Raw genomic sequence first — 57671 nt, 5'->3', positions numbered from 1 at the left:
CGTAATTTCTATAAGTGGTACTAGTACGAAAGCTCGCTCATACATTCTTGGATGTGGAACAATTAAGCTTTCAGTTTCAATATTTTCGTGATTGTAGAGCAAAATGTCAAGGTCAATGATTCGTGGGCCCCATCGTAATTCACGAACCCGCCCTAGTTCACTTTCTACCCATTGGCAAATTTTCAGCATTTCAGAAGATGAATAACTCGTTTTAATGCGAACAGCAATATTTAAAAAGTCTGCTTGGTCCGTGTAGCCTACCGCCGCTGTTTCATAAACTGAAGAAATTTGTACAACTTCAATATCATCTTTGCCCTCTAAAAGTTTAACAGCATGTTGTAGGTTTTCAAATCGCTCTCCCATATTTGTACCGATCGATAAATACACATCATTCATTAGTAATCACCTCTCGTTACCTCTACTGACACCTCTTTATAATAACCATGTATCGGTGGGTCCGGTTTAATAAGCTCCACGCGAACACCCTTAACCTTTTCTGAGTATGTCTCTAAAATACTGTTTGCTATTTTTGAAACAAGTGCTTCAATAAGCTTGAACGGCTCGCCTTCAACGATATCACGGCATAACGCATAAACCTCTGCATAGTTCACCGTATAGTCCAAGTCATCAGTCTCTCCAGCCTTTGTCATATCTACAGCAAGTGAAACATTGGCACGGAAGCGTTGACCAAGTGTTGTTTCCGCTGCTAAAACACCGTGATAGCCGTAAAACTGCATATCCTTTAAATGAATATAGTCCATTACGCTTCCTCCTTATAAATACGCTTACCCACTAAAATATCAGCCATATGTGTCGCTCGTGCCATTTCCTTTACATCATGCACACGAATCATATGGCAGCCCTTTTCAATACCGTAAACAACCGTTGCACCTGTACCTTCTATACGCTCCTCAACAGGCAGCTTTAGGACATTACCAATCATTGATTTACGTGAAGTCGCTAGCAAAACAGGGTAACCCATCGCTACCAAATCCTCTAAATGTTGCATCATTTCTATATTTTGAGCGGTAGTTTTCGCAAAACCTATGCCCAGATCTAAAATAATATGATTATCTGTTACACCTGCATTTCGGGCAATAGCAATACTCTTTTCTAAGTCGGCCTTTGCCGTTATCCAGAAATCAGTACCATAATCAGTGTTGTCTCGATTATGCATTAAAATAATCGGTACATTTAAATCTGCAGCCACCTGAGCAATCTCAGGGTCAGCCTTCGCACCCCAAATATCATTAATAATATGCGCACCAGCTTCAATAGCCGCTCGAGCTACGTTCGCTTTATACGTATCAACCGATATAATTGCAGGCACTTCAGCTACTAAAGCTTGAATAACTGGCACAATTCGTGCAATTTCATCTTCATCGGAGATACGTTCATAACCTGGCCGCGTTGATTCTCCGCCAACATCAATAATTTTAGCACCTTCAGCTACCATTTTTTTCGCTTGCTCAACAGCAGCTTCAACGTTATTATACTTTCCTCCATCTGAAAATGAGTCCGGTGTGACATTTAAAATACCCATCACAAAAGTTTCTGCTGTATAGTCCAACGTGATACCGTTAATAGTTAATGTTGTTGTATATTTTTCTAGCATGTAAACTCTCCTTCTATTCTTGTTCCACTTCATTGACAAATGCTTCATGTAAACGCGAATAAACAGGCCCTTTATTGCCTAGTAACTGCTTGTTCTCTAATTTACGTATTGGAACTAGCTCTTGTATAGAGTTGGTAATAAAGCATTCTGAGCATTGCTCTACGTCCTCTTTAGTAAAGAAACCTTCTCTTACCTTAATCCCTAGAGATTGTGCTCGTTCAATTACCCACGCTCGGATAATTCCAGGTAAAATACCAGTTTCTAAGGAAGGCGTATATAGTATATCATTTTTCATCCAAAAGATATTTGATGTAATACCTTCAGCAACAAAGCCATCTTCTGTTACAAAGAAGCCCTCCTGTTGCGCCAGAGATGGCATCTCAAAACGTCCAAGTACGTTATTGCCATAATGATGTGATTTCACACGAAGCCCTTTTTCGGGAGTATTACGCGGTGTTACAAGCCACTGTGCGTTTTTTTCCATACCTCGAGGTGTATCGTGTAATTCTTTGCGAAAAACAATAACATTCGGGTATCTGTATTCGGTAGGCTGTAAACCGATACTATGATCTCCAGCTGAGACGTTTATACGGAAATAACCATCCTGTCCATTGGCCTGTTCATTTAATCGCTGAACAACCTTAAGTAAATCCGCTTCGGTATAGGACATATGAATACGATATTGAGAAAGTGCTGTTTGCAACCTTTCCATATGCGCTTCCCAGCTAAACGTCTTTCCTTTATACGTTCGAAACGTTTCAAAAAAGCCTAACCCGTATAAAAATCCATGATCAAATGGTGAAATGCGCAAGTCCTGCGCCGCTATGTAGTCTCCATTCATCCAGCACAGCATTTACTTCGCTCCCTCAACATACAAATCTATAAACTGGCGTAGAAGCTTTTTACCTTGCTCTGTCATAATCGATTCAGGATGGTATTGCACTCCCTCAATTGGATAATCCTTATGACGAATGCCCATAATTTCGCCTTCTTCTGTCCATGCCGTCACTTCAAAACATGCAGGTAATGTTTTCTTCTCTACAATTAAAGAATGGTAACGAGTAGCTTCAAATGGATTTGGCATCCCCTTATGCAAACCTATTTCAGCATGTAGCACAGGTGATGTTTTACCATGCATCAAACGCTCAGCTCGTATAACATCCCCCCCGAATACTTGAGCAATGGCTTGATGGCCAAGACAAACGCCTAAAATCGGAATATTTCCCGCGAAATACTTAATAATGTTCAGACTTTCACCTGCTTCATTCGGGCTACATGGCCCAGGAGAAATGACAATCATATCTGGCGCAAGCTGCTCAATATCTTTCACCGTCAATACATCGTTTCTTTTGACCACTAATTCATGACCAAATTCCCCAAAATACTGTACAAGGTTATACGTAAAAGAATCGTAGTTATCAATCATTAAAATCATTTTGCTCGCTCCTCTGCCATTGCCTTAGCCTGCCACATCGCCTTCGCTTTATTTAAAGATTCTTGGTATTCTCTTTCCGGAACAGAATCAATAACAATGCCTGCTCCCGCCTGGATATGAGCTACCCCATCTTTAACAAACGCTGTACGAATGACAATATTAAATTCCATATCACCTGTATAGCCTAGCCAGCCAATCGAACCCGTGTATAATCCTCTTCTTACAGGTTCTAATTCTTCAATAATCTCCATCGTACGAATTTTCGGTGCACCTGTTATTGTTCCTCCTGGGAACATGGCACGGATAACGTCTGCATTGGTTTTCCCTTCAGCTATTTCTCCTCGTACATTGGAAACAATGTGCATCACGTGTGAATAGCGTTCAATCACCATGAACTCATCCACTTCAACCGTCCCATAAGTAGATACTCTTCCTAAATCATTACGCTCTAAATCAACTAGCATTACATGTTCGGCACGTTCCTTGTCGTTATCAATCAATTCCTGTGCTAACGCTAAATCCTCCGCCTCGGATTTCCCTCTTGGCCGTGTACCAGCAATCGGTCGAGTAGACAATTCATTGCCGTGACGCTTCACCAAAAGCTCAGGTGAACCCGAAACGACAGCAAAATCCGGTGCTTCTATATAAGCCATGTAAGGAGAAGGGTTAAATGCACGTAACGCTTCATATACATCCATTGCAGTTGCGTTTAACTTTTTAGATTGACGTACTGACAAATTCACTTGGAATACATCACCTTGCGCTATGTATGTTTGGATCTTACTCACCGCTTCCTCAAAGGCCGTTCCAGCGAATGATACTAACAATTCATTTTCGTCATTTACTATTTCTACAGCACTTGCTTTTTCAAATTTACGAGTAAGCAGTCCTTCTTGCGCTGCCCCTTGCCACGCATTAGCCCATTCCTCCAAATTTACATGACAGTCTGCTAGCTTCATAAGCGTCACTTTATTTGTTTTCACATCGTGTACTGCCCAGCAATCAAACATATAAAAATAGATATCTGGTACATGTAAATCATCTATAGCATTATTAGGCAACACTTCGATTTTACGAGCGTAATCGTATGCAACAAACCCAATAGCTCCACCTTGAAAAACAGGAAGCTCAGCATTATATGAAACGCGATATTCCTCCACTAATTTCTCTAATAAAGTAAGAGGCTCACCGTTTAAATTTTCTGTCTCACCATTTCTCCACTTTACAAGTAAACCATTCTCAACCGATTGTGCTGTAGCTAATGGATTCCAAGCAGCTATCGTAAAATTTCCTCCGCGTCCACTTTCTAAAAATATATGTGCTTGTTCTGCTTCTGCTTGCTTCTTATAACTATAAAAAAACGAGTCTGCATCCATCGATATTGTTTTCGTCAGTATTGTCTTCAAGTTGCTATTCCCCTTTAAGTCATATGATGTGATTCCATCTTAACTTGAATATTGCTGTGAAGCGAATATTTTTCAATTGCCACGTAAAATTCAACTTCTTTCATCAATTATTTTCTGTGCGAAAGCGAAGCGTCAGCAACAAATACTTTTTAAATATATATGTCTTATTTATAATTTGGCTAAAAGAAGAGCCTTTGCTATACTAATAACAAATAGAAATTTTTACAAATTGTGTATATTCATTTCATAAAAAGGAGCTGTTACTTCATGAAAAAGATTTTTTCAGGGATTTTCCTCGCCATGATACTCACGCTGATTTCTCTACCTGCATATGCAGCACATAGTACTATTAAGATAGATGGTGTTGTCGTTACTACAGATGTTGCACCAGAAACTAAGAATAATCGAACAATGGTGCCTTTGCGTGTTATCAGCGAAAATTTGGGAGCAACAGTAAATTGGAAAGACTCAAAAGTAACACTAACGAATAACAAAATGCAGATAACGTTACAACCGAATAGCAACACTGTCATAAAAAACGGTAAAACAGAGTTACTTGATGTCAAACCATATTTAAAGAACAATAGACTATTTGTTCCTATTCGATTTATTGCAGAGACTTTTGGTTGTCAGGTCAATTATCAAAATTCCACAGTAACAATAGATACTGCGCCATTGGTTATGAACAATGTTAAAGTAAAAGCTGTTCAATATGAATACCATATGACAATGGGCGGGATCGTACAGCAGATCCAAGGGAACACCTATAATAAAGCCTTATATAAAATTTTCACTGAAAATAAAGGAAAAGTTGTTGATGCCCCTGCTAACTATTCATGGCAAATTAATCTAGACGTTCCGGGTTCCTATTATAAGGATGGACAATATAATTTTATGAGTCATGAAAATAAAAGCATCCAACAGTTTGACCTTTATTCTTTAAATGGACCCTTCTCGGATGAAGAATTGAAAGGATACCCAAAAGCATTAATTCACGATGTTACTGCGGATAAATGGTATTTATTCACTGATAAAGCACTTGAATCTATTAATAAATTATTTAATACTGCCACTAACAATGGCTTTGTAAAAGTCTTAAGTAATACAGTTGTATAGTGAAGTCTATCCTAATCATATATTTTGAACTGCTCCATAGGTGTTAGTTATACCACTAACACTTACGGGCAGTTTTTTTATGATCAATTATGCCTCGGCTTCATTAATCATAAAAAAAAGACTCCTCGTTAAAGGAGCCCTTACCTACAAATAATTGGATTAGTCTTCGAATTGATATAACGGTGTTGATAAATAACGTTCCCCATTTGAAGGTACGATTGCAAGAACATTTGAACCCTTACCTAAACGTTTTGCTGCTTCAATAGCAACATGAATAGCTGCACCTGATGAAATACCACATAAGATACCTTCTTCACGTGCTACTTTACGTGCCACTTCAAAAGCAATCTCATTTTCAACTGGGAATACTGTAGAGTATACATCTGTATCTAATACTTCAGGTACGAAGCCAGCTCCGATACCTTGAATTTTATGAGGCCCTGGTTGACCGCCAGAAAGTACTGGTGAATCTTTTGGTTCAACAGCAATAATTTCAATATCTGGGTATTGCTCTTTTAGCACAGCACCTGCACCCGTAATTGTACCTCCTGTACCAACACCAGCAACGAATGCATCTAATGTTAAACCTTCAAATGCTTCTACAATTTCTGGACCTGTTGTTAAACGGTGAACAACAGCATTAGCTGGGTTCGTGAATTGTTGTGGTAAGAAGTAGCCATGCTCAGCAGACAATTCCTCCGCCTTAGAAATTGCACCTTTCATACCTGCTGGTCCAGGTGTTAATACAAGCTCTGCACCATAAGCACGCAATAAGTTACGACGCTCTAAGCTCATTGTTTCTGGCATTACTAAAATCGCTTTATAGCCTTTAGCTGCAGAAATCATTGCAAGTCCAATACCTGTATTTCCAGAAGTAGGCTCAATAATTGTACCACCTGGCTTTAATGTACCGTCTTTCTCAGCGGCTTCAATCATCGCTAAAGCTAGACGGTCTTTTACTGAACTGCCCGGGTTAAAGTATTCTAATTTCACATAAACAGTACCTTCATTTTCACCTGTTGCATGATTTAATTTAACAATTGGCGTTTTACCAACTAATTCAGCCACCGAGTTTGCTAATCTACTCATTTATCAATCCACTCCTAATCCCTACTATTTTTATAGGTTTTACTTATTTTTGATTTTATCAATTTTTCCATTCGATTGTCAATAATTATAACTTATATTTTCAGAATATTTATTGCAACCGATCCAACCTCAACTTGAAACAATTTCACCTTGGCGTAATCACGTCATAATGCTTTCGGCCAACATTTGCGAAAGAAGGGAAATAAAAATCTGCTCAATATCCTGGGGTGGCCGTTACTCTGTTGACGATAAACGTCTGCAGGGATTTCCCTGGCTCACTTTTCCCGCAGATATCTCGCAGATTTTTTAACTTCTTTCAGCAAATGTTTTTTGTACCGAAAGTGTAGCGTCAGGTACAGATGTTTTATGTAACGTAAGTGAAACGGCAGTTACAAATTTTTTGGTAGCGAAAGCGAAGTGACAGATACAGAAGTCTCCCAGCTCTATATTTCAGAGCAATCTGTTATTTACCTTTTTTCGCTTCACCGTAATACCAAGTTGCATTAAATTCAGACCAAAATGCTTCTGGTGTAACAGATTGTGACAACTGCTCTAAGGCAAGCTCACGTTCAATATGTTCTTTCACATCGTCATATGTAAAGGATTGCCCTTCTAATATCTCTTGTACTTGTACAATTCCATAATGACCGTTAGCAAGCTTAAATGCTTTACTAACTTCACCTGCTTTTAAAGCTTTCACTGATTTTAAAATGGCAGGATCGATATTTTCTTGATTTTCTGTAAGGAAACCGATATCTCCACCTAAGCTAGCCGACGCACTGTCTAAGGATATTTCACGTGCTAGCACCGAAAAATCAGAGGCATTTTTTATTTCACTGAATGCTTCCTCAGCAGCTTTTTTTGAGTCCAGCTCTATAAAATTCGTACGATAGTTTGTTTTCGTATTGTATAGTGCCTGATTTTCCTCATAATATTTCTCAATACTACCTTTTTTTATAACCACATCTTTCGTCAACACCTTATCCAAAATAAGCTGTGAGCGAATTTTTTGGCGTAGTTGCTCTGATGAAAGGTTTTGCATGGCAGTATCAAATTTATCTTGAGCAGAACGCATTAAGGCTAACTCTAAATCAATCTCCTTATCCTTCACTTGGATTTTAAATTTTTTAGCTGCCTTTTCCATCACAGATTCATTCACTAAATTTTGTAGCGTCTCTTTACCATAGCGTTCTTCCATGGCAATCATCCACTCTTGACGTGTAATAGTTTCCCCGTCAACGGCAGCGACTTGCTCGTCGCTACCAATTTCCTGGTCTTTATTAGGGATTAACCAAGTAATAAACCATAAAATATTTCCTAATAACAAGATTGCAATAACTGTTAAAGCCGGTTTTGTCTTAAGTCGGCGTTGCAGTAAGGGCGTTTGGTTAGGTGTTTCAGCGGATAAAGGTCGTCGATTACGCTTTGAGCTCATCAATATATCCTTCTAACTCTTCTTTTGAGAAACGGTATGTTTCTAAACAGAAGTGACATTGTGCTTCTGCTTTGCCATCCTCTTCAATCATTTCTCGAATTTCTTGTATCCCTAACCCTAAAATTGCTGCACCAAATCGCTCTTTTGAACATTGACATTTAAATTCTACAGGCATGGAATCTAAAATTTGTAGATGGCCTTCTCCTAATACTGCCTCTAAAATTTGCTCAGGTGTAAAACCTTTTTCAATCATTTTTGAAACAGGCTCTAGAGTAGCAAGATGCTGCTCAATTTCATTGATTGTCTCTTCATCACAGCCTGGCATTAATTGAAGAATAAAGCCACCAGCTGCAAGGATTGTGTTATCAGGATTTACTAAAACCCCTAACCCAACTGATGAAGGCACTTGCTCTGATGTAGCAAAATAGTAAGTAAAGTCCTCAGCAATTTCACCTGATACAATTGGCGTTTGTCCAGAGAACATGTCTCTCAAGCCTAGATCTTTTACGACCGTTAATGCACCCTCTGTTCCAACACCTGCTCGAACATCAAGCTTACCGTGCTCATTTAAATCGAAATGAACATGAGGATTTGTCACAAAGCCACGTACTTCACCGTGCGCGTTACTGTCAATTACCATTGGACCGATTGGACCGTTCCCCTCAATTTTAACAGTGATTTTTTCCTCACCTTTTAACATGGCACCCATCATCACCGCAGCAGTCATAGAACGACCAAGGGCTGCTGATACAACAGGCCATGTATTATGACGGCCTTGCGCTTCTCCTACTGTTGCTGTTGTACAAGCCGCAAAAACACGAACCTGTCCGTTGAATCCTAAACCCCGTACTAAATAGTCTTTCATAAATGAAATGTCCCTCATTTCTTATTGATTGCGTTTAAATAGCTTATATAAGCCTTTTAATGTTAAAAACGGGTCGACTACATCAATAGCTTGCGTCTCCCCAGCAATTAAATTTGCTAATCCTCCAGTAGCAATTACTAAAGGTTCTTCCTTACTTTGTGCTTTCATGCGATTAACAATTCCCTCAACTTGCCCAACAAAGCCATAAAAAATTCCGGCCTGCATAGCAGATACGGTTGTCTTTCCAACAATATGTGTAGAGCGCAATATTTCAATACGCGGCAATCTAGCTGCCTGTGTATACAGCGCCTCCGTTGAAATCGAAATACCTGGAGCGATAGCACCGCCCATATAATCGCCCTTTTCATTTAAGTAACAATATGTCGTGGCAGTACCAAAATCAACAATAATCAGTGGTGCTTTATAATCATCAAGAGCCGCAATAGCGTTCACTATACGGTCTGAGCCAACTTCACGAGGGTTTTCATATTTAATATTCAATCCTGTTTTCACACCTGGTCCTACGACGAGCGGTTTTTTTTGAAAATACTTTTGACACATTGCTTCTAATGAAAACATGATTGGTGGTACAACAGAGGATATAATAATGCCTTTGACCTGTTCAAATGAAATGCCTGCATGATTAAAGAAAGATAATACTTGCATTGCGTATTCATCTTCTGTTTTATGAAGGTCTGTCACCATACGCCAATGGAAGGCCAATTGATCGTTGTCATCATAGACACCTAAAACGATATTCGAATTTCCTGCATCTAAAACTAAAATCATGGTCGATGCCTCCTATTTATGCCCCTCACCGTAATTGTACCCGTCACTATGCGATTGATACAACTAAAACAATGCATACTCAAGCACAAAAAATCAAAATTAATTATGCCTCGGCATAATTGCGTCTGGAATCGGAAAGAAGTTAAAACACTTTAGAAAATGATACCACACTTTTATTCCTATGAAATAGCATTCATCTCACTACAAAAGGGAGTCACCCTCATCATGGGTATCTCCTTTCAATTTATTTCCTATCACCAAAACGTGGGGTTGATTTCCGTTCCAGCTGGGTGCTTTCCTGGGGGCGTCCGATGAGCCGCTAATCCCCAAGGAGTCACCCAGCCGTAACGAAGATCAACCAATCTACTTAGCGTGTGTCTTCTGGCAGGGCACTCTATTTATAGTTATAAAAAAGCTTCAACAATATGTGCTTTTGCGCGAAAGCATAGCGTTAGCAATAACAGGTCTGCAATACTTCCATGTTATAGGTCGCAATATTACTCACTTTTGAAAGGAATAAAATTTATAAAAGTTTTACGCTATCGCTGATTGGAGTGGAAGGCTACTCGACTCCCGTGGGAAAGCGAGACAGGCGAGACCCTGAGGCCAACATGATGTTGGTCACGAAGGCATTGTCACAGGACGTGACGCATTTAGCCTTCGTTCCTTTAGCGGAGGAAGCGGCTCGACGCTCGCCCACAGGAAGCTCTGCTCTGCGCGAAAGCGAAGCGTCAGCGACAAAGCGAGTAGCTTGGAACGGAAATCAATTTCACTTTTTAGTATGAAATTTAATTTGAAAAGAGCCACCCTCATCTTAGGTAGCTCCTTTCATATTATTTAAAATTAAATTTTTCTGGGTCAGGTCCGCAACGTAATCCATCATTTAGTGCATCTAACTGAGCCATTTCTTCCTCTGTTAACGCAAAGTCAAAGACCGTGAGATTTTCCGTCATTCGTGCAGGAGTCATTGTTTTTGGAATAGTGACTACACCATGCTGAACATCATAGCGTAACACAATTTGTGCAGGTGTTTTGCCATATTTAGAAGCTAGCTGCTGTATCAATGATTCCTCCAATAAAGAACCATTCATTAGTGGTGACCACGCTTCTACCTGTATTCCGTTCTCCTTACAAAATGCACGTACTTCCTCTTGAGTTAAGTGCGGATGAAATTCAATTTGATTAATAACAGGAACAACTGATGTTTCCTTTAATAAATTTTCCAAATGACGAACATGGAAATTACTAACACCAATTGAGCGTACACGTCCATCCTGATAGACTTTTTCAAGCGCTTTATAAACATCAACGTAATTTGTATCTATACCTGGCCAGTGAACTAAATATAAATCTAAATAATCTAATCCTAATTTCTCTAAACTACTATCATAGGCTGCAAGTGTTTCTTCATAGGAGAGTCCATCGTTCCAAACCTTTGATGTTACGAATAGTTCTTCACGTGTTACTAAGCCCTCATCAATCGCAGAACGAATTCCTCGCCCTACACTTTCTTCATTGCGATATACTTGAGCTGTATCAATGCTACGGTAACCTTTTGCAATAGCTGTTTTTACCGCTTCAGCCAAGTCATCGCCTTCAGGTACTCGAAAAACGCCATAGCCGATTAACGGCATTTCTAAACCATTATTCAATGTTACGCTTCCCATGTTTCAACACTCCTATCTATTTTGGCTCTAAAAAGAACCTATATTACGCAGCTGCGTAATATAGGTTCTATCGTAATACCTACTACAGAAAAAAGGCAAAGAAAAAGACTGCTTACTAAAATCGTAAACAGTCTTTCCCATATTAATCACGCTTTTCATCGATACCTTTTGCTGTATCATTCGGCCCTCTGTCCTCTTTAGGTAAATCAGCTGTTGTTGGATTCGGTTCATTGTTAAGCAATTCTTTCTTAACAACTGTTTCACCAACTACATCTAATATTGGTTGAGTTTCAACTTTAGGAGCTTTTTCTACAACCGGTTCTACCTCTGGTTCCGGTAAGACACCGTGATCACGTAAATGCTCGATTTCTTGCGCATTCAATGTTTCTTTTTTCATTAATGTGTTAGCAATTAAATCAAGTAATCCACGTTTTTCAGTTAGGATTCGTTTAGTACGCTCATATTGCGAATCGATAATTTTTTGCATTTCCTTATCAATTTCGTAAGCAATTGAATCAGAGTAATTTTGATCTGAATTAAAATCACGACCAAGGAATACATTCCCACCCTGACTTGAACCAAACTGCATTGCACCAAGATTTTCACTCATACCATATTCAGTGACCATGGCACGCGCAATACTTGTTACCTTTTGGAAGTCATTATGCGCCCCAGTAGATACCTCACCAAGTACGATCTCCTCTGCCACACGACCTCCAAGAAGTCCAGCAATACGGTCTAGTAGTTCTTGTCTTGTTGTGAAGAAACGTTCTTCTTTCGGTAACATAATCGCGTAACCTCCAGCTTGGCCACGAGGAACGATTGTTACTTTGTGTACTGTATCTGCTTCATCTAACTCCAAACCAACAACTACGTGGCCGGCTTCATGGAAGGATACAAGTTTCTTCTCTTTTGCTGAGTAAACGCGGCTAGCTTTTGCCGGACCTGCAATTACTCGGTCAGATGCTTCATCGATATCTGCCATATTAATTGTACGTTTGCTTTTACGAGCCGCTACAAGTGCAGCCTCATTTAACAAGTTCTCTAAGTCGGCACCCGAGAAACCTGGTGTACGTTGTGCAACAGCTGCTAAATCCACTGACTCTGATAAAGGTTTGTTGCGCGCATGTACTTTTAGAATTGCTTCACGACCTTTTACATCAGGGTGTCCTACTGTAATTTGACGGTCAAATCGACCAGGACGTAATAAAGCTTTATCTAAAATATCTGGGCGGTTTGTTGCAGCGATAATAATAATACCTTCGTTTGCCCCGAAACCATCCATTTCAACTAATAATTGGTTCAGTGTTTGTTCACGCTCGTCATGGCCACCACCAAGACCTGCGCCACGTTGACGACCTACTGCATCAATCTCATCGATAAAGATGATACAAGGTGCATTTTTCTTTGCATTTTCAAACAAATCACGAACACGTGATGCACCGACACCGACGAACATTTCTACGAAGTCAGAACCTGAAATCGAGAAGAATGGGACGCCTGCTTCACCTGCTACTGCTCGTGCAAGTAATGTTTTACCTGTACCAGGAGGACCTACAAGTAAGATACCCTTTGGAATACGAGCACCAATTTCAGTGAATTTACGGTGATCTTTTAAGAAATCAACAACTTCAACAAGCTCCGCTTTCTCTTCATCAGCACCCGCTACATCTGTAAAACGAACTTTTTTCTTCTGATCGTCATAAAGTTTGGCTTTACTTTTACCAAAGCTCATCACTTTATTTCCGCCACCTTGAGATTGACTCATTAGGAAGAAGAATAAGAAAATGATAATGATGAAGGGAATAATTCCTGTAAAGAACTGAATCCATCCACTTGTTTCTGGCGCTGTTAAAAATGTAATATTACTATTTTTATCCTTAGCAGCCTTATCGATGCGGTCCATTAAAGATTGGTTAGTGGTAGGGATGTTTGCAGTAAAGCTTTCTCCTTTTTCATACCCCTTCAATGTACCTTCAACGATGTATACTGATTTATCAGGTTGAATTGTAGCACTTGTTATTTCATTCTTATCTAGAGCTTCTAATAACTCATGATAAGATAACTCTTTCGTTGGTGAAGTTCCACCATTGAAAGTACCAAATATACCGATAATCACTAAGAAAATCAGTAAATAGAATATGGTATATCGAAATATTCGATTCATCTCCAGCCTCCTCATTACAACAGAAAAATTATAAGTAAAATCTTAACATATCATGATTTCATCATACAACGAAAAGCCCTACATAAAAAATGTTTCGTGCGATTTTTGTCGAAATCGAAACATTTTTATGCATTTATTTACTATGTTCCAGCGTTTGTATCCGTTACTTCATTCAGAACAACGTGCCTAGATTTTTTTGATTTATAATCAATTTTGCCTCGGCATAATTGCGCCCGGAATCAGCTTTGAGCCAACGTGATGTTGGTCACTCAATCGTGCTGACGTTTTGCTTTCGCTACGTAAACACTTACTGAAAGAAGTAAAAAAACTAAAAATCTATGACCTTCGCTGGAGGCTCTTCTCTTCATAGCTGGTGTTCTTTCGGTAACTTCTTACTTGTTAGAAAGAATAAACTGCTGGTTTTAAAATGCCGATATACGGTAAATTACGGTATTTTTCTGCATAGTCTAAACCATACCCTACAACAAAACCGTCCGGTACTTCAAAACCAACATAATCAGCACCTAAGTTTACTTTACGACCTGATGGTTTATCTAACAATGTAACGATTTTGATGGATTTTGCTTTGCGGTATTTAAATAAGTCTACTAAATAGCTTAACGTTAAGCCACTATCAATGATATCCTCGATGATTAATACGTCACGCCCCTCGACGCTTGTATTTAAATCCTTTAGAATCTTTACTTCCCCAGATGAAACTGTAGCATTGCCATAGCTAGAAACATCCATAAAATCTAGCTCAATGAAAGAATCGAAACGTTTCATTAAGTCAGTCATAAAAGGCATAGCCCCTTTTAAAACACCAACAGCTAACGGGAATGAATCTTTATATTCCTCTGTCAATTGTGCGCCTAAATCAGCGATTCTTTCTTGCAATTGTTCTTCTGTAATCATTACTTTTTCGATGTCATTTTGTAACATATCGATTCCTCCTCGTGTGTATAAAAAAATGTTCAACCATTTGGGGTGAAATTTTTACAAAGACCTTAGTCTACGATGAGCACTGTATCATCGTTTGGTTGCGGAGAGGTTGAAAACAACATTCCCATACGTACACCAATTACCGCTACGACCTCTTCAGATTGAGAAATCAGTAACGGCCAGCTATTCCGCTCATTTAAAGGAATCTTTTCATCTATAAAAAGGCGAGATAAGCGTTTTGGCCGATCCATTCCTTTTAACAGCACTCTATCCCCTTCCTTACGCGCCCTAACATAGAGTGGAAGTTTGAGTTTGCTAGCGTTAAAATAAAAAAGTTGTGCAGTATCCGTCAGCATTTTAGACGATAAATCAGGCAACTCGACTACGCATAAACATTCACCATTTGTCAGTGTTGTCCACCCATTAGCAGTCGAAATAATCATTTTCTCAGGAGAAGCTTGACCTTCTAATGACGCTTTCTTCTGAATCGTAAATTTTCCGTAACGGCGAACAGCTATAAAATTTTCTGGCAAGTGAACTTCAGCATACCCAGCTGTCGTATCAAAAAGCTTTGTAATAGAAGTCAATAAAGCATAACTTTGTATCGTATTTGAATCTTTGTAAAGATAGTTTAATAGTATTAAAATGAGCCTCCTTTGTAAAGCAAGTGGTACCAATTGAAGAGCCTTAATTTCCATGCTATATGTATTTCCATCAATTCTTTTTACTATTCTAGAAAATACATCCTCCGCTAATGTCATTAAATAGGCATCGTCTTCTTGCAATTGTTTTGTAAAATGGGTTACCTGCTCTGTTACTCGTGGATTTTCTGACTCCAACAAAGGCACCACATGATGTCTAAAACGATTGCGTACATAAGTGTCCTTAGAATTGCTAGCGTCTTCACGATGATCTAAACCCTGCTTAAATAAATATTCCCTTATTTCGGACTTTGTAACCGTTAAAAACGGACGAATTAATGTTTTTCCTTCAAAAATACGTTGTGAACGTATACCTTGCATACCATTTATCGTTGCATTTTTTGTCAGGGCCATTAATACTGACTCCAGTTGGTCGTCCGCATGATGTGCAGTTACAAGCTTGCTTGCATTCGTTTTTTCCATGACCTCTTTAAAATATTGATACCGTTCTCTACGACAAATAAGCTGTGTATTCCCATTTTCTAAAGCCATAATCTCCGGTATTGGAATAGCCTTTGCATATAGGTGTACACCATACTCATCACAATATTTTTGGACAAAAGCTCTGTCCTCAGCCGATGCTTCACCTCTTAGCATATGATCAACATGCACGGCTTCTACCGTAATTCCCCATTGATCTTTTGATTTAACAAAATAATGGAGTAAAGCCATTGAATCTACTCCACCCGAAACGGCGACGAGAAGATGGTCGTCTTGCTGTAATAATTGCTCTTTTTCGATAATTTTTTTGACCTTTAATTCAAGTGACAAACGCTTCTCCTCCCCTTTTCGTTCTCTATTATGATGAATTGCTCATAGAGTGTTGAACCGGTCTAAACACAGCCCATGTAGGTACAACATGTGTAACCTCTAACATCAATACAGTGCAATCGTCTTCAATGTCATAGTAAGATTGGAAAGATTGCATAATCGTCGTTAGTTTTTCCTGTATGGTTTTATTAGTGCTCGCAACCTGCTGGGCATACGCTAAAAATGTCTCTTCCTGCTCGTCCCAATCATCAACACTTGAAAATAATCCATCAGAGTGCATCAAAATTACATCGCCCGCCTTAAGCTTTCTTTTTTCCGCCTCTACTGCTGAAATGGATAAAAAACCTACAGGAGCTGCATTACTTTCAACCTTCAGCACCTCTTTCCCACGTAAAATATACGTAGACATTCCCCCAGCCTTCCACGACCATAAATCACCGTGTTGTAAATCGACAAGCGCAAAATCAAGCGTTGCATACATATCGTTTTGTTGCTTTAAGGACATGACATAATGCAACGTGTGCATCGCAGTCTCTGGGTTCATGTTGTAATTTAAACATTCTCGCATTAAATGTATTAACTTTCTACTCTCATGCTGTGCTTCTTTACTCTGCCCCATACCATCTGATAATAAAATTGCAAATAATCCTGGATGTAATTGAAATAACGCATGGGAATCACCGGAATATAACGTCGCATCTTTAGACATGCTATATATATCATACTCTACTTCAAAGCTAATAGCTGATCTAAAGCTTACTTGAATATGGCGAAATGGTATATCACATGCTACTACTTTTTCAATTTCAAATGGTTCTTCAAAAATATCATATAAAATCGGCAATATCATCCGTTCAGCTAATGTTGTGTCTTCCTCCCAATCGACCTGCGCTGGTGCTAAAGCGCAGACAATTTTTCGCGCTCCAGGCTTATTACTAAGCACATCTAGTTGAAAGCATTCAATATGTGCATCTTTTAATTGTTGAGTAATGTCCTTTTCCACACTAGCGAAAGAAATAGTCTCTTCTTTCATCTCCGCTATTAACTGATTTAGATGATTGCTCATATCACGTAACTGAAGCGCAATCATTTTCTTACCATGAAAATACTGACCATTAATACGCTCTCTGTACAGCTCTGTTTCCAATTCTTCGAAAATTTTTGTTGATTTCACACATTTATAACGTATTTGTTCTTCGACACGATGCATACCAGAATCCTTTCCAACGCCTTTCATATGAAACCAGTCTGTCATTAGCTTGTCCATTCCGTTATTTTGCGCTCCCCAACAGTGATCATAGCGGAAACAACTTAGGCATGTATTCATCGGCGACACTTCCTTCACCTCTTCTATCGGAGCTGTCATAAAGCGCTCAAACACGAGCTCCTTCATAAATTGTACAAAATGCTGAAAATGCTCTAATTTAAACGTAACATGCTCCGTTAACCAACTTTGACGGGCAAGTAAGACCTCCTCACGCTGCGGAAACAGCTTGTCCCGCACCTTTTCTGAATATTTTTTCGGAATGGATAGAAAAGCAATACTCCCAACTGCAATCGATGTAAAATAAACGCTATCTAACGGCAATGTTGCATCGTAAAATAAAAAAAACACACTCGGCAAAATACTGCCAATTGCTACACCAAATCTTCCAACGCGGGCCCCCATCCCTGCACACAATCCTGTTAAGGTAGCTACAGAAAGCATACCCGTAAACGAAAGTTTTGCAACGCCAATTAGAGTTCCGAGCACCGCTCCGATAACTGTCGCTAATGGTACACTCCCTACTAATGCACCGAAGCAAATTAATAGTTGTAATAAAAAAATGGGGAGTGAAAAATAGCTAATGACAACTGCTTGCATCCCTGTAAGCATAGCAGCAAATACCACTAATCCAGAACCCAGCTTCTCATAAGTCCAATGGCTCGTAAACCATTCATAAGAATTGACAAACAACACTTGCATAAACAACGTCATAATAAGAGCTAAAGCCGCTTCACAACCTACATAAAATTGCACAAGCACCGGTGGTAAACCTTGATGCATAACTCCCTGCCACATTATCTGCACAAGCAGTACCGCTAAAGAGACTGCTATACTTTGTGGTAGCTGCCAATAACGGAAGCGCATGATGCATTCATACATAACGATTTGCAATGCTAAAATGAAGACTTGTCCAAATCCAAGAAAAAAACATCCTATCAGACCACCAAACAAAACATACTTGGCGTATTCCTTATACTTCGTTCGTATAATTGCCCAAAAAGGAACCGAGAAAGGCACGGCCGCTTCAAATACAACGGACTGAGCTAAAAAGAAGGATGTTAAAAAAAATAAAGAGCCTATTAACAATTGCCTTTTTTTCACTCCTAATTTTTGTTCGTCTACATTTGCCGTGTTATACCATTCAATACTCGCCATTTCACTATCCCCTTTCTGCACTTTTGGAGCTATTATAAAAAATTATGTACGGAAAGATTGTCTGACGGTGGCAGAAAAAAATATAAACATTTCGACGAATACATATGCATAAATACGAGAAATGGCAACAATTTCTACATAACCTACTAAGCTGCACAAGATTAGGAATATTTCTTTTTATGGGGCAGGCTTTAAATGACAGAAAATTTCATCAATTATGTTCCGCTGTCGTTATATAAGATGCTTTACAAAATCTATGCCACGAGAGGTCTAATGCCCTTTCACCCTTCCATTTTCATCGATTGATGTCCCTTTTTTCGTCATAATTACTATAGTCAGCAGTGTCGATGATACTTTTCTACTTAAGAACAAAAAGTTTGATAAATTTCCCATCAAAAGGGCTCGTCATTAAAAATTGCGGATGACATTTATTATAAAGTTGATCGGAGTGGAGACTAGGCGACTCCCCGGGATTAGATTCACAGATGAGCCCCTACAGTGCATAGAGAACATTTGCTGCTGTCGCTTCGCTTTCGCACAAAAAGCATTTGTTGCTCCGACGCCCCCCAGGAAAGCGCCAAGTGGGAACGGAAATCAACCACACGTTATGTTGATCAGCCATCAAAATACAATACTCCCTCTTTTTGTTAGCAGATCTTTAAATAATGAATAAAACCATATATTTTTATTAATTTTTTTTAAAAAACTACTTGACGTTAGTAACAAAGGCTTGTATTATTTAACTTGTTGCTAAAAACAAATTGTTTAAAACAATACGCGGAAGTAGTTCAGTGGTAGAACACCACCTTGCCAAGGTGGGGGTCGCGAGTTCGAACCTCGTCTTCCGCTCCATAACATTAATGGCGGCCTAGCTCAGCTGGCTAGAGCGTACGGTTCATACCCGTAAGGTCGGGGGTTCGATCCCCTCGGCCGCCACCATAGTAGGCCCCTTGGTCAAGTGGTTAAGACACCGCCCTTTCACGGCGGTAACACGGGTTCGAATCCCGTAGGGGTCATCTCAAACAGGCGTCTCAGAATTATTTCTGAGACGCCTGTTTTTATGTAGTTTAACAGTGAAACGTTCTTATCAATTGCACCTTGGTATAATTGTAGCTGTTGCTTTACTTTCGCTACAGAAAACATTTGCCGCTGTCGCACAGATAAACAATGCGTCCGGAATCGGCTTTGCACTTAGACCTTCACGAGACCGACACGTTGTCCGTCATTTCGGTAATGCCACGGGACGTGGCATTTTTACCGATGCAGGTCAGTTAGCCGTTATCTCATGGATGCACTGTTGTTGCTGTCGCTTCGCTTTCGCACAGAAAACATTTGTTGCTGTCGTTTTACTGTCGCACAGTAAACATTTGTTGTCGCCCCTTTGCTTTCGTACCAAGACATCTGTTGTGCCGCTCATTAGAAAGCACCAAATAGAAACAGAAATCACCCCCACATTATGGTGATGCACTTAAAAATATGGCATACTAATAATGAAAAGAGCGTGTTATCTAGGAGGTTTATTTCCTTTGAATTCATTAACGAAAGCTGCTTTAATTTGTGGAAGTGGCTCTATGATTATTCTCATATCCATTCTTCTTAATTTACCATTTGTTGTACAAATATTTTTACTTCTTACTGGACTAGCCGTTAGTGTATACGGTGTGTTTTTACTTGTCAAAATGGTTGTTAATCCAGTCGAAAAGTCTTCAGAAACAACTATTGAACAAGCACCCGTGCCAGCTCCTAAAAAGAAGAAAAGACCGACATCAACGTTGTAGGAAAGTTCGTATACCCTTACATCCGCTGGAGGCTTTAGGCCAATAAATGTCTTTTCTGTCGCTTTGCTTTCGCTACGAAAACGGCTGAAAGAAATGAAAAAGTAATGATGACTTAAGGCTAGACGAAATGTATACAGGAATTATTAAAAAAGGGATTAGCTTAAAATAAGCTAATCCCAACTCTATTTATACACTTTTTCTACGATTAAAACAGTCAGCAAACTACCCTCTTCTAGCTCCGCGACCACCGCGTTTTGACTCTGTAGCACGTTTTAGTGTTGCTAGACGTTCATCACTATCTTTTAAGAAACGTGCCATTTTTTGTTCAAAATTCTCTTTTGGTTGATGGCGGTCGTTACGATCATTAGAACGATTATCGCGACGTGGGCGTGCTGGACGCTCCGGACGCTCTGGACGCTCTGGTCTCTCTGCTTGAGGCTTTGCTTTACGGATTGAAAGACCAATCTTTCCGTCCGCTTCAACATTCATCACTTTTACTTCAACTTCATCTCCAACTTTTAGATGCTCATTGATATCTTTCACATAATTGTCAGCAACTTCACTGATGTGTACTAAGCCTGTTTTGCCATCTGGCAGCTCAACGAATGCTCCAAAATTTGTGATTCCTGTTACTTTACCTTGTACCTTGCTGCCTACTTCAATTGACATAAAAAAAATGCTCCTCCTTAAAAATTAAGCGACTCTTTTGAGTCATGTAATCAATTTAATCAAACTTTTAGTTTCTCTTTTCATTATATATAACTAAAAAAGAGTGTCAACAATACATAGCTTTTCAGTCGTCTTTTTTACCTTTCTTTTCTGATACATCGTCTTTTTTATCTTTTTTTTCAGGTATATCGCCTTTTTTATCTTTTTCATCCGGCATAATGAAAACAATCTCACCTTTTTCGGATAGGAAATATTCCTTGCGTAATAACTTTGCGATATACTCATCATTCTCTAACTGTTTAATTCTAAGATTTAACGAATCTCGCTCTTCTTTCAAATCAGAAAGATTCGCCTTCGCTTCAACCTTTTTCTGCTCTTTTGCAGCTAGTGTTTCATTTTGATTCAAAAGTATATTTAAGAGAACGGCAATAATAACGACTGGTACAATCGCAAAAAAGGCAATACGGCGTATTTTCCGTTTCCGCGCTTCAATTTTACGATTTATAGCTTTATCCGTGTTACGGACATAGTCATTATCAAGCTTAGTATAGTTTTGTTGGCGATCATTTGATGAACGACGTTTAGTCATGCCCGCACCTCCGAAAGTTATTGTTGTCTTTTATTATACTTGATAAATCGAAATTTTTTTAAAAAAGTGTTGGACAAATACGAATAAATTTTGACAAAAGGTCTTAAAACAAACGCTCCAATACTTATTAATATATTAAAAATTTGTCGAATGGTAGCAATTATTAATCGTATGATGAACCACAAAGGTCTCCATGTTATATTCACCAAAACCCTTGCGATGAAACGTAAAAAAGTCTGAAAAAATGTTTGATACAAAAAAATTCCGGCTATTTGCGCTAGCGGGTCATAAGCCCGCCAAGCGCCATCTTTTAGCCAAAATAATAAATAGTATGTCAGGCCCCCAAGTAGAATCCAGGTAAGTAGTTCAAATACCATCATCCATCTTCGAAGGCTTGACCTTTTTGGAGTTGAAAAAACAATGAGCCTTACACTATCAATAATGAACCCAACTGCTATACCGCTCAAAACCATGACTAATAGTTGAACAAATTGTTCACTAACAATCATCCAAATAACTTATGAAGGAAACCTTTCGAGAAGCCACTTTCCTCCTCGTCATACTGCAAGGTTTTTACAGTTCCTTCAAGTGTCAATAACCCTTTGTCAACATCTAAATGAACGATATGCAGTTCTTCTCCACGGATTAACAAATGCCCTTGGGACGTCTTGATGAAAAACTCTTCCTGATCAAAGCGTTCAATTGATTTTACAGAAGTCATGTCCATTCTTTTACGATTACGAATCGTTAAAATATGTTCTCCAGATGGAATTGTGTAACGGTTACTTTCTTGATGTAGCGTCATTTTTTTCCTCCTTTAGTCGTCCTAGCTTCTGTTCACTTTATGCGGACAACCTTAAAAGCATGACAACTTTATTAAAGTTGCTACACTTTTATCTGAGGCATAATTGATTTAGTCCTCGTCATCAATAAATTCAGGCTCAATTTTTTCAAGACGCTCTTCCTTCAAAATCGTAAACATTTTTGCGGCATCTTCTTTTTTTACAGTATCACGTAATTCTTCTACACGTGCTGTCACAATCTTTTGTCCAAAACGAATGGCTAGCTCGTCACCTGCTTTAACAGCACTACTAGCCTTTGCGATCTTACCATTGATCGTAATACGACCTTGATCTGCCACTTCTTTTGCTAATGTACGACGTTTAATTAAACGTGATACCTTTAAAAATTTATCTAATCGCATATTTTTACTCCTTTTCCAGCTGCTTCGCTTCATTCCAGAAAGCATCTAATTGTTCTAATGTATAGTTAGAAAACGGCTTTCCGCTTTCCTTTACCTTTGCTTCCACATAACCAAAGCGTCTCGTAAACTTCTCATTGGCATGTAACATAGCCTCTTCTGGATTTAGCTTGTAGAAACGCGCTAAATTCACAAGTGTGAACAAGACATCTCCAAATTCATCAAGACGTGACGCACTTGTACCTTTCGTCACCTCATTACGAAATTCCTGCCACTCCTCCGCAAACTTGTCCCATGCGCCATCTACGTCAGGCCAATCAAACCCTACCTTTGCAGCTCTTTTTTGATAATTATATGCTGTTTGTAGAGCAGAGGACGCCCGGTATTCTTCTTCCAATAGCGGCTTATCACTTATACCCTTTTCTTCCGCTTTTATAACTTCCCAATTTGCTACAACACCCTCTGCATCCTCTACAGATACATCCCCAAATACATGCGGGTGTCGACGAATCATTTTTTCACTTATTGAAGCTAATACATCTTCCAATGTAAAGTAACCTTGATCTTCTCCGATTTGCGCATGAAGGAATACTTGCAATAGTACATCTCCAAGCTCCTCGATCATCGCAAAGTCATCCTCTGCATCGACCGCTGCTAAATATTCATGTGCTTCTTCTAGTAAATATTTTTTCAGTGATTCATGTGTTTGCTTTTGATCCCATGGACAGCCATTTGGACCTCGTAAAACAGCAATAATTCGACGGAAGGTTGTCCAGTCTCGTAAAGCCTCCTCTTGTGATTTCACAGGTGGCACATATACAGTTGTTAAATTGTCCACCTCAACGCTTTGGTCGAGCTCGTATAGCGGTACCGTCACTAATTTTTCCTGTGATGAGCCCGCTGCAGTAACAACCGTAACAGGGTACTCATCATCATATTTCTCCATTAACGTTAGCTTTACCTCTGATGCACTGAATGTATCATACACTTGAGCTATTAAGATATGTTGACGCATGTTAATGTCATGCATAGAAAAGCTAGTGCCATCTAGCAGTTGAAAACCCTCAATCGGGTCGATTTTTAACGCGCCAAATATTGGATCTAAAAAGCTTTGCCCGCCTTCAATGACTAATTTTACTTTGCCCGCATCCGCAGCAGCAATCAGCAATTGTACAGTCTGCTCCGCAACAAGCGGATGTCCTGGTACAGCGTACATTACATCTTCAATCGCTGTAGCAGCCACAAGCTTTTCTGCAATTTCTTCATACACAGGCTGGAATGAATTATGTTTTTCATAGATTGTGTCAAAGCTTTCAAATTGTAAGCCCTCAGCTGATAATTCTTCCAATACCGGATGATCCACTGTACGAACATATAATTTTCTAGCAGCTTTTAGTTTTTTATAGACACCCATTTGCAGCTGATTAAAATCACCCGCACCTAGACCAATAACTGTTAAAGTATTCAATAAATCCACCTACTTCTTCCGATTTAACCATAATTGATAAACTGCCATCTTGCGCCCAAACGGTAGTAAGTACCACTCTTTTTCGGCTAGCACTCGTAACTTAGTAATTATTGTGATCATTACAAATGCTCCTAAACTCACTGCCGTTAAACCTGCTACCACTGCAACTAATCGAGGTGATAAAAATTGGTTTAACAACGATGGTATAAACTGTAGCCAAACTAGTACTACAGCTGCCATGCTAAGCGATGCAAATCCAACTTTTTTATAAAAACTGGCTGGCGCTAATTGAATTGCAGTTATTTTCTTTAAATAGAAAACAAGCATGAGGGCAGTAAACAATAGACCCACATTGTTAGCAATAGCCGCACCTAATACACCAAATAAACTAATTGTCAGCACATTCAATATTATTTTTAATATAAAACCTACAATCAAAAATAAAGCAGGCTTTTTTAATTTACCGTAGCCTTGGAGAATAGCTGTAAATGTCAAAATAATCGACAAAGGCACAATTTGTAACACATATACCATAAGTACTTCCGACAGCACATCTGTTTTAAAGAGCATTGCATTAATATAAGGCATGACGAGTATTAAACCTAAAGAAGCTGCCCACCCAAATAATACAGACGCCCTATACGTTAATTGTATAAACGGAAGTGCACTACGGCCTCCTTGTCTTTTGGACATATGTGCGACAAGAGGTACAATAGCAAGTGAAAGTGAAGAAGCAATAACAACTCCGAGCTGCACCAATGGCTGCCCACGATCATAAACGCCTTTTGTTGCCTTAGCTACCTTCTGATCCATTCCACCCTCTACTAATAGTGAATAAATTGTAAAGGAATCAACTAGTTGATAGCCAAGTAACAATAAGCCACTCATGCTTACACTTAAACTTAGCAATGTAACTTCTTTAATAATAGGGGCACTTTCAATACGGCGCCGCTGTTTCTTATCGTTAAATAGACCGAAACGTTTTTTAACGATAAACGCAAGTAATATAAGGCCAACAATTTCACCAATAACTGTACCTATTATAGCCATTTGTCCAGCACTATATAGTGATTCTGTTGTCTTCATAATGATAAATGTACCTACTAAAATGACAGATACCCTCACAGCTTGTTCAAGGACTTGTGCGTAAGCAATTGGCTCCATAATACCTCTCGATTGGAAGCTGCCCTTTAAAATAGCAAGTGCGGGCATGACAAGTGCTATAAATGAACCCGTCCGGATTAAAGGAGCAAGCTGAGTATCGCCCATGAGCCGCGCAATTATTTCAGCTCCACCAAATAAACCAACAAAAAACAACAACGATAGTACTGTTAAATAACGAAAAACGATACGCATAATACCGCTTCGTTTCTGATTTCGCTCTAGCGGGTCTAAAATACAATCATTATCTGCAAGCATTTTAGAAATAGCTACTGCAAATCCACTAGATGTCCATACGACAAAAATAGATATAATTGGATACACTTGCTGATAAATATAAAATCCTTCATCACCAACAAGGTTTTGAAAAGGCACACGATAAATTGCACTAAGAACCTTCACAATAAGGGCAGCAATTGTAAGTAAGGCCGCACCCTTCATGTAGCTTTTCATGCCAAAACGTTCCGACATAAATTGCCCTCTTTCCTTCTTTAACAATGCCAATAGTATAGCATATCTCAAAAGTTTGACGCGCTTGACAGCACTACCATAAAACTATGTACGAAAAAAAAAGTTATTGTTCAGCCTAAAAAGGTCAGCGCAATAACTTTCAATTCACATCAACTATTCATTTGTTTAGCTAAAAAGTTAGCTGCTGTTTCTGCAACTTTCACTTCAACCTCACCGACAAAATGTACCTTAGATAAAACGATAATACAACCAATTGGATCACCATTTACCATAATAGGTGTTGCACAATAAGACTTCACTTGCTCATATTGTCCAGGAACAATCTCGATAGTTGTTTCCATTTTCTCTATTTTTGTTGAACGCTCTTCCATAAAAGTTTCCGCAAAGGATGTAATACGACGATTAATATACTCTTTCTTACCGATTCCCGCGACAGCAATTACTTCATCACGGTCGGTTACAAATGCTGGAGTACCTAACGTTTCATATAATGTTTCCACATATTCCCTTGCAAATTCCCCCAAATCATTGATTGGAGAATATTTCTTTAAAATGACTTCGCCTTCACGGTCTGTATAAATTTCTAACGGGTCACCCTCGCGAATACGTAGCGTCCTACGAATTTCTTTTGGAATAACCACACGCCCTAAATCATCAATACGACGAACAATTCCTGTTGCCTTCATTCATAATCCTCGCTTTCGCTACAATAAAAATTTTTTTCAACTTTAGTATGGTTTTTTATGAAGCAATCTATGCAAAAACTGAAGAAAAAGGATTTCACACCCAACAATATTTTTCAAAAAGGACTTAAAACCTTAGTAATCGTACTTTAAATACATTTAGCATGTAGAATTTTTAACTTCAATCAACTTATATTAGATTAACCACAAAAACAAATTTTTATAAATAATTTATAAAAAAATTTTAACAAGAAATAATAATAATCTAACTTTCATTATTACGTCAATGAGCCAAAAGGAATTTTATCATAAAGACGTTTTCGCAGAATATGATTCTTTTAACCTCCTACCTCCTACCGGCTAGCTCCACATGCTTATTTGCAAAATAGATACCTAAGAAGTTGCTCCATCTACAGTCCATTCAAAATTTCAATTACCATGCATCTTTTGGCATGTCATCCAAAGTTAATAATGGTAAAACGAAACTTCAGCAATGTTTCTGTACGAAAGCGAAGGACCAGCATCAGATATTTTTTGTACGTACGCGTAGTGCTAACGTTGCGTCTGCAACAGAAATTTTCTGTACATAAGTGTAGTGCTAACGTAGGTCTGCAAAATTTTTTTATTGCACGAAAGCGAAGCGACAGCAACAGATATTTTTCTGCGCTAGTGGTGTGCTAATATCGCGACTGTACAAGGGTTCTCCGTGCACGAGCGCAGCGCTAACGTTGCGTCTGCAACGAAGGTTTTCTGTGCGTAAGCGTAGTGCTAACGTAGCGTCTGCAACAAGGGTTTCTATGCGTCAGCGCAGTAGTAGCGCCAACATTCACTAAGATCCCCTTGACGATTTTGTTTTTCTATAATAAAAAGCTGACCATTATCCTAGTGAGATAAGATCAGCTTTTCATCTATTATTGTTTTTTTGCGTTAGCAATAATATGCATCATTTCTTCTAAAATATCAAAGGGTTGATATTTCCCACATTTTCGTTCATCAATCGTTAATTTCAATTGCATACCATCCATACCAAAACCGACAGCTCGTTCAAATTTCATGGATTCTTCAACAACTTTACTGCCATCAACTTGTACTGTTCCCTCTTCAGACAACAATATTGTAATAATTTTTTGTTTTTCTTTTACCGACAATACGCCGGCACCTAAGCCCCATACCTTCATACGCGCAATTCGCAGTAAGCGCTCTGTTTCAATCGGAAGATCTCCGAAGCGATCCTCTAATTCCTCCGTGATTTCGCCATAATCCTCCACTTGATCCATTGCTTTAATACGCTTATACATTTGAATTTTTTGATAGCCGTCAGGAATGTATACATCTGGAATATACGCATCAATACTTAATAAAATTTCAATGTCAGGCTTCTCTTCTTTTTTCACACCTGTTTGGCGCTCAGCAATCGCCTCTTGTAGCATTTGTGAATACAAGTCAAAACCGACAGAATCAATAAAGCCATGTTGCTGTGCTCCAAGCAGATTCCCAGCACCGCGAATAGATAAGTCACGCATAGCAATTTTGAATCCTGAACCTAACTCTGTAAATTCTTTAATCGCCTGTAATCGTTGCTCAGCTACATCTGTAAGAACTTTATCGCGTTGATACATAAAGTAAGCATATGCTACCCTATTAGAACGCCCAACACGCCCACGCAATTGATAAAGCTGCGCTAAGCCCATTCGATCAGCGTCGTGAACAATCAATGTATTAACGTTCGGTATATCTACGCCGGTCTCAATAATGGTTGTTGTTACAAGCACATCATAGGCACCTTCTAAAAAGGCTAATATGACAGATTCTAATTCTGACTCCGTCATTTTTCCATGCGCATGCCCGATACGTGCTTCGGGGACAAGCGTTTGAATTTCATCAACCTTACGAGCCATGTCCTCTACACGATTGTATAAGTAGAATACTTGCCCACCACGCGCCATCTCTCTCTCAATAGCTTCCCGCACTAATGCACCGCTATGCTCCATTACATAAGTTTGTACAGGGAAACGATTTGCTGGTGGCGTTTCAATTACCGATAAATCACGAACACCTACCATCGACATATGAAGTGTTCTTGGAATCGGAGTTGCCGTTAGCGTTAATACATCTACATTCGTCTTTAGTTGTTTAATTTTTTCCTTATGCGTTACACCAAAACGTTGCTCCTCATCAACAATCAGCAGTCCAAGGTCTTGGAATAATAAATCTTTAGATAATATTCGATGCGTTCCAACGACAATATCGACTTGCCCTTCTTTTAAGCCCTTTAACGTCGCTGTTTGCTCTTTTTTCGAGCGGAAACGAGACAAGAGTCCTACATTGATAGCAAAGTCTTGGAATCTCTCACGAATCGTTTCGTAATGCTGCTGCGCTAAAATCGTCGTCGGCACAAGGAAAGCTACTTGCTTACCGTCTTGAATCGCTTTGAATGCAGCACGAATCGCTACCTCAGTTTTACCATATCCTACGTCTCCACATACGAGGCGATCCATAGGACGTTCACGTTCCATATCGCGTTTTACTTCGATAATTGAACGTAACTGATCCTCTGTTTCCTCATAAGCGAACGAAGCCTCAAAACTGCGTTGATCGTCGTTATCAATCGCAAATGCATGACCCCTCTCGGCTTCACGTTTCGCATACAGCTTAATTAAATCGTCAGCAATATCTTGCACAGCAGAGGATACCTTAGCTTTGGCTTTTTTCCACTCTGCTCCACCTAATTTATGTAGCTTTGGTTCACGGTCTTCAGATGCTACATATTTTTGGATTAAATCTATTTGCTCTACTGGAACATACAACTTATCATCAGCGCGGTATCGAATGTGTAGGTAATCTTTATGTGCGCCATTTACCTCTAGTGTTTCTAAACCAATATATTTCCCAATACCGTGGTGTACATGCACAACATAGTCGCCAGCTTTAATTTCTGTATAGCTTTTAATACGTTCTGCGTTCGTCATTTTTTGAGGACGTGCTTTTTTCTTCGCCTGTTGTTTAAATAGCTCATCCTCTGTAACTACCACCAAGCGTTGTAATGGTAATTCAAAACCACTAGATAGCGAGCCATCCACAATATAAATACCCGCTTCTGTCGGATGACCAATTGTCGTATGAATATCATACTCCTCAAGCATTTGCTGTACACGTTTAACACGCTCTTTATCTCTCGCCACAATTAGTACTGTAAATTTACCGAGTAGCCAGCGTTCAACCTCGCTTTGCAATAATGACATTTGACCATGAAATTGCTGCATTGGCTTGCAAGAAAAGTTCGTCGTCTTATTAAAGGATACACCTGCAAAAGTTCGCGAAAATAATGAGAAATATAGTTTTTGCTGAGACAGCATTGCTAGAATCTCTTTTAAAGAGAATGCTGGCTTTACATCATGCACCATTTTCCCTTCTTCAATTAGTGATAAAAACCACTCATCCTCTTCACGCTCCCAGGCATCCATAACCTCCTGAATGCGCCCGAGCTCATCAAACAGCACAACGCCATCGTGTACAAAATAATCTCCTAAATAGGCTGTTTTCTCATACAATAACGAACCATATTTATTTACATAGTCCGGTAAATTCCCTTGCTGTAACAATTCAATATCATATTGAATATGCTGATACAGTAATTCCTTCGTCTCCTGCTTTTTGACTTTCTTTAAGCTTGTCGCCAATGCAACTTCTAAACGACCTGCCAACGCCTTTCTTTCTTCCTTTGTCAAAATAACTTCTGACGCAGGAAGGATACGAACCTTCTGCAATTTATCAATGGATCGTTGATCGTCCGCAGAAAATGTTCGAATCGAATCCACTTCCGTATCAAATAATTCTATACGAATCGGTGACTCTAAATACGGAGGATAAATATCTAATATGCCACCACGTAACGCAAATTCTCCAGGTGTTGTCACCATCGAATTACGTACGTACCCCATCTCTACTAACGTTTGGAGCCATTCATCAATCTGAATATCCTCACCTACTGCTATTTGTAAAAAATACTGTAGCCAATGCTCTTTAGGCTGCATCATTTTACGTAAGCCCGCAACCGGTATTACATAAACAGCTTTCTCACCTCTAGCAAGACGATCAAGTGTTGCGATACGCTCAGCACGTAGCTCTGGGGAAGCAACAGACAAATCGGCAGCAATAAACTCATCGGCAGGATAATAATGGACATGCTCCTCACCTAAAAGTCCCGCCAGCTCGTCAGCCATTTTCTGAGCCTGCAATAGATTAGGAGATATAATATAAATTGGTTTTTTTACATATTCAAATAAAGCATCGACCATTACCGGGCGCGCGCTTCCAGTTAATCCTGTAATAAGCTGTGTTGCAGACTGACCGCTCTGAATCTCCCGTAAAAATGATGTGATATGTTTGTCCTGCATCACAAGCTGTCGTAAAACTTCCAATGTCAAAAGCTCCTTTCAACGCATACTTCTCTTCACCATTACTAGTAATCTAGTACTATAATACGCATTTTTATTGTTTATTTTATCAATTATGCCTTGGCATAATTTCATCCGGAATAGGCTTTATACTTAGGCCTGCAGGTGTTTATTGTGCGAAAGCGCAGCGACAGCAACACGGTTTTATCTGTGCGAAAGCGCAGCGACAGCAACAACAACATGAGGGCCGACATGATGTTAGTAAATTCATCTAACAACCTACAAAGGTGACAGACTACTGTAACTGCCGCTTTGCTCTCTTTACCAAAAATATTTGTAGCTGACGTTTCGCTTTCGCTACAAAAGACATCTGCCGAAAAAATTAAACGGAAAAAGCTTTGGACGCACGTAGTGTGCGCCAAAGCATCCTTCCAATTATTGAATCCATTTATTGAGTGCGTGATAATCTGGATATTGTTTCAGCGAATCCTCACATTGCTCACAAATGCAGTGCACTGTCGTTTGTCCATGTTGATCTTTCTCAACATAATCATCCGCTTCACCCAATTCGAAAATATGTAGTTTTCGAATTGTATCATCTGCATCAAATGGTAGCGTCCCTATTTCTACTTCACAATGCCGACATCGATATCGAACTGACATCTCCAAATCATCCTCCTTTAAGCAACTTTCTACTTAAAGTATAGACATTTTGAAAAAAGATTATGCACTTCCAATTTTACCTTAGCGGTCATTTAGAAATAGAGAATAGTTTTGCATTGTATTTAATACTATATATTTAGTTAGCTGTTGTCGCAGGAAAAAACATGAGGGCAGACACGATGTTGGTCATTTCAGTAATGCCACAGGACGTGGCGTTCTTAGCCTGAGTTCCTCTATTTCAGCGGGTGTTTGGACATCTATAGCTGACGCTTTGCTTTCGTTACATAAAACACTTGCTGAAAGAAGTTAAATCGTCATCCTAAACAACTGTGTAATATCCATGATTGTTATCCGTTAAAGCGATTCATCACATCAAGAAATGGATTTGAAAGAGATGCTTCTACAGCATTTACACACTTTTCAATAGCTTCGCCAACGACAGCCTGATCTTCTTTTGAAAATTTTGATAACACGTAATCTGCTACCTTCATGCCAGCTGGTGGGCGATTAACCCCAACTCGTATGCGATTAAATTCTTGTGTGCCTAAATGCTGAATTAATGATTTAATACCATTATGCCCACCTGCACTACCTTTTTGACGCAGGCGCAATTTACCTGTTTCTAAATCTAAATCGTCATAAATAACAATTAAATCTTCCACATCAATATCAAAATAGTTCATTAGGGGACCAACACATTCCCCTGATAAATTCATATATGTTAAAGGTTTAACAAGTAGAACCTTTCCTTCAGGACGATGTACCGTTGCATACATACCATTAAACTTTGAATTTGTTAAAGGTGCACCCCATTTTTCAGCTAATGCATCAATAACATCGAAGCCAATATTATGTCTTGTATGCTCATAAGGTTTACCTGGATTTCCTAAACCAACGATAATTTTCATAAGTACCCCTCTTCTTTCAAATCTAATAGTCATTATTTTACCATATCATGCACTCAGAAAGCAGTTTGTACAATTTTTGAAAGTAAAAGTTCAATAACGACTTGATATTATTTAAAATCATGACTTCAACCATACATATCGCGAAATGGTTAGGGCTTAAAAAGGAAGCATACACACGAATAACGTCGCCAATGCCCTTACTAAATAAAATACAAAAGGCTACTGAAGAAGCTTAGCTTCCTCAGTAGCCTTTCCTTAACAAATATTTTTACTCTTGTACTTGTTCACTATCTACTGCCGATTCTTCAACGACTGCTGGAGCCATAATTGATACCAATGTATGACCATTTTCACTGATAATATCAAAATCAATCGTATCTCGAATATCTGCTACTGTAATTGTTTCACCAATTTTAAGTTCAGTAATATCAACTTCAATAGCTTCTGGTATATCTGCTGGTTTTACATTAATTTTCACATCTAAGTTAGGCTGCATTAATATGCCACCTACACTAACTCCAACTGACTCTCCAACAAGTTTAATAGGCACTTCAGCTTCTATTGCTTCGGACATATCAATTGCTAAAAAGTCGATATGATTTACTTCATCTCTCATAGAGCATTGTTGGATTTCTGATAAAACAACATTCACTTTTTTACCATCTAACTCCATCGAAAACACACCGTTTTGCCCATTCTTTTGAATGGATTTTCTGAATTCTTTCGCTGAAATAGAAATTGGGGTCGAATCTAATTTATAGCCGTAAATAACTGCAGGACTGGCTCCCCCTTTTCTAAGTTGGGTTAATGTCGAACGGTGCCCAGCTTCGCGCTTTTTAACACTTAATACTGTACTCATATCTATACTTCCCCTTCCAAGAAAAATTATTTACGCCTTATTATAAATGTCACTACTTTCAATGACATTTGTTAAGGCTATACTAATATTTACTACCATTTTAGCTTATCACCATAACGTGGGGTTGATTTCCGTTCCAGCCGGGCTTTCCTGGGGGCGTCCGATAAGCCGCTTTTGTTGTTGTTGCTGTCGCTTCGCTTTCGCACAGAAGACATCTGCTTCGCTCCAGGGTCTCGGGCCAACACGATGTTGTTCACGAAGGTGTTATCACAGGATGTGATGCTTTTAGCCTTCGTTCCTCTATTGCTGATCCCCGAGGAGTCGCCCAGTCGTAACGAAGATCAACTTATTCATATAACTTACGTTTTAACAAAATATATCCCAACCTTAGGCGATAAACTATTTTTCATAGAGTAGTGTAAATATTATTAAGTCACAATCACCATATACCCTTTTACAAGAAAATTCAAACAAAAGAAACCTAGAAAAAGGACAAATCTACTTGCAAACGTAGATTTGTCCTTAATAAGCCACATATTGGGATGTGTTTATTTATTTATATTAATCAAATAGAGTACTTACAGATTTATTTTCATAGACACGAGAGATCGCATCTGCCATCAATTTAGCTACTGAAAGCTCAGTAATTTTTGGAGATTTTTTCTCTTCTGGAAGCTGGATTGTATTTGTTACAACTAATTCTTTTATCGAAGAGTTTTCGATACGCTCGATTGCAGGGCCTGATAGTACTGGGTGAGAGCAACAAGCATAAACTTCTTTCGCGCCAGCAGCACGTAATGCATCCGCGCCGATTGTAATTGTACCTGCAGTGTCAATAATATCATCAATCAAGATTGCCACTTTACCATCAACATTACCAACAATGTTCATTACTTCTGCAACGTTTGGTTTTGGACGGCGTTTGTCAATAATTGCAATAGGTGCTTTTAAACGTTCTGCCATTTTACGAGCACGTGTTACACCACCATGGTCTGGTGAAACAACAACGATTTCATCTTCTGAAATACCTTTTGATTTGAAGTAATCAGATAGTAAAGGCACTGCCATCAAGTGGTCGATTAAAATATCGAAGAAACCTTGGATTTGCGGTGCATGTAAATCTAAAACGATAACACGTGTTGCACCAGCTGTTTCAAGTAAGTTTGCTACTAATTTAGCTGTAATTGGCTCGCGTGCTTTTGCTTTACGGTCCTGACGTGCATAACCATAGTAAGGCATTACAACGTTTACTGTACGAGCAGATGCGCGTTTTACAGCATCTACCATAATTAAAAGCTCCATTAAATGTTCGTTTACAGGTGCAGAAGTAGACTGCACGATAAACACATCACAACCACGAATACTTTCTTCAATGCTAATTTGAACTTCTCCATCGCTGAAGTGCTTAACAGAAGATTTACCTAATTCAACACCCATTTCTTGCGCAATTTCTTGAGCAAGTGGATTGTTAGAGTTAAGTGAAAATATTTTTAATTGTGAGTTTGCATAATGATACGGCATGATGGCCTCCTGTTTAGTTGATAATTATTTTGAATTTAATTTGCTTACATAATTCGGTTTGTTTTCTTGTCTTGCACGAGCAATTGCAAGTGCATCCTCAGGAACTTCTTTTGTAATTGTAGATCCTGCTGCAATAAATGAACCTTTTCCAACTTTCACTGGCGCTACTAAGTTAGTATTACATCCTACAAATACATCATCTTCAATAATTGTTTGGAACTTGTTTTTCCCATCATAGTTTACTGTAATGGAACCACAGCCAATATTGACCTTGCTTCCTATTTCAGCATCGCCAATATAGCTTAAGTGGGATACTTTCGTGTCATTGCCTAGTTTACTTTTCTTCACTTCTACAAAGTTACCAATTTTCACATGGCTGCCTATATCCGAAAGTGGTCGAATATTTGCAAACGGTCCTATAGCTGTGTCTTCTGCTACAGCGCTTTCACGTACAACAGAAGAATGTACAGTTGTTCGGTCACCGATACGGCTATCAATGATTTGTGTGTTTGGTCCGATTATACAATCTTCACCAATAACAGTTGTACCTTCAATCATAGAACCTGGTTGGATGACAGTATCACGACCAATCATTGCCTCAGCGCTGATGTATGTTGCATCTGGATTAATAATTGTGACACCGTTACGCATATGCTTTTCATTAATTCTTGTACGCATTAGCGTCTCTGCTTGAGACAGAGCAACACGATCATTTACACCAAGTGTTTCTTCGAAATCTCCAGTTACATATGCTTCAACGACTTCACCTTGTTTTTGTAAAATTTCAATGACATCAGGTAAATAATATTCACCCTGTGCATTGTCGTTTTTCACAAGTTTTAATGTCTCAAATAAGGCCTTATTATCGAAGCAATATGTGCCCGTATTAATCTCTTTCACTAATTGCTGCTCTGCTGAAGCGTCCTTTTGCTCAACAATTTGCTCCACTTGTCCATTGTCGCCACGTAAAATACGACCGTAGCCTGTTGGATTTTCAGCAATGGCTGTTAAAATTGTTGCCTTGGCATTCTTTGCTTGATGATGCTCGAACAAAGCTTGCATCGTTTCAGGGCGGATAAGTGGTGTATCACCACAAACAACTAATGTTGTCCCTTCTTCGCTACTTAAAATTGTCTCTGCCTGTTGTACAGCATGAGCTGTCCCTAACTGTTCAGCCTGTAAAACATACTCGCTTCTATCGCCAAGCTGTTGTTTCACCATTTCTGCACCGTGTCCTACAACCGTTACAATGCGCTTCACATCTAACGTTTGAATGTGATCCACCACATGTTGCACCATTGGCTTCCCACATACCGGATGTAGCACTTTATATAATTTGGACTTCATACGTGTACCTTGACCTGCAGCCAAAATGACAGCAAAAATGTTGCTCATCTGTAAGTCCTCCAATACGCTCATTTTCTCTTATGACTATATAGCAAAATCCATCTATTTTCAAGGCATGTTGACTTGACAAAAAGATGAATTTCTAAATCAAATGCACCTTATGCTCGAATGTTAATATGTATGTCCTAAAAACTGCTCGTTTTCTCTTATTCTCAAAATAAAAAGAACTCTCCAATTAAGAAGAGTTCTTTTTATTTACTTTCACCATAAGTATAAATCACCGTAGTCAAACTTACACTTATTCCCTTTAAGCTATACGCCAATTCCTTCTAATTCTTCTGTTGCTTCTGTCACTTCTGCCTCGCTTGAATTATGGTACTCGTTTAAAATAATCTCTTGAATTTTATTACGAGTAGTAGAATTAATAGGATGCGCAATATCTCTAAATTCACCGTCTGGTGTCCGTTTACTTGGCATAGCAACGAACAAACCTGTATTGCCATCGATCACACGAATATCGTGAACTACGAACTCATTGTCGAGTGTAATGGAAGCAATCGCACGCATGCGACCATCAGTCTGTACACGACGTAACCTTACATCAGTAACTTCCATTTTCTCACCACCTCTCTTCTTAGATGCCTAAATGAAAATACAATATTCTTATTACCGAATATTTTCCTTTTTATAGTCTATCAAATTTTCTAAAAAATTTGAATACTTATTAGTATAATTATCTCTAATTTACGTAATTATTGACAATTGTTTGTCGGTCGTCTTTTCACCTTGGTGTAATTGTTGCTGTCGCTCCGCTTTCGCACAGACAATACACGTTGTTGCTGTCGCTCCGCTTTCGCACATAAAACATTTGTTGCTATTGCTTTGCTTTTGTCTACAAAAACATTTATAGAATGGAGAAAAAAAGCCCACTAAAAGAGCTAATCATTTCTCTTTTAGTGAGCTTAAAATTTTTTATTTAACGATGGCAATAACTTCAATTTCTACTTTCACATCTTTTGGTAGACGTGCAACTTCTACCGCTGAACGTGCTGGTTTATGATCACCAAAGTGGCTAGCATATACTTCATTCATCGCAACAAAGTCGTTCATATCCTTCATAAAAACGGTCGTTTTAACAACGCTGTCTAAAGTTGTTCCGGCAGCTTCTAAAACGGCTTTCAAATTAGCAAATACTTGGTTTGTTTGAACAGTGATATCCCCTTCCACTAATTCACCTGTTGCTGTTAGTGGAATCTGACCTGAGCTGTAAAACATGCCATTTACAATAATTCCTTGTGAATATGGTCCAATTGCTGCTGGTGCATTTGTTGTTGCTACTACTTTCATTTGTCATTTCCCCTTTTAGAAAAATAGTTACCTTCACTTAATGCAATTGTACGGTCTTTTTCATTGACCTCATGAAGCTTCACTAGTGAATAATAATCATCTACTAAAGTTTCGTCTGCATGCTCAGCTTCTACTAGCACTGCAATACCAGCTAGTTGACAGTCAAACTCCTCTAATAGATTTTTCATGCCATTCATTGTACCTCCGACCTTCATAAAGTCGTCAGTAATAAGCACTCGTTGCCCACTCTTCATGCTTCTTTTTGATAATACCATTGTCTGAATTCTTCTGGAAGAACCAGATACATAGTTGATGCTAACTGTAGAGCCTTCAGTTACCTTACTATCTCTTCTGACAACAACAACCGGTACATTTAAATGTCTTGCTATCGCATGAGCAATTGAAATACCCTTTGTAGCGACAGTCATTATGACATCAATTTGTTGATCGGCAAATGCGGATGCAAATACCTTACCAACTCGATTAATTAAATCTGGATTGCCTAGTAAATCCGTCATAAATAAATAACCGCCTGGTAGCAAACGATCTGAATGCTCAAGCTCCGCCTTTAAATCATGAATAACTAAACGGACCTCGGCTTGGGACATTTTAGGAATATACTTAACTCCTCCTGCAGCGCCCGGTACTGTCATCAATAACCCGATTCCTTTTTCTTCGAAAGTTTCTTTTACAATCGTTAAATCTTCACTAATAGAAGACTTTGCAGATTGATATAGTTCAGAAAAATAAGTTAGCGGGATCAGCTGATGTGGATGTTCTAGTAAATAGTACGTCATATCAACTAGTCGTTCACTACGTTTCCATTTCATGCGACCCTCTCCTAAACACGAATATTTATAGGTAAAATTAACATAAATTTGCGGTTTTAAGCAAGCGTATTTCGCTCGCCTAAAATCCGAACTGCATATACTTCTTCACAAAAACCACGTAAACCATTATAAATACGGCTTACTCTGGCTTCACTATCCACTAAACCGAACACCGTCGGACCGCTTCCACTCATTAATGTTGCATCTGCACCAAAGCGCTTCATCTGTTCCTTTAACATTACTACCTCTGGATGCAGCTTAAATGTTACAGTTTCCAAAACGTTTCCTAATGATGCACATAGTAGCTCATAATCTTCCGTTTCAATAGATCGGATCATTTGCTTCGTATTTGGATGTTCTAACCCTTCAACCTTTAAACCTCCATACACTTCTGCAGTAGAGACACCTATTTTAGGCTTAGCTAAAACTACCCAACAGTTTGGTGGTGCAGGCAATTCCTGAATTTTTTCTCCACGCCCCGTTGCTAAAGCTGTTCCTCCATAGACACAAAACGAAACATCTGAACCAATTTCCGCACCTAATTCAGCTAACTCATCTATAGATAACCCTAAATTCCACAGCTCATTTAAACCCTTCAGTGTAGCAGCCGCATCGCTACTGCCACCCGCTAATCCCGCTGCGATTGGTATTTCCTTTTCTATAGTAATGGATACACCTTGTCCAATGCCGTATGTATCTTTAACTAGACGCGCTGCCTGATAAGCAAAATTTCGGTGATCATTCGGTACAAAATTATCAGTCGAAATTATTTCTATTACACCATCTTCTCGAGATTCTAAACAAATACGATCAGCTAAATCCACAGTTGTCATGACCATCTCTACTTCATGATAATTATCTGGTCTTTTATAAAGCACATCTAATGTTAAATTTATTTTTGCAGGCGCCTTTACATAAAGCATCTTTCTTCCTCCTTATAGCTACACTTATCAATTACAGCCAGATCATTCAGCCGATATTTGAACCTCTCACTACCTTTACATGTAGGAGTCTTCTGTAACTGTTACAAAATATCAGTAGCTGGCGTTCACTTTCGCTATATTAAAGATTTTCTGAATGAAGATAAATCTATCGTTCATCTTTTAATTCATTTTATTTTACCATAATGGGAAAGTGAAAATGGAAAAAAAGAACCGTATACCCCTATTTGGTGTAACGGTTCTCTCTCGTCAGTTGCGTTGTTGTGTCTACAGGAAGCTTTCATCCCTGCAAATGAAGATCAATTATGCCGAGGCATAATTGCGTCCACCTAAGGCTTTTGGCCAACTCGATGTTGGACCTCAGGCGTTTTCACAGGATGTGATGTTCTTAGCTTGAGTTCTTCTATTTCAGCAGATGTTTGGACACCCGCTGAAAAGTGACTCCTCTCACCACCTATAGAGGTGGTGAGAGGTTTCGGTACAAAAGACATACGCTGAAAGAAGTTAAAAATAATAAGCGGTCTAGTTCACAGGCTACTTATTATTCTCTTGCTCACTACTTGCTCTTTCAGCCATTTCAATGGCACGTTTGACCATATTACCGGCGTCTCGAGCTTTAATGCCACCCCAGCCTTCTCGTTGCACAACATCATAAAATCCAAGCTCTTTAGCGATCTCTTCTTTTAAACGAGGTGACATGATACCTTTTCTAGGCATACTAAACTCCTCCTTTTACAACTGACGAATTTAGTATGTCCCAGAAAACGCAAAACACTCATGTAGTTTTTAACATACATGAGTGTTTTAGAATATAGAAATAAGTACTAGAAACTATTTTGCGACAGCAGTCTTTGCTTCGTCTAAAAATGTAATCTCTACTGCTTCAGTTAAAATATCTGTGTAGCTATACGATACGCGCTTGCACGTATTGTCTTCTTGATCAAGCTCAACCACAAAGATAGCGCGATATGTCTCACGCAATACCCCTGCACACTCGACCGTTTTCTTGCGACCTCCGTTTGCTTTTAACTGCAAACGTTTACCCAAATGACAATCCAACGACTTTTTAATGTCCGCTAAAGTTTTTGGCATTTTCGCTTACACCTCACTATTTATTAGTATAAGCGATACGCCCAAAAATGTCAACAAAATATAATATTTTATCAGCCAATTATAAATGTTGTCAACTTATTTTTCATAAAAAGACCATATTTTTTTACGTATACTCAAAAAAGTTAACAAAAATTTTTTACTTTGCAAACGTAGGGTGTAGTGCATCGGCTAATTTTCCAAACTCTTGAATGGTTAAGGTCTCTCCTCGACGTGTTGGTTCAATATTTACTGCTTGTAAAGCATCCATTATTTTTTCTTTGTGTACCTTACCATTTGGTAAACCCGATTGTAAATTATTGAAAATTGTTTTTCGTCTTTGTACGAACGACGCACGAGTAACAACAAATAAAAAATCCTCATCAACTACTTTTACTGGAGGTTCATCATGTTTAATAAGACGAATCACTGCAGAATCCACATTTGGCTGTGGCATAAAAACAGTTTTCGGCACTGTCATGGCAATATCAGCTTTCACATAATATTGAATCGCAATTGATAAAGAACCGTACTCTTTCGTTCCAGGTTTAGCCGTAATACGCTCTGCTACCTCTTTTTGCATCATGACAACAAATCCGCGAATTGGCAGACGATCATTAAGTAATTTCATTAAAATCGGAGTCGTCACATAATAAGGTAAATTCGCTACAACCATAATATCCTCGATACCTGGCATCTCTTCCTGAATTACCTTAGCAACATCCGCCTTTAAAATATCTGAATGTACAATCGTAACATTATTATATGGACTAAGTGTGTCTTCTAATACAGGTAATAATCGCTGATCAATTTCAAAAGAGACAACCTTTTTTGCACTTCTCGCTAAATGCTCTGTTAATGCTCCGATGCCAGGGCCAACTTCGATTGCACCACTATTTTCAGTTAAATTTGCATGACTAACAATATTTCGTAAAATGTTCGGATCTACTAAAAAATTTTGACCTAAGCTTTTTTTAAATGAAAATCCATATTTTTTTAAGATTTCTTGTGTTCTAATTGGTGTTGCAATATCCTTATGCATCATTTTCCTCCTGATCTACCTGTGCGATTGCCGCACCAAATTGCTTTTCTGTGATTTGAAACATTTTTAATCTTTTATGAAGTTGTTTACCGTTTGTTGTACCAATATTCAAAATTTCTCCAAGACGATCACGACGAATTTTCGCCTGTGGGTGGCCGATTAAACGTGCCGTCATCAAGTCTTCGAGCGTAATGTCATCAGTGGTTGGCTCAACATCATTAGGGGTATAGACATGCCGTAATGCCTCGCGAATATTTTCATCTGCTGCATGCTCTATGCCTAGTCCTTTACCGTTTTTCGCAATGGTTTTAGCTTTTGATAAAAAAGCGTGTTTTACACCTTTTACATGCTCCTCGATAATGGCACGAATTCGACGTCCTGGATAATCTGGATCAGTAAAAACGATAACACCTCTTTTATCCTGTGCATGTTGAATTCTCTTTAGTGTTTCCTCTGAAATAGCCGATCCATTTGTTTCTATTGTATCTGCTTGTACAGCTCGCTTAATAGCGGTTGTATCATCTTTTCCTTCAACAACAATGATTTCTTTTATTTGCAAAAAGGCTCCTCTTTTCTACCATATCTTCAGACCATTTTACAACTGCACTGTATGATTGTACAGAAATACACGGCTACTTACCTTCCTATAATTTTCTCCCTCGGCTTTGCTATTGCTTGTACTTTCGCTTTCGAGTAGACCGAGCAATTGATGTTACAGCTTACTTTCTGTAAATATAACTATATATTATTCCCCAGAACAAATGACTGAAAAAAGATAAAAAAGCTTTCCTGCCAGTCAAAACAGGAAAGCCGTTAAGTGAAAAAACATTTTTGATTAATTTTACAATTTTTTTAATTTAATACTTTTATACGAACTTTTCTTACTCCCCAAGTACTAGCTTGAGCTTCAGTTTGTACAAGTATGTCGATCTTATTACCCTTAATTGCACCACCAGTATCCCCTGCTATAGCTGTTCCATAGCCTTCGACCCAAACTTTTGAGCCAAGCTTAATAACAGAAGGGTCTACTGCAATTACTTTCAATCCAGAGCTTGATCGTAAATCAATGCCAGTGGCAGATGTCCCCGAGCAACCATTACAATAAGGTGTATAGGCTGTTGCCGTTACATAAAATTCTTTACCGCTAGCTGGCTCTGTTGAACCACGTGATACAGTCGATGCACTAGCTACAGTAGCTTCCACAGCTTTTGTACCTACTGCAACCACTTGCTTCTGCGGTTCTTTTACAATATTTTTAGATTGTAGATTTTTCGCTACAACTTGGCCGTTCTCTTTTACGATCTCATACGTTTTAGTTATTAAACCTTTTTGGCCTGCTGTTACAACTTTTTGTTTTCCCTTTTGCAATGAAGCATCCTGCTTCTTTTCAATTGCGAAATCTAAAGAGTCTTCCACTACATCGATAACCTTTTCTACGCGAACTACTGTGATTTTACTCTGTGGATTGATTACGTCCTTCAGGTTATTCTCGACACGATCGAATTCATTTAGCTGAATTCCTTGTTGTTTTAAAAAGTTAGCGACCGTAGTCGAAGTGGACCATACTTGTCTTTTGTTTACGCCATCGACAAGCGATACTTGAAACGCTTTTTGAATATCGATCTTGTTGTCTGCTCCTATTTCTGTATCTAAGCTTTGTTTTAAAGAATCATGCTCTGATACTTCAATATTCGCTTCTTTCAAAATGTCTTTCACTTGTGTTTCAGTTGTCCAAACTTTTGACTGATTTCCATCAACTGAAATAGTTACTTCTTTTGCCTGTTCCCATGAAATTGCTAATCCATTAACAATTTTGGTGTTCAGAGAGGGTGATATTTTGTCATGCTCTGCTACGTCTATATTTTGACCTTGTAATAATTGTTCTACAGTTTTGGCATGTGTTGTTACTTCGATTGCTTCCCCGTTCGCATCAAGCGTTACGGTTTTTTTAGTACCTTGATAAAGTACGAATGAAATTACAGATACAAACAGAATAAGTGAAATAATGCTTATTACTGTTTGCTTACTCCTCAATGATCCTAAGAACAAGTTTTTCATGGAATTATTTGACATGAAAAAACGCCTCCTTAATATACAAGGTTGGATTATACGTACTAGATTTGGCACTGTCAACCCGAATGTATCTTCTAAGAAAATTGACATCGCCTTTTTAGCCAACCACAAACCTAGTATTGGAGGCGTCTCAGCTAGTTAATTGTCAATCTTAAAAAATTTTTTCGCATTGGTTGTCGTTACCTGTGCAATTTCCTCAATCGTTAATCCTTTTAAACGCGCAATTTCTTCTGCAACTAACGGCACAAAAGCTGGCTCATTACGTTTTCCTCGATATGGATGGGGCGCTAAATACGGTGCATCTGTCTCGATCATCAAATGCTCTACTGGTATTTCTGTTGCTACTTCCTTTGGCATTCGTGCGTTTTTAAATGTCACCGGCCCACCAAGACTAATCATAAAATTCATAGCAATACATTCATGTGCGGTTTCCACACTGCCACTAAAGCAATGCATAACGCCTCCCACGGAAGCTGCATTTTCTTCACGTAAAATTTGTACAACATCTCCAGTTGCATCCCTGTTATGAATAATGATTGGTAAATTCAGTTTTTGTGCCAAATGAATTTGCTTGCGGAAAAGTGCTTGTTGAACATCTTTTGGTGATTTATCCCAATAGTAGTCCAACCCAGTTTCACCAATACCCACTATCTTTGGATGTGCTGCTAATTCTTCAATCCAATCTAAATCACCTTGTTTACAATCAATGGCGTCAACCGGGTGCCAGCCTATGACACCATAAACAAAATCATATTGTTCAATCAGTTGCATTGTTTTTTCAATGGTTTTGCGATCGAAACCAACAACAACCATCGTTTCTACTTTGGCCTCAAGAGCTCTATCTATAACCTCTTGTAAGTCTTCTTCATACTGATCTGCATTTAAGTGTACGTGTGTATCAATGAACATCGTCATTCTCCTAACATAGATTTTATTAAAAATTATTATTTCATATTTTGCAGTAGTGTTACAAATTTGTTACAAACAATTTTGTATTATAACATTACACATATCCAAAGACCCTATATTTGCTACTTTTTACCTAAAAACGTCTAATATTTATTGTGCATAAATTATTTCAAGATAATAAATCACTCATTTTTCAAACGGATTTTAAAAGCCTGCTGAACTTTTTTCATTCAGCAGGCCTTCCTAAAATTTTTTACTTTACTTTTGCACCATTCTCTAGTTTTGAATCAACCGATGCTAATTTTAAAATCCCATCTTTTTCACCAGCTAGAATCATTCCTTGCGATAATTCACCGCGTAATTTAACTGGCTTTAAGTTAGCGACTACAATTACTTTTTGACCAATCAATTCATCTGAAGAGTAGAACTTTGCAATACCTGAAACTACTTGTCGTTGCTCATATCCAAGATCCACTTGGAGCTTTAATAATTTATCTGCTTTTGGAATAGTTTCACACGCTGTCACAGTGGCTACACGTAAATCCACCTTCATAAAATCATCAATAGTAATTTCAGGAATTTCTGGAATTTCCGCAGCTTTTTCCTCACTTTTTGATTCTTCTTTTTGTGGAGTTTTCACTGAACCACGCATTTCCTCACGAATATACGTAATTTCAACTTCATTTTCCAGACGAGGGAAAATCGGAATCCCTTTTTCTACCACTTTAATGTTTGCTGGAATAGTATTGCCGAATGTTTCAATTGTTTCCCATGCTAAGAATTTGTCATCTAACCCTAATTGTTCAATAATTCGCTTAGGAGTAGATGTCATAAATGGTTGTAACATGACAGCAATTTGGTGTAAACTTTCCGCCAAATTTCGCATAACAGCGCCTAATTTTGGCTTATCTGTTTCCTCTTTAGCTAGCACCCATGGTTGAGTTTCATCTATATATTTATTCGTTCTTGAAACTAGCGTCCATAAGTCGGCTAATACGACACTAAATTGCATTTTTTCCATACTTTCTTCATATTTAATACGTACTGATTCAGCCTGTTCTTTTAAAGCTGCGTCAAACTCTGTCGATTGAAGATTTTCAGTTGGAATAATGCCATCGAAATATTTATTAATCATTGAAATAGTACGATTTAATAAATTGCCTAAATCGTTTGCTAAGTCGAAGTTTGTACGTTCAACAAAAGATTCTGGCGAAAATACACCATCAGAGCCGAATGGTAACTCACGCAATAAGAAGTATCTTGTTGCATCTAAACCATAACGCTCTATTAACATTTCAGGATAAATAACATTGCCCTTTGATTTAGACATCTTACCGTCTTTCATCATGATAAAACCATGAGCAAACACTTTTTTAGGAAGTGGTAAATCTAGAGCCATTAAGAAAATTGGCCAATAAATAGTATGGAATCGAACGATATCTTTACCAACTACATGTACATCTGCCGGCCAATATTTATTGAATAATGTCTCATCCTCTGAAAGATAACCTAATGATGTTATATAGTTAGTTAAAGCATCTACCCATACATAAATTACATGTTTAGGGTCTCCTGGAACTTTAATGCCCCAATCAAATGATGTTCTTGAAACAGATAAATCTTCTAGCCCTGGTTTAATAAAGTTATTAATCATTTCATTTTTTCGAGATTCAGGCTCAATGAAATCAAGGTTTTCTTGATAATAAGCTAAAAGACGATCAGCGTATTTCTTCATATTAAAGAAGTAAGATTCCTCTTTAACTTTGTGTACTGAACGACCACAGTCTGGACAGTTACCGTCTACTAATTGTGTCTCAGTAAAGAATGATTCACATGGTGTACAGTACCAACCTTCATACTCACCTTTATAAATATCACCATTATCTAAAAACTTTTGGAAAATCTTTTCGACAGTTTTCGTATGACGCTCTTGCGTTGTTTGAATAAAGTCATCGTATGAAATGTCCATTAATGCCCAAAGCTTTTTCGCAGCATCTGCAATTTCATTTACGTATTCTTGAGGATGCTTACCCGCTTCAGCGGCTTTTTCTTGAATTTTTTGCCCATGCTCATCCATTCCAGTTAAAAAGCGTACATCATAACCACGTAAACGTTTATAACGTGCAATTGTATCTGATGCTACAGTTGTATACGCTGTACCAATATGGAATTTCCCACTTGGGTAATAAATAGGGGTTGTTATATAGAATGTTTTATTTTGTTCGTTCACTAGAACTGCCTCCATTGTTTCACAGTATACTATCTATTCTAACTAAGTACGAAATTCGTTTCAATGAAAGTTTCTCGTACGCGAAAAATGTCGAATGATATAATCAATCCATTTAATGTCTTTAATAAGAAGCTTTTTTACTATAAATTAAAATATATAATAAAAACCTTTTAAAAAAACCAAAATATCTCTTTTCTTCTCAAAAATTTTTTTTGAAACAATAATATTAGCGCATTAATTAATTGACGTTTATGGCATTACTTGGTATGATAACTATCAGACAAGGAATTATGTCGAAATTTGACGAAATACCAATATAACTTTTAACAATAGGAGGAAAAATAATTATGAAATCAACAGGAATCGTTCGTAAAGTCGATGAATTAGGTCGTGTAGTAATTCCAATCGAATTACGCCGTACATTAGGTATTGCAGAAAAAGACGCATTAGAAATCTATGTGGATGATGACAAAATCATCTTAAAAAAATATATGCCTAACATGACATGTGCTGTAACTGGTGAGGTTTCTGATGATAACTTCCGTCTAGTTGGCGGCAAATTAATTTTAAGCCCTGAAGGCGCAGAAATGTTAGTGCAAGAAATCCAAACTAACTTAAAAAAATAATTTGATACACACCTAAATCAAGCACAGTGATTTGGGTGTTTTATTTTTTATCAATTTCTCCTTAGCGTAATTGCATCCAGAGGCGTTATCATTCAATAGAAGATAACTATAATATAACCAATTATTAAGTCCCTTATAATGTCCATGTCAGACCTTTTATGATAAGGGTACTATTTTTTACAATTATTATCAATTAAATAGTTTATATGCTCATCAAAACGTATGGTTGATTTCCGTTCCGGCTGGGCGCTTTGCCGCTGACGCTTCGCTTTCGCGCAGAGCAGAGCTTCCTGGGGGCGTCGGGGCAACAGGATGTTGGTCACGAAGGCGTTATCACAGGACGTGATGCTTTTAGCCTTCGTTCCTCTATATCGCTGATCCCCAAGGAGTCGCCCAGCCGGAACGAAGATCAGCTTAAATACATGGCATGGTCTTAACAAGTGTCATCCCAAACTATTGGTGATAAGCCACCTATTTGAATAGATATACAAAAAAGAGGTGCCTATATTAAGGCGACCTCTTTCTTTACATTAACTATGGTATTCATTATAGATTTCTCGCTTAGCTACTTGACGTAGTTTGGCTACTTCTTTTATAGCTTCTTTTGATGTAACACCAGTTTGATCAATAATATAATCAACATGTTCAACAATAGACATTGTTATCCAATAGGCTTGTTCATCATTTTCTTCCTCAGCATTTTCATTTCCTTCAAGGACAATACAAAATTCTCCTCGAATTTCCTCTGTTTGGGACCATACCACTGCTTCGGCCAACGTACCACGTAAAAACTCTTCGAATTTTTTAGTTAACTCGCGAGCTAATACAATTCGACGATTACCAAGAATAGATTCCATATCTTTCAAGGTTTCCTTTAAACGGTGAGGAGCCTCATAAAACAAAATGGTTTCCTGACGTTTTTTTAGTTGCTCTAATTGCTGTCGACGATCCTTTTTTCCTCGATTTAAAAATCCATAAAAGAAAAATGGCTGCGGTGTTAATCCAGAAGCAATTAATGCTGATATTGCAGCATTAGGACCTGGCACCGGCACAACTGGAAAGTCTTGTTCGATTGCTTTTTCGACTATATCTGCACCAGGATCAGAAATACAAGGTAGACCAGCATCACTAACTAATGCAACTGTTTTCCCTTCACGTAAGAAGGCTAATAGCTTCTCTCCCCCCACCTCTAAATTATGTTCATGATAGCTTATCAGTGGTGTTGCTATATCAAAGTAGTTGCATAGCTTTTTGGTATTACGTGTATCCTCGGCAGCAATAATATCTGCTTCCTTTAAAATACGTAGCGCACGCACACTCATATCCTCTAGGTTACCAATAGGCGTTGCAACTAAATATAAACAACCTGTATGATCGTGCATTGTACTTTTTTGAGATTTCATGACTCATCCCTCCCTATATATTTTATCTTTTGCGTTCGTGTTAGCTGTTTAAAAGCATACTCTGCACGCATCGCCTCTTGTTTCGTATCGAATTCCTCTACATAAATACATTCCACTGGTCCACGTGCTCTCGTATATTTTGCTCCCTTACCAGCATTATGTACAGCGACACGCCTGTCTACATTATTCGTGTAGCCAGCGTAAAAGGATTGGTCGGCACATTCTAACACATAAAAATAATGATTACTGTTCTTTTCCATAAAGGATTTCTCTCACTTCTGCTGTATATTCATTATCCTCATTATACACATACAGAGGTGGTAATATTTTCAAATCAGGTTTACCGTCTTTAATTCCTTCTATTAATAGTGTGTTGGCTTCCTTACCTTCTTTCGGGTAAATAAATTGCATACGTTTAGGCTCTATACGATTCGCCCGCATTGCCGTAACAATATCTAATAACCGACCAGGACGATGAACAAAAGCGGCCTTTCCGCCCTGTTTTAATAATTTACTTGCTGATTGTATGGCTTCTTCTAATGTTAAATATAGTTCATGACGGGCAATAGCGTAATGCTCACTTAAATTTTTATCACTAGCTTCATGTGCTAAAAAATATGGTGGATTACAGGTTACAACGTCATACTTTTCAATACCAAGCTCCTTAGGAATTTCCTTCACATCACCAAGGACCATATGAATTTGCTCTTCTAATTTATTGTAACGGATACTTCGCTCAGCCATATCAAATAAACGTGGTTGAATTTCTACTCCTGTAATATGTCCCTTTGTTCTAGCACTTAGAAAAAGCGGGATTACGCCATTGCCTGAGCACAAATCAACAATTTTCCCTTTATGGTATGGGACATTGACAAATTTCGAAAGTAACACCGCATCCAATGAAAACGAAAAGACAGAGGGGCTTTGAATAATACGTAAATCCTCAGCCAATAAATAGTCTAACCGTTCGTCATCTTTCAACCAATCTTCCATGTTTCTTCCTCCTACTATACAAAACAAAAGACTGACACCACCATAGTGGGAATCAGCCTTCTATTACACATTTTGTTTATTTAAAAATGATAGACAAAACAGACAGTCTTCACCTTTACGTGAACTTCCGAAATGAACATGACAAACATGGAAGCCTTCATGGTATAAACGTGCTAGGTTATCATAACCCTCGCCAATATCTAACGGATTCTCTTTCTTCTCATCAGTAGCCTGTACAGAGTTTTCATTAGAAAGCAGTTCTTCCAGACGTGTTCGAAGGTGATGATTTTCTGTTTCGAGTGTCTTATGCTCCTCCATCATTAACGCTACAAATTGTTTCAATGCACCAAATTGCTCCTGCATTGCTTCGAGCTGTTGTTCGAACTCCATAACGGTATCTAAGAAATTACGGTCCTTCACCCAAGCCACCTCGTTCAATTCTCTATCTTATATAAGATTTTTTTCGCATGCTAGCAGTTCTTCTAGTGTATACTCAACTGTACGTTCCTGCTCATGTAAATATACTTGAATGAGTCTCTCCAGTACATTTAAACCTACAACTTTACCGCGGCCATCTGGTGTCATCGTCAATTCACCAATGTCTGGCATGCCCTCTTTTGCTTCCTCATATTCATCATTTTCATATTTCAAGCAGCACATTAAACGACCGCAAAGACCTGAAATTTTGGATGGATTTAAAGATAAGTTTTGATCTTTAGCCATTTTAATAGAAACCGGCTCAAAATCTCCTAAAAATGTTGAGCAGCAAAGCATCCGGCCACATGGACCAATACCACCTAACAACTTCGCCTCATCACGTACACCAATTTGACGAAGTTCGATACGTGTTCTAAAAACAGAAGCTAGATCTTTTACAAGATCTCTGAAATCAACGCGTCCTTCAGCCGTAAAATAAAAGATGATTTTATTACGATCAAATGTATATTCAACATCAACGAGCTTCATTTCTAAATTATGCTCAATGATTTTTGTACTTGCTAGTTCAAATGCGCGCTTTGATTCTGCAGCATTTTCCTCTACTTGAATACGATCACGTTCATCCGCTGGTCGTAGAACTTGTTTAAGTGGTAAAACAACATCATTATCCTCAACAACCTTTTGAGGGACAACTACTTTACCATATTCTACACCGCGAGCTGTCTCTACAATGACATATTGACTGTCCTCTAGTAGATATGATGCTGGATCAAAATAATATATTTTACCCGCTTTTTTAAAGCGGACTCCCACTACATTATACAAATGTATACCCCTCCTGCAGATTTAGCATTAACTGCTCCATCATTAACGTCCTATTCATGTTACGCTGTAAAGATGAACGTGCCTGTAAAATAGACTCCATTTGACTAGATAGTCGTTCATAAGTCGAATGTAAGGCAGCTTCTTTAAATGTCTGTAACATGTCTGGGTAAGTACAAGCTGATTCGGGATTAGCTTTTATTGACACTATATCACGGTAAGCAAATAGTAGTAAATCTAATGCCTGCTCCATCTCGCCTTTTTCTTTAAACAGTGGCAACCATTCTTCATGTACAACAAGCATTGCTTCATGTACGTTCTGACGAATTGCCTCTACTAATTTTAACACTGTTTTTCGAGCATGTGCAAACTGCTCATCATTTGCTAAAATCATAGCCGTTTCGAGCTCGTTCGTCATCATGCTCACTGTAGAAGCCATCGAATAAGAAATATTATTATCTTGTAAATGCTTTAACAATATATGTCGAGGCATTTTTTGAAATTTAACATGTTGGCAGCGAGAGCGAATCGTTGGTAAAATTGACTGCATTTGCTCCGTTAATAAAATCGCAGTTACCTCACCATCAGGTTCCTCTAAAAATTTAAGTATCATGTTTGCAGATGCAACATTGAGTCGGTCTGCATGATGAAGTACATAAATTTTACGTCCCTCTTCAACACCCATCATCTTCATTTCTGCAATTAATTCACGTATTTGATCAATCTTTATAAATTGACCCTCTGGATAAATTTGATGAATATTTGGATGATTACCCGAATCAACACGTCTGCAATTTCGACATGTTTCACATGGAACATTTTGACTTGGTTGCTCACATAACATTAATTTGACAAAAAACTTCATTATATCAGCTTTGCCTGTCCCTTTTTCGCCATCAAAAATGTATGCATGTGCTAATCTATTTTTGTCAAAAATCGTTTGAAGCTGCTTCATTACGACTGGTTGCAGTGTGAATAGCTCTTCAACATTCTTGGCCATATATTTAAAATCCTTCCTATAACAATTACACTCATAGCATAATTGTTTCCTATTGCCATTTTAGTACAGAAATATCTGCAATTTTAGAGCAGATAGATTAGTTACATCGTTAATTGGGTTCATGCCATTCAGCAAGTTTTTCCTTAACCAAGTACTAGCAATTATACCTCGGCATAATTGCGTCCGGAGGTTTTAACTTCTTTCAGCGGGTGTTTAGGCACCCGCTGAAAGAAGTTAAACTTGGCAGCTGAATAGATTTGAAAAAAGCCCGCGCCTACAAGAGAACGAGACACGGGTTTTACATATACAAATTAATTAATAAGCCTTTAATCTCACCGATTTTATCGAGAAGATCAATTGCTTCCTTTTCTTCATCTAAAATATCTTGCGCAAGCTCCACAAGACGCGTATCAATAGTTTCGATAATTTTTAAGCGTCTTCCTTCACCAAAACGATTCCATGTATGCGATTGCTTTAAATCCATACCATGCTCTACTGTTTCTTGTAGGAATCGTTTAACAAGCATTTTAAAACGAGCAAGCTCTCGTAAATTACGTGATCTTGCAACACGGTCACCTGCTGTAGAAATATCCCCTAGCAATCGTGTAAGCTGTTCAGTTTGCAATTTGGTGCCTTGCTTGACGACCATATCTCCAAATCGGTTATTTTGATTATTGTTATGCAGTGGATCTTTACGATTAGTATTTAACCCGACACGTATATCTTGATTGATCTTCAAGCTGTTTCGCCCCCACTTGCCTTCTTTATCAAATACACAAAAGCTAATTATAATGTGTTTTTCTTCCCATTTAACGTGGCAATGATTTAAAAATGATGGAACTGTTCAATTGGTAATACAAAAACTGTCGCTCCACCTACCTCTACCTCTACAGGATAAGGTATATAGGAATCTGTATTCCCGCCTAATGGCGAAACAGGTGCAACCATTTGTTCTCGTGCACGACAATTATCACGAATAATATCTAAAACTTTGGGTATGAGAGAGTCTTCCGTCCCAATAAGAAACGTCGTATTTCCAGAGCGTAAAAATCCTCCAGTACTCGCTAATTTAGTTGCGCGAAACTGATTTTTCGTTAAAGCATTCGATAAGCGGCTGCTATCTTGATCTTGCACTACAGCTACGACTAACTTCATTCGCACTCACCCCTTTGATAAAATTCATCTAAATAGACTTTAGTTACCTTTTCCGTGACATACGTTAGAGTTCCTCTGTTTCAGTAGGTGTTTGGAACATCTACTAAAATAAAACTACACCTTCATTCATCTCAAAACATTTGCTACTGTCGCTTCGCTTTCGCGCAGAAAACATTTGCTGAATGAAAATAAGATTATAGATGTTACCATTATATCACATTGTGGTAGACAACTTCATGCATTTACTGTATTGCTTCATATATTAATGACCATACATCTTCAACAACACGATCAATATTTTGGTCCGCATTGATGACATGTATACGCTCCGGGTAACGCTCCACTAGCTGTAAATACCCTTCCCTAACCTTGTTATGAAAAGCTAAACTTTCAACATCTAAACGATTGACCTCTCGCTCTCCGTGAGCATGAATCCGTGCCAAGCCAACCTCTGGTGCAAGGTCAAATAAGATTGTCATATCAGGTAACTTCTTACCGATTGCAAACTCATTAATAGATAATACTTCATCAACGCCGATACCACGTGCATATCCTTGGTATGCTAAAGAGGAATCGATAAAGCGATCGCAAATAACTGTTTTTCCAGCATCCAACGCAGGTCGTACTTTTTCAAAATAATGCTGACTTCTCGCCGCTGCGTATAATAATGCTTCTGTACGCTCATCCATGGCTGTATGTTCGGGGTCTAAAATTACGCTCCTAATTTTCTCAGCAATCTCAATACCACCAGGTTCTCTCGTTGCTAATACATCAATCTTTTCTTGTGCAAGTCGCTCGGCTATTTTTTGAATGACTGTTGTTTTTCCAGCACCTTCTGGACCTTCAAATGTAATAAATAAATTGCAATTCATGCTGTTACTGCCTCCAACTATTTAATGATCTCAATCATCTTTTCTTCTAAACGGTGATTTCCTTGGAACGTTGCACCAGTAGCCAGTAACTCTTCTAACTGACTCAGCTTTGCTACTGTTATTTTTTCGCCTGGAACAAGCAATGGAATGCCTGGTGGATAAGGAATGATCATACTTGCAGAAATACGTCCTATAGTTCGCATATACGGTAACCATTCTGTTTCCGACTGTTCCATTTCATCAAATGTATAGGCTGGTTCCGTAATGGATACAAAATTATAGGCCGTTTGTGAAGCAGCTACTATTTCCGTCTTTGGTGTACTTAATAACAATGTTACAGCATCCTTAATACGGACACGTATTTCTGCAAATGGATAGTTATGTCCCTGCTTCAACAAAGGTAGTACAAGCAATACTTGATGCGCATCTGCTAGTTCTGCATATACGTGCTTTGCTTCTAATGCTTCCTGTAATTGAAAACCGCTATAGCCCTCAACCCGTAACAATAATTTGATAGGGTCGTCTACCTCAATAACTTCCAGAGAGCCAATAGCTCGTATTGCCTCTATCCATTGGTTCCTTTTCTCTATTATATATGCACCGTCACTCTCCATATATGTCTGTATATAATAGCGTGCATCATCTAAAGAAGCTAATAAAAGATAGGATGGGCTGCTAGATTGTAGCATACGTAAATAGTGATTTATTTTATCTACATCGATTAACTTAGTATTAACATGCATAAAAGATGCCATTGTCATAGCAGGCAATGTTTTATGTGCAGACTGCACTACTATATCTGCACCAAATGTCAATGCTGATGGTTGAAATAAGGTACATGCACTAAAATGGGCTCCATGTGCTTCATCCACTAAAACAGGAATACCTTTCTCATGACAATACGCAATCTGCTGCTGTAATTCTTTCGATGTCATACCATAGTAAGTAGGATACGTTAAAACTACAGCGCGAGCCTCTGGATAATAATCAACTGCTTCTTTTAAATCTTTATAAGAAACATGGGTTGCCGTTAATGTTCGTTCATCCCATAGCGGTGAAATAAATATAGGCTTTGCTCCAACAAGCTCAATTGCGTGAAATATAGACTTATGTGCATTACGTTGGACAATAATCGTATCACCTTTTTTACATGTAGCATAAATCATCGCTAAATTTCCAACTGTAGATCCACCTACTAAAAAGAAGCTTTTCATCGCCCCATATGTATCTGCCAATAAGTTTTCTGCTTCTAATATTATTTCCTCTGGGTGATGTAAGTCATCAAGACCTGATAATTCAGTCACATCATATCGCATTACATCTTTAAAGGGCTGAGGAAGATGGGATAGTTCTCCATGCTTATGCCCGGGTACATGAAAGGAAATATTTTGTTGTTGTCGGAAGCGCTCTAATCCTTCTACAATCGGCTTTTTCTTTTGCAAAACAAAACACCCATTTCCGTTATATTCTTATTTAATTATAACACTTACGTTACAAAAAAATTTGCTGAATGGATATAAATAAGATGAAATTCAAATAACCTTTTTCCCGATCCAATGTGCTAGTAACGCAATAGGAATCAATAAAAGACAAAATGGCAAGCAAACGAAAATAATGTTCCACGTTATGACTTTATTAATTAATAACGAATGATACAAAATTAAACTGTATGGGATGACGATTATCAAAGATGTGAGTGCACCGGGTGTAATGGAACGAAGAAAAATAGACTGTGCAAGGTGAGTGAACGCATGTAGAAAGTAGGTTAGCGTAACAATAGTGAAAAAGTAGATATCTCCAAATGGCCCTTGATTCACAAATTGATTGGCTACAAACGTAGAACTACTTACAAACATAAATACTACGATGACTGCTACGGCAAACTGTGCTGTCGACATCGAGAACTGTTTTATAACTCGATTAGCAATTTTTCTCGGCAATCTTTCATACAAAATCGTAGAATTCTTATTTAACCACTTTTCAACCATAATAACTTCTTCAAAATCATGAAGAATAAACATAATAGGGAATAGCCAAATAAGTGTTTGAACACCTATCCATTGTTCCATAATGATTCCTCCTTTTTAAATTATATTGAGTAATTACTCAAATGTTTACCAAAAAAAATAGCTACGTGTGGTTGATTTCCTTTTCGATTGAGCGCTTTCCTAGGGGCGTTCGATCTTCGCTACAATCAACTTATACAAATTGCACAAGTTTTAACACATGTAACCCACAATTTTTATTGATGAACAAAAAATATACTCAATGTGAATTTTGCATTCCTTTTAAAATAAACATTGCTATCTCCTCAATATAATGATTATTTTCAATTGGCATTTTATCTATTTTTCTTTCTTCAACTAAAACATGCGTTAGTATTGTTGAAAGAAACATTGAAGCTGCCGTTTCTATTGTCCTTTTTTCGACAGTACATGAAGAAGCTCTTACCAAAAATGAACGGGCCTGTTCACCCATTGTATTTATAAACCCCACAATATCCTTACTAGCATTCGTGTTTTTCACTATTTCTGGGGACCAAATAAAAGTTAAAAAGCTTTTATTACATGATAAAAAATTGGCATATAATTGGCCAAATTTAATTAAAGCCGGATATGGCTCCACCTTCGAAAGTTCTTTAATCTCATTTTGTAGAGCGCCAATAAATGAAAATTCACGAATAAGATAATTAAGAAGTTCATTTTTATCTTTAAAATAATAAAATATAAGTCCCTCTGCTACTCCGCTCTTTAATGCTATTTCTTTAGTAGTCGTTGCGGTAAAGCCCTTTTTAGTAAAAAGCTCTAATGATACTTCTAAAATTTTATCCTTCTTTGAAATCAAACCTTTTCACCACCGATTTAATTTTTGAGTATATACTCAAATATAAAGGTCAAGAAATATTTTTGTCAAGTTATTCCAGGTAATAGGTGCAAAATAATCTAGGATTAATTTCAGTTTCTACTCATTAACGTTTTAATAAAATGTCATCCGAATTCTTGGTGATAAGTCAGAAAAAGATCATTGCAACTAAAAGCAATGATCTTTTTCTATGACATGACACTCTTCTTTTATCAGTAAAAACTATTATCAATTATGCCGAGGCTAATTGCGTCCGGAATACTAAATACTAGCCTTTATCCCCATCTCTTGTACTAGCTGTTCTACTAATTGCGGTACAAACTTTTCTAAAATTGGATTCATCATCCCCGCTAAGAAACCACTTGCCTTCATTGTTAAATTACCTTCTAACTGACATGTACCATCTTGGTTTTGTGTAACTTCAAAGTAACCATCACCATTTAAAGGATCTGATAAGCCTACCAAATCAAATAAGACCTGATTAGGATTTGACTCTTTGCACTTAAGTTCAACCTTTACAGCTTTTTGGATAATTCCAAAATCCCCTTGAAATACCCAAATCATATTTCGTTCACTTGGAAATTCATGATGTAAATAACCAGGTATTAGTACAGCCCATTCTTCTTTATTCTGAATAAACTCCTGTAGCTTAGCTTTTTCAATTTGAATATTTTCTCTATATACCCCTGTTGCCATTTCAATACACCCCTATATTTGTTTATTTAAATTAATTAAATTCTAACATTATTTGGGTGTTATTATCGATTTTTAAAAAATAAAAAAACCACTGATTTCTCAGTGGCTGCTTTGTGCCTAGCGACGTCCTACTCTCACAGGGGGAAGCCCCCAACTACCATCGGCGCTAAAGAGCTTAACTTCCGTGTTCGGTATGGGAACGGGTGTG

The 57671-nt window shown here is 38.2% G+C and carries 57 protein-coding genes, 3 tRNA genes and 1 rRNA gene (1 of these 61 running past the window's edge); 7 read left to right on the top strand and 54 right to left on the bottom strand.

Translation table 11 applies throughout. From position 1 onward, the window contains the following. The 6 genes in view from folK to pabB are tightly spaced (at most 13 nt apart) and all read right to left on the bottom strand, a layout consistent with a single transcriptional unit that may run on beyond the window. Nucleotides 1-396, bottom strand: partial view of a 2-amino-4-hydroxy-6-hydroxymethyldihydropteridine diphosphokinase gene (folK, locus tag ACQKMI_RS24215; protein ID WP_427493039.1) — the 5' portion only. It extends 126 nt beyond the left edge of the window; the window shows 396 of its 522 coding nt (coding positions 1-396); its start codon is at nt 394-396; its stop codon lies beyond the left edge, outside the window. Further along, on the bottom strand, nt 396-761 hold the full coding sequence (gene folB / locus ACQKMI_RS24210) for a dihydroneopterin aldolase (RefSeq protein ID WP_079563711.1): 366 nt from the start codon (nt 759-761) through the stop codon (nt 396-398). Before folB ends, folK begins: the two co-directional genes overlap by 1 nt. Beyond that, nucleotides 761-1615: a dihydropteroate synthase gene (gene folP / locus ACQKMI_RS24205; protein ID WP_427493037.1), complete on the bottom strand. Its 855-nt coding sequence runs from the start codon at nt 1613-1615 to the stop codon at nt 761-763. Before folP ends, folB begins: the two co-directional genes overlap by 1 nt. Nucleotides 1616-1628: 13 nt before the next feature. Next, nucleotides 1629-2468: an aminodeoxychorismate lyase gene (gene pabC, locus ACQKMI_RS24200; protein WP_427493036.1), complete on the bottom strand. Its 840-nt coding sequence runs from the start codon at nt 2466-2468 to the stop codon at nt 1629-1631. After that, a complete protein-coding gene (gene pabA / locus ACQKMI_RS24195) occupies nt 2469-3050 on the bottom strand; it encodes an aminodeoxychorismate/anthranilate synthase component II (protein ID WP_427493034.1) in 582 nt (193 codons plus the stop codon). It abuts the gene before it with no gap. After that, a complete protein-coding gene (gene pabB, locus ACQKMI_RS24190; protein WP_427493032.1) occupies nt 3047-4456 on the bottom strand; it encodes an aminodeoxychorismate synthase, component I in 1410 nt (469 codons plus the stop codon). The genes pabA and pabB overlap by 4 nt, the downstream gene beginning before the upstream one ends. A 267-nt stretch (nt 4457-4723) precedes the next feature. On the opposite strand from pabB, the gene ACQKMI_RS24185 reads away from it, so the two are divergent. Continuing rightward, nucleotides 4724-5572: a copper amine oxidase N-terminal domain-containing protein gene (locus ACQKMI_RS24185; RefSeq protein ID WP_427493030.1), complete on the top strand. Its 849-nt coding sequence runs from the start codon at nt 4724-4726 to the stop codon at nt 5570-5572. Nucleotides 5573-5731: 159 nt separating this feature from the next. Here the strand turns inward: ACQKMI_RS24185 and cysK are convergent, their stop codons facing one another. The 4 genes from cysK to ACQKMI_RS24165 all read right to left on the bottom strand — a co-directional run bounded on the left by cysK (nt 5732) and on the right by ACQKMI_RS24165 (nt 9750). After that, nucleotides 5732-6661 carry a cysteine synthase A gene (gene cysK / locus ACQKMI_RS24180; RefSeq protein WP_427493029.1) on the bottom strand — a complete coding sequence of 310 codons (930 nt, stop codon included), beginning with the start codon at nt 6659-6661 and terminating at the stop codon, nt 5732-5734. Between the two features lie 463 nt (nt 6662-7124). After that, the gene (locus ACQKMI_RS24175; RefSeq protein ID WP_427493027.1) at nt 7125-8096 is read right to left on the bottom strand and encodes a peptidyl-prolyl cis-trans isomerase; all 972 of its coding nucleotides are present in this window, start codon (nt 8094-8096) and stop codon (nt 7125-7127) included. Next, nucleotides 8080-8961 carry an Hsp33 family molecular chaperone HslO gene (gene hslO / locus ACQKMI_RS24170; protein WP_427493025.1) on the bottom strand — a complete coding sequence of 294 codons (882 nt, stop codon included), beginning with the start codon at nt 8959-8961 and terminating at the stop codon, nt 8080-8082. The genes ACQKMI_RS24175 and hslO overlap by 17 nt, the downstream gene beginning before the upstream one ends. A gap of 21 nt (nt 8962-8982) precedes the next feature. Next, a complete protein-coding gene (locus ACQKMI_RS24165; protein WP_427493023.1) occupies nt 8983-9750 on the bottom strand; it encodes a type III pantothenate kinase in 768 nt (255 codons plus the stop codon). Between the two features lie 611 nt (nt 9751-10361). On the opposite strand from ACQKMI_RS24165, the gene ACQKMI_RS24160 reads away from it, so the two are divergent. Beyond that, nucleotides 10362-10535 (top strand): hypothetical protein, encoded by a 174-nt coding sequence (locus ACQKMI_RS24160; RefSeq protein ID WP_427493021.1) that lies wholly within the window; start codon nt 10362-10364, stop codon nt 10533-10535. 48 nt (nt 10536-10583) lie between these two features. Here the strand turns inward: ACQKMI_RS24160 and ACQKMI_RS24155 are convergent, their stop codons facing one another. From ACQKMI_RS24155 to ACQKMI_RS24135, 5 genes are all read right to left on the bottom strand, one after another. After that, the gene (locus ACQKMI_RS24155; RefSeq protein ID WP_427493019.1) at nt 10584-11417 is read right to left on the bottom strand and encodes an aldo/keto reductase; all 834 of its coding nucleotides are present in this window, start codon (nt 11415-11417) and stop codon (nt 10584-10586) included. 142 nt (nt 11418-11559) lie between these two features. Next, nucleotides 11560-13584: an ATP-dependent zinc metalloprotease FtsH gene (ftsH, locus tag ACQKMI_RS24150; protein WP_427493017.1), complete on the bottom strand. Its 2025-nt coding sequence runs from the start codon at nt 13582-13584 to the stop codon at nt 11560-11562. Between the two features lie 399 nt (nt 13585-13983). Continuing rightward, nucleotides 13984-14526 (bottom strand): hypoxanthine phosphoribosyltransferase, encoded by a 543-nt coding sequence (gene hpt / locus ACQKMI_RS24145; RefSeq protein ID WP_323651203.1) that lies wholly within the window; start codon nt 14524-14526, stop codon nt 13984-13986. A gap of 65 nt (nt 14527-14591) precedes the next feature. After that, nucleotides 14592-15998, bottom strand: coding sequence for a tRNA lysidine(34) synthetase TilS (gene tilS, locus ACQKMI_RS24140; protein WP_427493015.1), 1407 nt, complete (start codon nt 15996-15998; stop codon nt 14592-14594). A gap of 28 nt (nt 15999-16026) precedes the next feature. Continuing rightward, nucleotides 16027-18420 carry a SpoIIE family protein phosphatase gene (locus tag ACQKMI_RS24135; RefSeq protein WP_427493013.1) on the bottom strand — a complete coding sequence of 798 codons (2394 nt, stop codon included), beginning with the start codon at nt 18418-18420 and terminating at the stop codon, nt 16027-16029. Nucleotides 18421-19197: 777 nt separating this feature from the next. Here ACQKMI_RS24135 and ACQKMI_RS24130 point away from each other — a divergent pair. The 4 genes from ACQKMI_RS24130 to ACQKMI_RS24115 all read left to right on the top strand — a co-directional run bounded on the left by ACQKMI_RS24130 (nt 19198) and on the right by ACQKMI_RS24115 (nt 20198). After that, nucleotides 19198-19272 (top strand) — tRNA-Gly (locus ACQKMI_RS24130). A gap of 10 nt (nt 19273-19282) precedes the next feature. Further along, nucleotides 19283-19359 (top strand) — tRNA-Met (locus tag ACQKMI_RS24125). Between the two features lie 5 nt (nt 19360-19364). After that, nucleotides 19365-19436 (top strand) — tRNA-Glu (locus tag ACQKMI_RS24120). 510 nt (nt 19437-19946) lie between these two features. After that, a complete protein-coding gene (locus tag ACQKMI_RS24115; RefSeq protein ID WP_427493011.1) occupies nt 19947-20198 on the top strand; it encodes a hypothetical protein in 252 nt (83 codons plus the stop codon). Between the two features lie 222 nt (nt 20199-20420). Here ACQKMI_RS24115 and ACQKMI_RS24110 read toward each other — a convergent pair whose 3' ends face one another. From ACQKMI_RS24110 to metG, 25 genes are all read right to left on the bottom strand, one after another. Continuing rightward, nucleotides 20421-20867 carry a S1 domain-containing RNA-binding protein gene (locus ACQKMI_RS24110; protein ID WP_054612548.1) on the bottom strand — a complete coding sequence of 149 codons (447 nt, stop codon included), beginning with the start codon at nt 20865-20867 and terminating at the stop codon, nt 20421-20423. Nucleotides 20868-20991: 124 nt separating this feature from the next. Then, nucleotides 20992-21456, bottom strand: coding sequence for an FtsB family cell division protein (locus ACQKMI_RS24105; RefSeq protein WP_427493009.1), 465 nt, complete (start codon nt 21454-21456; stop codon nt 20992-20994). 17 nt (nt 21457-21473) lie between these two features. Then, nucleotides 21474-21965: a spore cortex biosynthesis protein YabQ gene (gene yabQ, locus ACQKMI_RS24100; protein WP_427493007.1), complete on the bottom strand. Its 492-nt coding sequence runs from the start codon at nt 21963-21965 to the stop codon at nt 21474-21476. Next, a complete protein-coding gene (gene yabP / locus ACQKMI_RS24095; RefSeq protein WP_004229167.1) occupies nt 21962-22261 on the bottom strand; it encodes a sporulation protein YabP in 300 nt (99 codons plus the stop codon). Before yabP ends, yabQ begins: the two co-directional genes overlap by 4 nt. Nucleotides 22262-22369: 108 nt before the next feature. Next, nucleotides 22370-22660, bottom strand: coding sequence for an RNA-binding S4 domain-containing protein (locus ACQKMI_RS24090; protein WP_049667371.1), 291 nt, complete (start codon nt 22658-22660; stop codon nt 22370-22372). A 4-nt stretch (nt 22661-22664) separates the two neighbouring features. Beyond that, entirely contained in the window at nt 22665-24125 is a 1461-nt protein-coding gene (gene mazG / locus ACQKMI_RS24085) for a nucleoside triphosphate pyrophosphohydrolase (RefSeq protein ID WP_427493005.1), read from the bottom strand. A 9-nt stretch (nt 24126-24134) separates the two neighbouring features. Next, on the bottom strand, nt 24135-25757 hold the full coding sequence (locus ACQKMI_RS24080; RefSeq protein ID WP_427493003.1) for a putative polysaccharide biosynthesis protein: 1623 nt from the start codon (nt 25755-25757) through the stop codon (nt 24135-24137). 149 nt (nt 25758-25906) lie between these two features. After that, on the bottom strand, nt 25907-26443 hold the full coding sequence (gene spoVT / locus ACQKMI_RS24075; protein WP_079563690.1) for a stage V sporulation protein T: 537 nt from the start codon (nt 26441-26443) through the stop codon (nt 25907-25909). A gap of 908 nt (nt 26444-27351) precedes the next feature. Next, entirely contained in the window at nt 27352-30861 is a 3510-nt protein-coding gene (mfd, locus tag ACQKMI_RS24070) for a transcription-repair coupling factor (protein WP_427493001.1), read from the bottom strand. Between the two features lie 411 nt (nt 30862-31272). Continuing rightward, nucleotides 31273-31500, bottom strand: coding sequence for an anti-sigma-F factor Fin (locus ACQKMI_RS24065; RefSeq protein WP_004229176.1), 228 nt, complete (start codon nt 31498-31500; stop codon nt 31273-31275). Nucleotides 31501-31847: 347 nt separating this feature from the next. Then, nucleotides 31848-32408: an aminoacyl-tRNA hydrolase gene (gene pth, locus ACQKMI_RS24060; protein WP_349661794.1), complete on the bottom strand. Its 561-nt coding sequence runs from the start codon at nt 32406-32408 to the stop codon at nt 31848-31850. Nucleotides 32409-32676: 268 nt separating this feature from the next. After that, entirely contained in the window at nt 32677-33267 is a 591-nt protein-coding gene (locus ACQKMI_RS24055; protein WP_427492999.1) for a 50S ribosomal protein L25/general stress protein Ctc, read from the bottom strand. A 561-nt stretch (nt 33268-33828) separates the two neighbouring features. Further along, nucleotides 33829-34788 carry a ribose-phosphate diphosphokinase gene (locus tag ACQKMI_RS24050; RefSeq protein WP_427492997.1) on the bottom strand — a complete coding sequence of 320 codons (960 nt, stop codon included), beginning with the start codon at nt 34786-34788 and terminating at the stop codon, nt 33829-33831. Between the two features lie 24 nt (nt 34789-34812). Beyond that, nucleotides 34813-36183 carry a bifunctional UDP-N-acetylglucosamine diphosphorylase/glucosamine-1-phosphate N-acetyltransferase GlmU gene (gene glmU, locus ACQKMI_RS24045; protein ID WP_427492996.1) on the bottom strand — a complete coding sequence of 457 codons (1371 nt, stop codon included), beginning with the start codon at nt 36181-36183 and terminating at the stop codon, nt 34813-34815. Nucleotides 36184-36447: 264 nt separating this feature from the next. After that, the gene (gene spoVG / locus ACQKMI_RS24040) at nt 36448-36750 is read right to left on the bottom strand and encodes a septation regulator SpoVG (protein WP_427492994.1); all 303 of its coding nucleotides are present in this window, start codon (nt 36748-36750) and stop codon (nt 36448-36450) included. A gap of 357 nt (nt 36751-37107) precedes the next feature. Continuing rightward, nucleotides 37108-37482: a RidA family protein gene (locus tag ACQKMI_RS24035; RefSeq protein ID WP_323651186.1), complete on the bottom strand. Its 375-nt coding sequence runs from the start codon at nt 37480-37482 to the stop codon at nt 37108-37110. Next, entirely contained in the window at nt 37479-38312 is an 834-nt protein-coding gene (gene purR, locus ACQKMI_RS24030) for a pur operon repressor (RefSeq protein ID WP_323651185.1), read from the bottom strand. The genes ACQKMI_RS24035 and purR overlap by 4 nt, the downstream gene beginning before the upstream one ends. A 56-nt stretch (nt 38313-38368) precedes the next feature. Continuing rightward, complete coding sequence (gene ispE / locus ACQKMI_RS24025; RefSeq protein ID WP_427492993.1) at nt 38369-39235, bottom strand: 4-(cytidine 5'-diphospho)-2-C-methyl-D-erythritol kinase; 867 nt, start codon at nt 39233-39235, stop codon at nt 38369-38371. 552 nt (nt 39236-39787) lie between these two features. Further along, nucleotides 39788-39970 carry a small, acid-soluble spore protein, alpha/beta type gene (locus tag ACQKMI_RS24020; RefSeq protein WP_323651183.1) on the bottom strand — a complete coding sequence of 61 codons (183 nt, stop codon included), beginning with the start codon at nt 39968-39970 and terminating at the stop codon, nt 39788-39790. Nucleotides 39971-40084: 114 nt separating this feature from the next. Then, nucleotides 40085-40345 carry a biofilm formation stimulator Veg gene (gene veg, locus ACQKMI_RS24015; protein WP_427492991.1) on the bottom strand — a complete coding sequence of 87 codons (261 nt, stop codon included), beginning with the start codon at nt 40343-40345 and terminating at the stop codon, nt 40085-40087. A 157-nt stretch (nt 40346-40502) separates the two neighbouring features. Then, the gene (gene rsmA / locus ACQKMI_RS24010; protein WP_427492990.1) at nt 40503-41384 is read right to left on the bottom strand and encodes a 16S rRNA (adenine(1518)-N(6)/adenine(1519)-N(6))-dimethyltransferase RsmA; all 882 of its coding nucleotides are present in this window, start codon (nt 41382-41384) and stop codon (nt 40503-40505) included. Further along, the gene (rnmV, locus tag ACQKMI_RS24005) at nt 41377-41943 is read right to left on the bottom strand and encodes a ribonuclease M5 (protein ID WP_427492988.1); all 567 of its coding nucleotides are present in this window, start codon (nt 41941-41943) and stop codon (nt 41377-41379) included. Before rnmV ends, rsmA begins: the two co-directional genes overlap by 8 nt. Before the next feature lie 293 nt (nt 41944-42236). Beyond that, nucleotides 42237-43457 (bottom strand): ubiquitin-like domain-containing protein, encoded by a 1221-nt coding sequence (locus tag ACQKMI_RS24000; protein WP_427492986.1) that lies wholly within the window; start codon nt 43455-43457, stop codon nt 42237-42239. Nucleotides 43458-43595: 138 nt separating this feature from the next. Beyond that, complete coding sequence (locus ACQKMI_RS23995) at nt 43596-44366, bottom strand: TatD family hydrolase (protein WP_427492984.1); 771 nt, start codon at nt 44364-44366, stop codon at nt 43596-43598. 253 nt (nt 44367-44619) lie between these two features. Beyond that, nucleotides 44620-46611, bottom strand: a complete 1992-nt coding sequence (gene metG / locus ACQKMI_RS23990) for a methionine--tRNA ligase (RefSeq protein WP_427492983.1) — start codon at nt 46609-46611, stop codon at nt 44620-44622. A 332-nt stretch (nt 46612-46943) separates the two neighbouring features. Between metG and ACQKMI_RS23985 the strand changes: the two genes are divergently transcribed. Further along, the gene (locus tag ACQKMI_RS23985; protein WP_427492981.1) at nt 46944-47222 is read left to right on the top strand and encodes an AbrB/MazE/SpoVT family DNA-binding domain-containing protein; all 279 of its coding nucleotides are present in this window, start codon (nt 46944-46946) and stop codon (nt 47220-47222) included. A 530-nt stretch (nt 47223-47752) separates the two neighbouring features. Here ACQKMI_RS23985 and rsmI read toward each other — a convergent pair. The 14 genes from rsmI to rrf all read right to left on the bottom strand — a co-directional run. Next, nucleotides 47753-48625, bottom strand: a complete 873-nt coding sequence (gene rsmI / locus ACQKMI_RS23980) for a 16S rRNA (cytidine(1402)-2'-O)-methyltransferase (RefSeq protein WP_427492979.1) — start codon at nt 48623-48625, stop codon at nt 47753-47755. Further along, nucleotides 48622-48885 carry a GIY-YIG nuclease family protein gene (locus ACQKMI_RS23975; protein WP_323651176.1) on the bottom strand — a complete coding sequence of 88 codons (264 nt, stop codon included), beginning with the start codon at nt 48883-48885 and terminating at the stop codon, nt 48622-48624. Before ACQKMI_RS23975 ends, rsmI begins: the two co-directional genes overlap by 4 nt. Then, nucleotides 48869-49618 (bottom strand): tRNA1(Val) (adenine(37)-N6)-methyltransferase, encoded by a 750-nt coding sequence (locus ACQKMI_RS23970; RefSeq protein WP_427492977.1) that lies wholly within the window; start codon nt 49616-49618, stop codon nt 48869-48871. The genes ACQKMI_RS23975 and ACQKMI_RS23970 overlap by 17 nt, the downstream gene beginning before the upstream one ends. Before the next feature lie 63 nt (nt 49619-49681). After that, nucleotides 49682-50038 carry a DNA replication initiation control protein YabA gene (yabA, locus tag ACQKMI_RS23965; RefSeq protein ID WP_053485308.1) on the bottom strand — a complete coding sequence of 119 codons (357 nt, stop codon included), beginning with the start codon at nt 50036-50038 and terminating at the stop codon, nt 49682-49684. Nucleotides 50039-50065: 27 nt separating this feature from the next. Beyond that, nucleotides 50066-50881, bottom strand: a complete 816-nt coding sequence (locus ACQKMI_RS23960; protein ID WP_079563667.1) for a PSP1 domain-containing protein — start codon at nt 50879-50881, stop codon at nt 50066-50068. Further along, nucleotides 50874-51878: a DNA polymerase III subunit delta' gene (gene holB / locus ACQKMI_RS23955; RefSeq protein ID WP_427417212.1), complete on the bottom strand. Its 1005-nt coding sequence runs from the start codon at nt 51876-51878 to the stop codon at nt 50874-50876. The genes ACQKMI_RS23960 and holB overlap by 8 nt, the downstream gene beginning before the upstream one ends. Before the next feature lie 298 nt (nt 51879-52176). Next, nucleotides 52177-52617: a YaaR family protein gene (locus tag ACQKMI_RS23950; RefSeq protein WP_323651173.1), complete on the bottom strand. Its 441-nt coding sequence runs from the start codon at nt 52615-52617 to the stop codon at nt 52177-52179. A gap of 86 nt (nt 52618-52703) precedes the next feature. Beyond that, nucleotides 52704-53033: a cyclic-di-AMP receptor gene (locus ACQKMI_RS23945; protein WP_049667342.1), complete on the bottom strand. Its 330-nt coding sequence runs from the start codon at nt 53031-53033 to the stop codon at nt 52704-52706. Between the two features lie 242 nt (nt 53034-53275). Then, a complete protein-coding gene (gene tmk, locus ACQKMI_RS23940; protein ID WP_427492975.1) occupies nt 53276-53905 on the bottom strand; it encodes a dTMP kinase in 630 nt (209 codons plus the stop codon). A 17-nt stretch (nt 53906-53922) separates the two neighbouring features. Continuing rightward, nucleotides 53923-55347: an aminotransferase class I/II-fold pyridoxal phosphate-dependent enzyme gene (locus ACQKMI_RS23935; RefSeq protein ID WP_427492973.1), complete on the bottom strand. Its 1425-nt coding sequence runs from the start codon at nt 55345-55347 to the stop codon at nt 53923-53925. 90 nt (nt 55348-55437) lie between these two features. Next, nucleotides 55438-55974, bottom strand: a complete 537-nt coding sequence (locus ACQKMI_RS23930; RefSeq protein WP_427492971.1) for an HXXEE domain-containing protein — start codon at nt 55972-55974, stop codon at nt 55438-55440. Nucleotides 55975-56170: 196 nt separating this feature from the next. After that, on the bottom strand, nt 56171-56749 hold the full coding sequence (locus tag ACQKMI_RS23925; protein ID WP_427492969.1) for a TetR/AcrR family transcriptional regulator: 579 nt from the start codon (nt 56747-56749) through the stop codon (nt 56171-56173). A 279-nt stretch (nt 56750-57028) separates the two neighbouring features. Continuing rightward, nucleotides 57029-57463, bottom strand: coding sequence for an SRPBCC domain-containing protein (locus ACQKMI_RS23920; protein WP_427492967.1), 435 nt, complete (start codon nt 57461-57463; stop codon nt 57029-57031). Nucleotides 57464-57578: 115 nt separating this feature from the next. Next, a 5S ribosomal RNA gene (rrf, locus tag ACQKMI_RS23915) occupies nt 57579-57671 on the bottom strand; the annotation flags it as partial.

The organism is Lysinibacillus sp. NPDC097214 (assembly GCF_050277945.1).
In the GTDB taxonomy this organism is placed as follows: Bacteria; Bacillota; Bacilli; order Bacillales_A; family Planococcaceae; genus Lysinibacillus; species Lysinibacillus xylanilyticus_B.
The sequence above is the reverse complement of the archived record's forward strand: the minus strand, read 5'-3'. Positions and strand labels throughout refer to the sequence as shown.

What these genes read in the sequence shown, in the direction of transcription:
- folB (WP_079563711.1), bottom strand. Translation starts at nt 761, where the DNA reads ATGGACTATATTCATTTAAAGGATATGCAGTTTTACGGCTATCACGGT.
- folP (WP_427493037.1), bottom strand. Translation starts at nt 1,615, where the DNA reads ATGCTAGAAAAATATACAACAACATTAACTATTAACGGTATCACGTTG.
- pabC (WP_427493036.1), bottom strand. Translation starts at nt 2,468, where the DNA reads ATGCTGTGCTGGATGAATGGAGACTACATAGCGGCGCAGGACTTGCGC.
- pabA (WP_427493034.1), bottom strand. Translation starts at nt 3,050, where the DNA reads ATGATTTTAATGATTGATAACTACGATTCTTTTACGTATAACCTTGTA.
- ACQKMI_RS24185 (WP_427493030.1), top strand. Translation starts at nt 4,724, where the DNA reads ATGAAAAAGATTTTTTCAGGGATTTTCCTCGCCATGATACTCACGCTG.
- cysK (WP_427493029.1), bottom strand. Translation starts at nt 6,661, where the DNA reads ATGAGTAGATTAGCAAACTCGGTGGCTGAATTAGTTGGTAAAACGCCA.
- ACQKMI_RS24175 (WP_427493027.1), bottom strand. Translation starts at nt 8,096, where the DNA reads ATGAGCTCAAAGCGTAATCGACGACCTTTATCCGCTGAAACACCTAAC.
- hslO (WP_427493025.1), bottom strand. Translation starts at nt 8,961, where the DNA reads ATGAAAGACTATTTAGTACGGGGTTTAGGATTCAACGGACAGGTTCGT.
- ACQKMI_RS24165 (WP_427493023.1), bottom strand. Translation starts at nt 9,750, where the DNA reads ATGATTTTAGTTTTAGATGCAGGAAATTCGAATATCGTTTTAGGTGTC.
- ACQKMI_RS24160 (WP_427493021.1), top strand. Translation starts at nt 10,362, where the DNA reads ATGATGTTGGTCACGAAGGCATTGTCACAGGACGTGACGCATTTAGCC.
- ACQKMI_RS24155 (WP_427493019.1), bottom strand. Translation starts at nt 11,417, where the DNA reads ATGGGAAGCGTAACATTGAATAATGGTTTAGAAATGCCGTTAATCGGC.
- ftsH (WP_427493017.1), bottom strand. Translation starts at nt 13,584, where the DNA reads ATGAATCGAATATTTCGATATACCATATTCTATTTACTGATTTTCTTA.
- hpt (WP_323651203.1), bottom strand. Translation starts at nt 14,526, where the DNA reads ATGTTACAAAATGACATCGAAAAAGTAATGATTACAGAAGAACAATTG.
- ACQKMI_RS24135 (WP_427493013.1), bottom strand. Translation starts at nt 18,420, where the DNA reads ATGGCGAGTATTGAATGGTATAACACGGCAAATGTAGACGAACAAAAA.
- ACQKMI_RS24110 (WP_054612548.1), bottom strand. Translation starts at nt 20,867, where the DNA reads ATGTCAATTGAAGTAGGCAGCAAGGTACAAGGTAAAGTAACAGGAATC.
- ACQKMI_RS24105 (WP_427493009.1), bottom strand. Translation starts at nt 21,456, where the DNA reads ATGACTAAACGTCGTTCATCAAATGATCGCCAACAAAACTATACTAAG.
- yabQ (WP_427493007.1), bottom strand. Translation starts at nt 21,965, where the DNA reads ATGATTGTTAGTGAACAATTTGTTCAACTATTAGTCATGGTTTTGAGC.
- yabP (WP_004229167.1), bottom strand. Translation starts at nt 22,261, where the DNA reads ATGACGCTACATCAAGAAAGTAACCGTTACACAATTCCATCTGGAGAA.
- ACQKMI_RS24090 (WP_049667371.1), bottom strand. Translation starts at nt 22,660, where the DNA reads ATGCGATTAGATAAATTTTTAAAGGTATCACGTTTAATTAAACGTCGT.
- ACQKMI_RS24080 (WP_427493003.1), bottom strand. Translation starts at nt 25,757, where the DNA reads ATGTCGGAACGTTTTGGCATGAAAAGCTACATGAAGGGTGCGGCCTTA.
- spoVT (WP_079563690.1), bottom strand. Translation starts at nt 26,443, where the DNA reads ATGAAGGCAACAGGAATTGTTCGTCGTATTGATGATTTAGGGCGTGTG.
- ACQKMI_RS24065 (WP_004229176.1), bottom strand. Translation starts at nt 31,500, where the DNA reads ATGTCAGTTCGATATCGATGTCGGCATTGTGAAGTAGAAATAGGGACG.
- pth (WP_349661794.1), bottom strand. Translation starts at nt 32,408, where the DNA reads ATGAAAATTATCGTTGGTTTAGGAAATCCAGGTAAACCTTATGAGCAT.
- ACQKMI_RS24055 (WP_427492999.1), bottom strand. Translation starts at nt 33,267, where the DNA reads ATGAGTACAGTATTAAGTGTTAAAAAGCGCGAAGCTGGGCACCGTTCG.
- ACQKMI_RS24050 (WP_427492997.1), bottom strand. Translation starts at nt 34,788, where the DNA reads ATGCCGTATCATTATGCAAACTCACAATTAAAAATATTTTCACTTAAC.
- glmU (WP_427492996.1), bottom strand. Translation starts at nt 36,183, where the DNA reads ATGAGCAACATTTTTGCTGTCATTTTGGCTGCAGGTCAAGGTACACGT.
- spoVG (WP_427492994.1), bottom strand. Translation starts at nt 36,750, where the DNA reads ATGGAAGTTACTGATGTAAGGTTACGTCGTGTACAGACTGATGGTCGC.
- ACQKMI_RS24035 (WP_323651186.1), bottom strand. Translation starts at nt 37,482, where the DNA reads ATGAAAGTAGTAGCAACAACAAATGCACCAGCAGCAATTGGACCATAT.
- purR (WP_323651185.1), bottom strand. Translation starts at nt 38,312, where the DNA reads ATGAAATGGAAACGTAGTGAACGACTAGTTGATATGACGTACTATTTA.
- ispE (WP_427492993.1), bottom strand. Translation starts at nt 39,235, where the DNA reads ATGCTTTATGTAAAGGCGCCTGCAAAAATAAATTTAACATTAGATGTG.
- ACQKMI_RS24020 (WP_323651183.1), bottom strand. Translation starts at nt 39,970, where the DNA reads ATGCCTAGAAAAGGTATCATGTCACCTCGTTTAAAAGAAGAGATCGCT.
- veg (WP_427492991.1), bottom strand. Translation starts at nt 40,345, where the DNA reads ATGCCAAAAACTTTAGCGGACATTAAAAAGTCGTTGGATTGTCATTTG.
- rsmA (WP_427492990.1), bottom strand. Translation starts at nt 41,384, where the DNA reads ATGCATAAGGATATTGCAACACCAATTAGAACACAAGAAATCTTAAAA.
- ACQKMI_RS24000 (WP_427492986.1), bottom strand. Translation starts at nt 43,457, where the DNA reads ATGTCAAATAATTCCATGAAAAACTTGTTCTTAGGATCATTGAGGAGT.
- ACQKMI_RS23995 (WP_427492984.1), bottom strand. Translation starts at nt 44,366, where the DNA reads ATGTTCATTGATACACACGTACACTTAAATGCAGATCAGTATGAAGAA.
- metG (WP_427492983.1), bottom strand. Translation starts at nt 46,611, where the DNA reads ATGGAGGCAGTTCTAGTGAACGAACAAAATAAAACATTCTATATAACA.
- ACQKMI_RS23985 (WP_427492981.1), top strand. Translation starts at nt 46,944, where the DNA reads ATGAAATCAACAGGAATCGTTCGTAAAGTCGATGAATTAGGTCGTGTA.
- rsmI (WP_427492979.1), bottom strand. Translation starts at nt 48,625, where the DNA reads ATGAAATCTCAAAAAAGTACAATGCACGATCATACAGGTTGTTTATAT.
- ACQKMI_RS23975 (WP_323651176.1), bottom strand. Translation starts at nt 48,885, where the DNA reads ATGGAAAAGAACAGTAATCATTATTTTTATGTGTTAGAATGTGCCGAC.
- ACQKMI_RS23970 (WP_427492977.1), bottom strand. Translation starts at nt 49,618, where the DNA reads ATGGAAGATTGGTTGAAAGATGACGAACGGTTAGACTATTTATTGGCT.
- holB (WP_427417212.1), bottom strand. Translation starts at nt 51,878, where the DNA reads ATGGCCAAGAATGTTGAAGAGCTATTCACACTGCAACCAGTCGTAATG.
- ACQKMI_RS23945 (WP_049667342.1), bottom strand. Translation starts at nt 53,033, where the DNA reads ATGAAGTTAGTCGTAGCTGTAGTGCAAGATCAAGATAGCAGCCGCTTA.
- tmk (WP_427492975.1), bottom strand. Translation starts at nt 53,905, where the DNA reads ATGAATTGCAATTTATTTATTACATTTGAAGGTCCAGAAGGTGCTGGA.
- ACQKMI_RS23930 (WP_427492971.1), bottom strand. Translation starts at nt 55,974, where the DNA reads ATGGAACAATGGATAGGTGTTCAAACACTTATTTGGCTATTCCCTATT.
- ACQKMI_RS23920 (WP_427492967.1), bottom strand. Translation starts at nt 57,463, where the DNA reads ATGGCAACAGGGGTATATAGAGAAAATATTCAAATTGAAAAAGCTAAG.